The following is a 57,671-nucleotide window of genomic DNA, read 5'->3' on the forward strand; positions in this document are numbered from 1 at the left end:
CGACAGTCTGTCAGGAATCTCGACGAACGGTCGGAATCGTTATGCGAACGAACAGAACCACCCTGGCCAGGCCAGCAGCTCTACCAGGGCCAACGCACACAGCAGCAACTGGCGAGACTTCCCACACAGCCGTCCGCTGGAGGCGCGTGATGGACGTCCGCCGCGTCGCCTGGTGGCGAGCTGACGAAGGCCAGGTCTCGGCGTTCGTCGTCGTGTTGGTGCTCGGGCTCATGGCCTTGGCCGGCCTCGGACTCGACGGTGGCCTCGCGCTCGCGGCGAAGGTCCGAGCCACCGGCCAGGCCGAGTCCGCGGCACGCGCCGGCGCGCAAGCGATCGATCTCGCCGCCTACCGGGCCACCGGCACGTTGCGGCTGGTGCCCGCGCAAGCCGACGGTCTCGCGCGCCGGTACCTCGCCGGAATCGGCGCCACCGGCACGGTGACAGCCACAGCCGACACGGTGACCGTCACCGTCACGACCCACCAGCGCACCCAGCTGCTGTCGCTCATCGGCATCCCGTCGATCGGCGCCCACGGCAGCGGCGCAGCTCACCCTCAGCGCGGAGTCACCGAGCTGGAGCCCTGAACACCGGAGGTGAAGAACGATGATCATGATCGACGAGATCGAACGGCGCGTCGAGAAGGCCGACGCGGAGAAGAGCGCGAGGAGGACAGCGGCAGCCCGCGAGGTCGGTGAGCTCGCCCGTCGTCGAGCTGCGCTGGCCGAGGAGCTGGCGGAGGTCGAGCGCAAGCTCGGCACCGTGCTCGTCGCGGCGGCGGACGTCATCGGCATCGACGAGCTGACCGAGTTCACCGACGTCCCGGCCGCCGACCTCACGAGGTGGTTCACCGCCGGCAAACCCCGCGCCCGGCGAGGTCGACCGCCCGGCAGCCGCCGGCCGAAGCCGGAGACTCAGCCTGGGGCCGTGCCGGCACCTGCACCGCCGGAACCGCGACCGGGGCCGTCGACGGCCGGTATCCAGCCGTCGGTTGTTCACGGCCAGCGAAGCTGAGCCAGGGACGCTGTTGTGCCTGCAAAACGGCAAGCCGGAACCGGGTCGCGGCGAGTTCGTCGTGCGCTCGTGCGTGGCGCTCGGCGGGTGCTGCAGGCCGGCGTGGCGCTCGCGCTGCTGTCCGGGTTGTGTGCCGGGCTGCCGTGGGCGCTGGTGCGGTTCATCGGCTGGCCCCTCCCGGATCACCTGCCCACCATGGCCGAGCTCGGCGATGTGCTGACAGCTCGGCTGTCGGCAAGTCTGCTGCTGGACGTGCTCGCGTGCGGCGCGTGGCTGTTGTGGGGCGCGTTCGTCATCGAGCTGGCCAGGTGCGGATGCGACCTCGCCCGCACCGTCGGCCGGCCGGGTGCAGCCTGGCGCGGCGGCCCACTCCGCCGGGCCGCGGCGGTGCTCATCACCACCGTGGTCGTGTCGTTCGTCGGCCGCACTGCCCTCGCCGCCTCCGGTGGAGGCGGCGCGGTCCAGACCGGTGTGAGCTCGTCGGTGACCGCGCCATTGGCTGTTGACGGTCGATCGGAGGACGTCGAGCTGGTGCGTCCGCCCCGTGCCGGTGTCCACGATTCGCTGTACCGGATCGCGCAGCGCTGCCTCGGTGAGGGCAACCGGTGGCCGGAGCTTTGGCGCCTGAACGCCGGGAGCATCCAGCCCGGCGGTCGCACGCTGACCTCGCCCGGCCTGATCCATCCGGGCGATCGGATCCGCCTTCCGCCGACGCCCACGCCTGCCGCCTCCACACCACCGCAGCGGCAGCCGCCACCAGCGAAGCCCACGGCTACCGCTCCGCCGAGCCCGTCGCCACCTCCCACCGTTGCTCCGAACCCCGGCTCGTCGTGGGAGCCCGGCGTGTACGTCGGCCTCGGGCTGGCGGGGGCGATCAGCGCAATGCTGCTGGTCGCCCGACGACGTCACCGCACCACCTACCGGCCCGGCAGCGGCCGGCGCGACGACAACCTGCCCGTCGCCCCGGTCGTCTACCAGCTGCACCTGGCACACCAGCACGCCCAGACCGGACCCGGCGAGGCCGATGCCGCCGAGCCCGAGACGATGCTCGAACTGGGCAAGGCCGCCGATGAAGCCGCCGCCGACCTGGCGCTGGACCTCGCGGGGACGCACGGCCTCGGGCTCATCGGCCCCGGCAGCCACGCCGCCGCCCGCGCGCTGCTGCTCACGGCCATGACCGCCACCGGCCACCCGCAGATCGTCGCGCCGGCCGCGGATCTGCGTGGCTTGCTCGGCGTCCCGAACCGCGGCGCCGACCTGCCCGAGTGTGTCCACCTCGTCGACGACCTCCCCGCCGCACTCGCACACCTCGACAGCCAGACGCCGCGGATCTTGCTGGCGACTGCGCCGGCAAGCGAACACGATCGCACCCGACTGCAACACACCCTCGCCGGAGGCGGCGCGAGCACAACCGTGCTACTGCTCGGCCAATGGCATTCCGGCGTCACGGCCTACGTGGACACCACTGGCACCATCACCGCGACTTCACCCGGTCCGGGTGATGCGCTGCGTGGCCGGCGAGTCTTCTCCCTTCCCGAATCCGCGACCCGCGAGCTGTTCGCCCTCTTCGACGCCGCACACGGCGCCCGGGACGACCACCCCGAGCCTGCTGCCGAGTCCAGCCACGGGTTGGAGATCGCAGGTCCACCGGACCAAGCCGAAGCAGTACCGGAGCCGGTCTCGACGAATACCACCGAAGCTCCGCATGACGTCGCCGCGCCGCTGGTGCTGGCGGTGTTCGGTCAGCCGAGGTTGTCGTGGCGACCTGACCTCACGCGCCCGGATCAGGCGGTCGAAGTCACCGGCAGCCTGTCGCGACGGCTGTGGGAGCTGCTGATCTACCTTGCCCTGCATCCGGAGGGAGTTCCGCGGGCCGCGATCATCGACAGCCTGTGGGCCAACCGCCCTGCGCAGGACCCGGCCGCCGTGCTGCGCACCGTCCTGTCCCGCCTCCGCAGCACCGTCCACAAAGCCACCTCGCCCGACGTCGGCGACCTCGTGGTCGTGCAGCACGGCCGGTATTGCCTCGAGCCCGCGGTCGTCGAGGTCGACTACTGGACGTTCGCCGGCGCGCTCGCCCGACGCCGCAGCACGACCGACGACCAGCACCGCGCCGCGGCCAATGCCGCGATCGTCGCGAGCTACGGCGGCGAGCTGGCCGCCGGCATCGAAGCCGACTGGCTCGCCGCGCTGCGGGAAGGCGTCCGCCGCGACGCTCTCGACGCCGTCGCCGCTCTGGCCCGCGCACGAGTCCGGAGCGATCCCGAGTCCACGCTGGAGCTGCTGGAATCGGCGCGCGACTTCGACCCGCACAACGAGTTGCTCTACCGCGACATCATGCGACTCGAACACAACCTCGGTCGGCACGACGCGATAGTCCGGACGCTACGGCTGCTGGAAGCACGTCTCGCCGAGATCGACGAAACACCGACGGCTGCGACAATCGAGCTCGCCGAACGACTACGGGAACCGCAATCCCCAAGGCTCGAACCGGCCTGGGTGCGCCATAAAGTACCTCTACGATGAAATAGCTGGTCAGTGGCGACGGATGTTAGTGTCGACGCACTGATAGTCGTCGCGCAGAAAAGCATCCCGTGTTCCCGTTCAGAGTCGCCATTCGCTGTGGCATCGTCAAGATTCAGCAACGTGTCGCATGGACGGACGCCGCACCCCTGCGATTGTCCGAGCGGCCCGCTCGTTGGAGCCGATCGTCCAGGAGTGCTGCTCCCGGGGTGCTCGCCGGCCATCGGGGGTGCCACTGCGCGCGCCGATCGCCCCGGCGTTCCGTAGACCGTCTAAGGCGGATCCTCCGTCTACGCGCATACATGCAGGTCATGGCCTGCGTGCGGGGATCCACTGGTATCCCAGACTCGCTTGGCGGCAAGCAGGTAAGCACATCAGGCCTGCCCCGTCGGTCCCGCAGCTGTGAACATGTTCCCGTCGCCCGGCTCTCATGGTCATCTCACCTCGTGCCGGCAGTCATCCGCCCATTTCTATTTGGTTCAAATAAGTGCCTGTCGATTTACGTTGTTGGACTGTTGTCGGCAGCTCGGCGTTCGCGACCTGCGCAAACGGTTTCGGCAAAATACTTCAAACGATTTTGGCTGGACGATGGAATTCGTCACCCGAATGGGGGTGTGGAAAGGTATTGTGCGGCTGATCTTGTCGAGTTACTTTTGTTGTGTCGCCCGGGAATCCGGAAATCACATTCAAGGGACCGCAGCGAATCGTTCTGATTCGCCGTACCGCCCGCGTCGCGCACTGGAAAGGAATACCTGCGATGACCACGCCCACCCCGCCCGTCACGGCAGCTGCCGCCGGGCCGACCACCCCGGCGGGTGGGACGGCGACCCGGCTCCGCAATGGCGAACTCCGCGCGATGGTCGCCAAAGTCCTCGCTGACGCCCCCGCAACCACTCACACCCCCGGCAGCATCGCGCTCACCCTGAACCGCTCATCCGGCGCGGTCGGCAACGCCTGCAAAGCGCTGGCCGACAGGGGAGAAGCCGAACTCGCCACCACCGCGCCACTGGGCTACCGGGCCACCGCGACGACAACGGCCGCCGCCGCGCCCGCCATCACCCCCGCCCCGCCATGCACACCCCGCCGCAAGCCACCCGCGACGGCACCCGCCGCAACGCCGCCCACGCCCGCCCCGTCCGGTACGGGCATCACCACCAGCCGACCGGTGCGCAAGGTCACCGGTCCGGTGAAACGTCCGAACGGGATGGACTACCACCCCAGGCTGCTGTCCGGCATGCCGGACGTGACCGCGCTGGCGCGGTTGCGCGACGCCGGGGTCGCCGCGCTCCTGTACGGTCCGCCCGGTACCGGGAAAACCTCGGTTGTGGAGGCGGCGTTCAACGACTGCCTCACCGTGCAGGGCGACGGCGACACCGTGGTCGCGGACCTCGTGGGCGACTACACCAAGACCCCTGACGGCGACTTCGTGTTCGTCCACGGCCCGCTGGTCCGCGCGATGCGCGAAGGCGTGCCGCTGTTCATCGACGACGCGACCCTGATCCCGCCGACCGTGCTCGCCGTGGTCTACCCCGCGATGGACGGACGCCGCGAAATCATCGTCAAGGCCAACGGCGGCGAAGTCGTCAAGGCCGAACCGGGGTTCTACGTCATCGCCGGGCACAACCCCGGCGTGCACGGGGCCATCCTCACCGACGCGCTGTCCTCCCGGTTCTCCGTGCACATCCAGGTCTCCAGCGACTACGCCCTCGCCGAACAGCTCGGGGTCGACAAGAAGGCCGTGCGGGTGGCACGCAACCTCGCGACCCGGCAGGAAAAAGGCGAGATCGGGTGGGCGCCCCAGTTGCGGGAGCTGCTGGCGTTCAAGAAGCTCGCCGACGCGTGGGACCTCGACGCCGCCGCCGGAAACCTGGTCGGGATCGCGCCGGAAGAGGACCGCGCCACCGTCGCCGCCGTGGTGCGCGACGTCTTCGGCAAGGCCGTCGCCCCGCTCGCCCTCGGTGCCCGCATCGCCACCAAGCCCTGAACCGCCTCCGTGAACCGTCGCGAAAGGACCCGTGTCATGAGTGCCCACTTCACCACCGACCCGGCCGCCACCGGCGCCGCCGTGTTCCCCGCCCGTCCGGAATGGCTGACCCTGTCCGCCGCGTTCGCCGACGAGGTACCTGTGATCGCCGACCGCGACGACCTCGTGGTCAGTGTCGCCCCCGGGGCAGGCGGCGGTGCCCCCGCTTGCTTTTACCCGCACCGCGCGCTGATCGAGGTCGACGGTGACCACCTCCGTGTAGACCCCGCCACTGTGGACCCGGCGAACCTGTCCGACCGGGCCCGCTACGCCCCGGCATGGGGCGCCCTCACCCACGAGTGCGGACACGCCAAACACACCGCGTGGGAGCCGCCGGACGGCGCCCCGCCCGCCGTGATCGCCGCCGCCATGCTGCTGGAAGAGCCACGGATGGAAGCGGCGCACATCCGCCGCCGCCCGGACGACCGGCACTGGCTCCGGGCGTGCGTACAGGGCATCGTCGCCACCGACCTGCACCTGTTCGCCGACCCCACGACCGCCCCGAAGATGACCCCCGCCGACGCCGCACACACCGCCGCGCTCCTGCTGGGCCGGGCCGACGGCGGAGTGCTCACCCACGCCGAGGTCTACCCAGTCGCCCGGGTCGTCGAAGGCGTGCTCGGTGCGGAGGTCCTCGGCAAGCTGCGGGCGGTGTGGCGGCAAGCGCTGCGGACCGCCGACGACGCGGGCGAGCAGATGCTCGACCTCGGGCGGCGGTGGTGCGAGATCCTCGGCACCGACCCTGACTCGACCTCGCCGGCCTCGGCCGGGACCTCGGATCCGTCGGCTGGCTCGCCCGGTCCCGGAGCACCCGCCACCCCGTCACCGCTGGCAGATGCGATCGCCGCCGTGCTGGGCAGCGTGGCGGCGAACGTCGCGAGTGAGAAGCCACCTCAGGACCCGGCCGCCGTCGCGGCCGCCGCGGAGGAACGCGAAGCTGCCGCCGAACGGGAAGCGGGGAAGATGGCGCGGCGCGTGTTCGGCACCGGCGGCCCCCGCAGCGGCGACACCCGAACGATGGCCACCCGGCCGCCCACGCCCGAGGAGTGCACAGCCGCGCGGGTGCTCGCGAGGGCGCTGGACACCGCCGGAATGCGGGAACGGGTGGCCGTCCGCGCCACCTCGGAGGTACCGCCGGGACGTCTGCGGATGCGCGGGGTGCGTGCCGCCGAGGCTCAACTCGCTGCCGGTGCCGTGGTGACCGCCGAGCCGTTCACCCGCACCCTCCGCAAACCGGTCACCGTGCCGCCGCTGCGCGTCGGGATCGCGTGCGACGTGTCCGGCTCGATGGGGTGGGCGCGCGCTCACGTGGCCTCGGCGGCCTGGATCCTGGCCAACGCCGCCCGCCACACCCGGGTGCCCGCCGACACGGCGAGTGTCATCTTCGGCCGCAACGTGCGCCCGCTGACCCACCCGGGCAAGCCGCCCACCGAGGTCACCGAGTTCCGCGCCAACGACAACTACGAGGACATTCCCCGCGCGCTCGACGCCCTCGACGGCGCGCTCGGCCTGTCCCGTCCCGGCGCGGCCCGGCTGGTGGTCATCGTGTCCGACGGCAAATACCGCTCGGACCCCCGCCGCGACGGGCAGAAGAAGCTCGACCGCCTCCGCGCGTCCGGGTGCGCAGTCCTGTGGCTGACCACCAGCGCCAACGACACCCCACTCGACGGGGCGACCGTCCACGTGCTGACCGACCCCACCACAGCCGCCCGCGCCATCGGGCATGCCGCGACCGCCGCGCTTCGCGCCGCCGCCCGCCGCCGGTGACCCGAGACGTTCCCAGCACGTGCGGAACCCGACTACCACCAGAAACAGCAACGGAAAGGCGAACCGCCATGACTACCCGCGACGAACGAATCATGAGGGCAGCACTCGACCTGACATCCGAACTGGACGGATCGTGGGGCCTGGTGACCTACCTGCGCAACTCCGGCTACATGACGAGTCTCTACGGCTGCACGATGCTTCTGGGCCCAGCAGGCGAAGCCCTTCGCATCGATCCGGTCAAGCACCTCCGGCCGTGGGCTTACACCATCCACCCCGTCCTGCCATATGACGAAGACGAACTCGCAACCGGCTGGTCCGAGCCCGGCTCGAACGTCCACCGTCGTCTGGTCTACCCGCCGGGCTGGTTCTTCCCGAAGGAACATCTACCGCGGCCCGTGCTCGTGGAGACTCGCACGCCGATCAAGGAGGTCGCCGACCGCCTCAAGGAGGAAGTGCTGCCATCATATCAATACTGGGCGGGGCGTATCCGAGAGCGCAACGCTCGACGCCACGAACGACTCGCGCAAGAACGCGCAGCAGCGCTCGACCTGGCACAGGTTTTCGGCGGCCCTGTGCGCCTCGAACCCGGACCGCCGAGCGTCACCTCGTGCCAACTCGACGACGGGCAATCGCGCATCCAGCTGAACACTCGTTCGCCGTACGTGCAGATGTCGTTCTTCGTCCCTCGTGATCACGCTGCCGTGATCACGACAGAGTTGGCCCGCCTGTTGGGTTTCGTCTTGACGTGACGACCTGAATGACAGCTACCACCCCACCCGGGTAGTCGAGTTCGCCGGACGCACGCTCCGAGCACGCGTCGAGCGCGACTACTACATCAACCAGAGCTTCGCGGTTGCCGAGCTACTCAGCGACCAGATGAACGTGGACGAGCTTCGCCGCTGACGCTCTCAGCAACTGGTGGCACGGCATTCCGCGACCGAGTGCTGACGTCCGCGCTGCCACCGCTCTTCGGCGCAATGACCGAGCATCTCCTCGGCAGGGCCGCCGAAATCCTCGCCGCCCCGCCGACCACGCACACCATTTCACCTCATGTCGACGGTGCGATCAGTTGCGTTGCTGGTCATGACTACGGTTTCGACGGCGAAAGCGCATCGACCCCGACGCCATCGCTTGGGCGTACCGCCATGGCGGCGCGCTGCACATACTCGAACACCCTGACGGCAGCGTGACCTTCAGCAAGGCACACCGAGGTGACTGCCCGTTCGTTGCCACCGTTGGCGCGCAGGTCTGCGACGACGGCTGCCTCTTTCCTCATCCGGTCGATGCGAACCAGCAGGCGGTCCAATGTCAACGGGGCCGGATCACCATGATGGTGATCCGGCCCCGTCTGGTTGGCGCTGGACGGTCAGCTGGACGTGAAGCGCTTCGGTGCCTCGCACGTTTTCGTTGCCAGCCCGTTTTGGGCAAGCTTCTCCAGGGCGTTGTTCACCGCGCCGCTGGATCGGACCAACTCGGTGCCGATCTTGGCGGGGCCGAACTCTTCGCCGGGATGCGCCTGCAGGAATTCCCTCACCAGCTCGTAAAGCGCGCCCTTCGGCAGCCGTTCCTTCTTCGGCGCGTCGGCCGCGGCATCTTCGGCAGGGGTGTCCTTGCCCTGCTCTGCTGCGGTGGGCACGTCTTCGCCGTCGGCAATGGCGTCGTTCTGTTCGCCGCACATCGTCCACGTGACGGGGACCGACTGGTCTTTCCCGTCCGTCCGGATCACGAGCCCTTCGGCGGCCCAGCGGGAGAGGATCTTCGTAGCTGTGGAGCGCCCGACTCCGGCCGCGCTGGCCAGTTTCGCGGCGGTCGTGCCGGGATGTTCTTTTAGGGCGCGGCGAACCTTCGTTTCTGCGGTTTCGGGTTTGGTGTCGGTCGGCTGGGTGTTCTGGGTTTCGGGCATGACGTGCTCCATTTCGGCAGAAGCGGTGGGAGGTCATGCCCCGGCCGGGGCGTTCGCCCGCCGGTGCGCATCCGGTGGTTCGGGCTACACGTCTATGGACGCTCCGTGCGCCGCTCCATGTCAAGCGTTCGTCCAAACAAGACACATGTATCGCCCAGAAGTGCCTGTGCTGAAGGCTCAACGAAGCCCGGTAGGTCGGGTCGCGCCGATGTAGTCGTCGCCGGGATACCGGTAGGCCTCGACCTGTACAGGCTTCCCGAAGTCGGGTGCGTCGATCATGTTGCCGCCGCCGATGTACAGGCCGACGTGGTGGACGCGCCCGGCGGTCGCGTAGAAGACGAGGTCCCCAGGTAGCAGCGGGGTCCCGGCGGGGACACGCGGACCGGCGGCGTACTGCTCGCGTGAAGTACGCGGGAGCGCAACGCCGGCGGCGTTGTAGGCGGCCCGGGTCAACCCGCTGCAGTCGAATCCCGCGTCGCCGCTTTCGGGGCCGTTGCCGCCCCAGACGTAGGGCAGGCCGCGTTGCCCGCACGCGTAGTTGATGGCGGTGAGCGCGGCTGGCGTCGGCGCGGTGATGTCCGAGCAGCCACCGCCGGAGCTCTCGCAACTCACGCCGGCAACCGCGGCGACGATCGCCTCCGCAGTCTGCTCGTGACGGCCGTAGGCATCGGGCGTGCCGGAGCGCTGGACGGCTTGGGCGGCGTCGTTGAGGCTCATCTGCTGCCAGCCGGGCACCGCTTGGAGGTGCCGGTAGAACTGCGTCGCGGCGTAGGTCGGGTTCATGATCTGCTCAGGCGTGCCCCAGCCTTGGGAGGGGCGCTGCTGGAAGAGGCCGAGGCTGTCGCGGTCGCCGTGGTCGAGGTTGCGGAGCGTCGACTCCTGGATGGCGACCGCGATCGCGATGACCCACCCGGGCGCGGGCACCTGCAACTGCTCGCCGACCGCGGTGATGATCCTCGCGTTCGCGAGCTGGTCCGGCTCGTAGCCGGGAACCTCGGCGACTTCGGTCTCGCCGGTTGTGCAGCTCATACCGCCGACGCCGGCGAGCGATGTGACGACGGCTTGTGGCACGGCGCCGAGCAAGAACGGAACCATCGCGAGAACCGCAGCGACGCCGATGGCGATCTTCGATCCCATAGGGCGTGAACACCTCCCTCGGGTGGTCAGAGGCGGGTACTGGCCTTGGGCGGTGTGGGCGGAGGCGGCGGCGGCCGGTACGCCGTGGCCTGGCCGGCCGCACCGTCCGCGGCTTCGTCGAGGTCGGAGGCGGCGGGCGGCGGTATGTGCGGCCAGGCGTTGGTCAGCTCGCCGAGTTCGTACCGCGGTGACCTCGGCTTCGCCTGGCTCGTCCCAAGCGGGAGCCAGACCTCGTCGGCGGGGCTCGGGCACGCGGCAGCCGGGTTGAGGAAGTCGGCGGCCGCGGTGGCGACGGGCACGTCCGCGGGCCGTTCGAGGTCGGCTTGCAGGCGGGTGAGCGCGGCGCGGGCGCCGGCTTCACGGCGGCTGGTGGGCAGCCAGAAGAGCACCGGAGTGGCGATGCCGGTGGAGTCGGCGAGCCGGGCGTAGGCGAGCAGCTTCCGAGCGACCTTGGGCAGCGACTCGCCGCCGGTGTCGTACTCGAGGAAGAACTCCAGCTCGCCGGCGGCGCCGCGCCAGCGACCGTAGGCGTCCGGGATGACGAGGTCGCCGAAGTGGCGGGCGCAGCGGCTTTCCGACCACCAGGCCGTGACCGCGCGACCACCTCGGATGCGGCTGCTGGCGATGAGGGAGGTGAAGAAGCCGCCGACGCCGACGGTGTGGGCGAGGCGCTGATTGTGGGCGATGGCCATGGCACGGTCGTGGCGGTAGCCGAGGTCTTTGACGTCGAGGCCGTGTTCGGCGGCCAGCACGGCGGCGCCGGCAGGGCCGAGCACGTAATGCATGGGCGCCGAGCCGAGCTGGCGGAAAGGCTGGAAGCGGCTGACCGCGCGCCACAGGTACAGCTCGCGCAGCCGTTGGCGGGTGGACCGGCCGGAGGGAAACGCGGCGTCCTGGATCTGAGCGGAGGTGAGGACGCGGTGCTCGTAGAGCAGGGCCAGCAGCCACTTGTCCCGCGGGGTGAGCCGCGCGGCGAGCGCGGCTTGGTGTTCCACCGACCTCGCGGCGGACCGGCCGGGAAGGTGCTGGCGGAGCTGGTGCTGCCGGGTAGTCGTGGTGATCAACGTGAACCTCCGAGCTGGGCCCGACGGGGATCGGTCTTGCGGCCGTGTGGCGCTGGGCCCGTGCTGTCGGACTTCGAACGGTTCGAGGGAGCTGTGCCGCCAGTGGGAGGAGTTGACTGCTTGCGGGTGACTGCGCGGATTTCCTTGGCGCGTCCGGGGACAGCGGGGCGCATCGGGGTGGTGGTCATGGTGAACGGCTCGGCTTCGGCGCCGTGGGCGACGAGCCGGGCGGCGACGTGGTAGGCGCCGAGGTGGGCGAGGTCGTGTTCGGACAGCCGCGGTGCGGTGGCGGGCGAGTTCGCGGGCGTCCTCGGGGGAGGCGTTGAAGAAGATCTTCGAGCGGGCGTTGGTCGAGATGCCTTCCTTGAGCTCGCGTGGCAGCTGACCGAGGTGCTGATGCGCGAGCGTCATGGCCAGCCGGAAGCCGCGGGCTTCGGCGAGCATGTCCTCGATCGGGTAGGGCAGGTTGAGGAAGTTGTGGCACTCGTCGATGACCAGGGAGGCGTCGGGGCGTTCGCGTTGTGGGACGCGAGCGCGGCCGGTGGTGGCCTGCCAGGTGCGGGCGACGACCAGCGAGCCGACGAGCCGCGTCGTCTCGTCCCCGAGCGAGCCCTTGGGGATCCGGACCAGGCAGACGCCGCCCTGGTCGAGGACCTGGTTCATGTCGACCGTGGACCGGCCGCCGGCGATGGCGTCTTTGACGAACGGGCGCAGCAGGAAGGCGCGGAGCTTGTTCATCAGCGGCGAGATGACTTGGCTGCGGCTGGATTCGGTGAGGTCGTCGTACCACTCCCAGAACCCGGCCAGGACCGGGTCGGTCAGCCCGGCGGTGATCCGGGTCCGGAAGGCTTCGCTGGTCAGGAGCTTGGGGAGGTCGGCGAGGGTGGGCACGCCGTCTTGGGCGCGGAGGGTGAGGCAGGCGGCGCGCATGAGGTCGTCGGTGCGCGGTCCCCAGAACGCGGAGTAGACGCGGCGGAAGACGGAGACGAGGTTGTCGACCTCGCGGTCGGTCTCGCCACCTTCGAGCGGGTTGAGGCAGGGCGGGCGTTGCCGGGAGTCGGCGTCGAAGAGCACGACCCGGTCCGCGGCGTCCTGGGGGAGTCGGGAGAGGACGTCGGTGACGAGGTCGCCCTTGGGGTCGATGAGCACGACGCCGCGGCCGGCGTCGGCGTCGGCGAGGATCAGGTTGCCGAGCAGCGTCGACTTCCCGGACCCGGTGGCGCCGAGCACGTGCAGGTGGTGGCGGGCGTCCGGGACGCGCAGCCCGATGGGGCGGGCGTGGCCGGTGTCGGCGACGCCGAGCGGTTTGACCTCGGGGCCGGGGACAGCGATGCCCGGTGGTGGGGCGACGGCTTTCGCGCCGGCGCGCTCGATGCCGGGGATCTCGGCGTCGACGGGCAGGTGCGCGATCGCGGCGAGCTCGGGGACGGAGAGCAGGTCGCCGCGGTTGAGGCGCCGAGACGTGAGAGCCCGGGTGGGGTGGTGGAGGCGGGTGCGGGTGTAGTGGTTGTGCTCGGTGTAGGCGGCGAAGCTGGCGGCCAGGGCGTGGGCGCGGCCGCGCGCGGTGTCCCGAGCCTGCCGGACTTGAGTTTCGGTGGCGTCGGCTGGGAGATGGGTGGTGACGGCGTAGCGGACGAGGGTCTCGTACTGGGAGCCGCGCTGCTTGCCGACGATGGCCCGGTTCTGCGCGGAGTACTCCAGCGACAACTGCGGGTCCTGGCTGATCCGGCGGGCATCGCGCGTCCGTCCGGGACGACTCGCCGACGCGCCTGGCGTGACGAGGTCGAGCAGTCGACCGCCGAGCCGCCCGGAAGCGCCGGCGTGCACCCGCCGGGCAGCACGCCGAGCCCGGCTCACCCGGCGGCCGGTCACCGGCCGGGCAAGGACCTGCACGGTGGCGTACTCGCCGCGGCCGAGACCGACCGGCGCGCCCAGCAGTCCACGGATCGGGTCGGCGTCGAACCCGGTCCGGATCGGCAGCGCCTCGGACCGAGCGAGCTGCAGCTGCCCGCCCACCGTGACGACCCGCCGGTCCTTTGGTTCGGGCAGCGGCGGGTCGGCGGGGACCGCGCGGGTGTGGGTGCCCGGCCACGCGGCTTCGATCGCACGCTCGACCAGGCCGGGCGGGATGACGCCGGGGACCCATAGCCGCAGGGTGACGCCGTGTTCGGAGAACCGGTACTCCCAGGCGAGGTGTGGCTGGCCGGTGAGCCATCGCCGCCAGCTCGGCCGCAACAGGCCGACGAGGTTGGACCACAGCAGGACCCCGCCGGCGGGATCGACGGTGGGCGGCGCGAGCACGGAGACGCACCGCGCGTCGGCGAGCAGCGCGGCGTGGCACCTGCCTCGCCACCAACGCCGGCCGACGGCCTGGCCCACCGTGACGACGGCCAACGCCGGGAGGACGATCGGGCTCCAGCGCACCGCCACGTCGAGGACTTCGGCGATCAGCTGGTGCACCGCGCTCCACGGATCGGTCAGGTAGCCGCCGACCCATCCCTCGCGCCAGCTCATGATTCGACCTCCGCGTCGGCCGGGCCGAGGTCGACGACGTCGTCCGGGGCGCTGTCGCCGAAGTCTTGAGCGATCGCGGCGAGCTCGGCCGGGTCGGTGGTGACGAGGACGTTTTCCGTCGGTGAGGCGAGGGCTTGGAAGGCGACCCATTCGGTGCCGGAGCCGAGCAGGCCTTGGCCGCGGCCGGCGGTGAGCAGGAACTGGCGCTGGCCTTCGGACAGGTTGAAGGTGGCCGCGATCCGGTCGATCGCCTGCGGGGACTGGCGCAGCAGCACGCTGGTGGCTGCGTTGGCGACGATCGCCCGGCCGAGCTCGCTGCTCAGAACGTCGTCGATGTCCTGGGTGGCGACCGTGAGTCCGGCCCAGTGTTTCCGGAAGGTTTTGGACATTCGGTAGAGGAACTTCGCGCCGTCGGGGGACTGCATGAGCAGCCACGCCTCGTCGACGACCACCAGCCGCCGGCGCCGATCGGCCGGGTTGGACACCCTTCGCCAGATCGCGTCGAGGGTCAGCAGCGTGCCGATCGCCTTGAGCTCATCGGGAAGGTCTCGCAGGGAGAACACAACCAGGTGGCCGTCCGGCGCGGTGGTTGTCGGGCCGGAGAAGAGGTCGGCGAAGGCGCCGTCGACGAACGGGTGCAGCCGGGCGGCCAGGTCCCCGGCGACCTCGTCGCCAGCCGCGAGGACATCGCGCAGGTCCCGCACCAAGGGCGCTGGCCGGGTCCAGGTGCGCGGGTCGGTGGTGATGCCGGCGTTGGTGTAGGTCGTGGTGAGTGCAGTGTCGAGGGCGGCGCGTTCGCCGGCGGTCAGCTCGGTGCCGAGGCATACCGCGAGCACGGTGTGCAGGAACAGCGCACGGCGGGTCAGCGCGTCGTGCGGCGCGGTCCGGCGTCCGGTCGCAGTGGTGTGGATGGGTAGGTCGAAGGGGTTGAGCCGGACGCCGCCGGCGCCGAGGTGGACGTAGGCGCCGCCGACCTGGGCGGCGAGGCGGGCGTATTCGTCTTCGGGATCGATGATGAACGCCTGGATGTCCCGATACAGGCTGCGCAGCGTCTCGAGCTTGACCAGATAGGACTTGCCCGAGCCGGACCGGCCGAGGACGACGGCGTTGTGATTGTCGCAGGCGAACCGGTCCCAATGCACCAGCCCTTGGGAGCCGACGTTGTAGCCGTAAAGCACACCACTCGGCGAGGTCGACGTCGGATCCACGGCGGGCAAGTCGGGAGATGTGAAAGGAAACGCGGCGGACGCGGCGGCAGTGTCGAACGTCCTTTTCAGACCCAACGAGTCCAGCCCCAGCGGCAATGTGGTGACCCAGCCCTGCAGCGACCGGCACGTCGCCGGTTTGGCGTCCAGCAACAGCGACGCGCACAACGACCGCAGCGCCGACACCTCCTCGGCCAGCGTCTCCTCGTCCGGTGCGTGGATGGTGAGATAGAGGCCGAACTTGAACAGCCGACCTTCACCACGGGCGATCCGCCGGGACAGATCGGCCGCGTCCTCGGCGGCCGCGTCGAGATCGGGGTCGGCGAGCTGGTCGTGCCGGGCGTGGTGGCGCCGCGAGGACTCCAGCCGGGCCCGCTGCTTCTTCAGCCCGCTGGCCGCGGTGACCGGGTCGACCGGCTGGACGTGCACAGAGACGTCGAGCCTCGCGGGGTAGGTCAGCAGCGGCGCGAGCCAGCCCGGGTAGACCTCCTGGGGGTAGCCGGTGACGCCGAAGGAGGCGACCCATTCGTTGCCGACTTCGAGGTGGCGGCTCCCGATCGACAGCGCGTCAGGGGTGAACGCCTCGGCCGTCGAGCTGCGGTGCTGAGTCCTGGCCATCGCGGTCACCGGCCTTCGAGCTCGTCGTCGTAAAGGTCGGTGCCCGGGACGGCGGTGACGATGTCGCCGGCGCCCGCGAGCGTCGCGGAGGGTGGGAGGAAGGTGTCGGGGTTGCAGGCGGCGGCCAGCACGCCGGTCGCCGTCGCGGCGTCCAGCGCGGTGACAGCGATCCCGGCCGCGGTGAGCAACTCGACTGCCTCGGTGAGACGCCGGACGAGCCTCTGCTCAGCGGCCTGACGCGCCGCGGTGTCGATCACGTTGGCTGCCGAGCTGCGCCGGAAGCGCCCCAGCGCCGAGGTCACGGCCGGGTGGGTGGGTTCGCGCAGTACGAGCAGGACCTGGCGGCGCAGCAGATCGGCGTGCTCGGAGAGCTGGGCGAGGTAATCGGCGTGGTCGTGGGCCGCGGCTTCGAGTGCGGGGTGGGGGAGCCCGCCGGCGCGAGCGCGGAGCTCGGCGATCTGCGGGGCGAGGTCGAGCCGTTCGGCCCGGACCAGGAACTGCACGGGCGCGGTGAGCGAGTGCAGGTAGCGGGCGAACGAGCTGACGAGGGCTTCCTGTTCGGCGGGGGTGCGCAGGGAGAAGTTGACCGTGGAGCAGGCGGCGATCACTGCGAGCCCGTCCGGCCCCAGGTCCACGACGCCGGCGGCCGTCCCGCCGTCGACGCCGCGTGCGGGGAGCTCCAGCGGCGTTGGCGCCACGTCATCGCGCGAGCGGCCGTCGGCGAGCCATTCCGGAGCCGGCTGGATGCCCTCGGGAGCTGACACCTGGTGGCGCGGGGTGAACCGTTGCCGGATCGCGGCTACGAGAAGGCGGTCGAGGGAGATTCCGTCGCGGCGGCCGAGCGCGACCACCGTGACCGCAAGCGCGATCGGTGCCGCGAAGACCAGAAACAGCGGGAGCGGGATGAGGCTGTGGGTGGCGTTGTAGAAGGTGTAGAGCAGCAGGCCGGTGACGCCGAGGATTGCCAGCTGCCGGGCGGTCAGCGGACCGAGCACGCGGTCGGGCCGGTCGACGTCGGCGGGAATACGGACGGGATGGGACATGATCTCGGCGACCTCACTTCGACTTCGGGCGGCGGCGCCGCGGCGGCAGGCTCAGCGGCAACGGCAACTGGATGTCGGCGGGTTTTCGCGTGGTCGCTGGCGAGGGTGGCGGTGTGTATTTCGGCTGGCGGCGCAGTCCGAGCGGGAGCGGGTACTGCCCGGACGCGAGTGGTCGGTTGCCGCTGAAGGCGTCGGGCGCGGGGCGTCGTCGCGCGCGGGCCGCGCGGTTGATCTGCCCGGACGGGGTGATCAGGCCCGGTCGGGTCTGCGGCGTCCGGTTGGTCCGGCTCGGGTCGCCGAGGTCGTCGGCGAGGGTGCGCCGCGCTGGTCGCGCAGTTTGCGGCGGCAGGTGGATCGGCAGCATTCCCGCGCTCGGCGGGATCAGCGCGTTCGGCAGTTTCGCGGGTGGGCGGGCGTTGCGGTTGATCCGCCCGTCAGGCATGAGCAGACCCGGCTGCCGCGGCGGCCGAACAGCGGGTGCTCGGTTCGCGAGGTCGTCAGCGAGGGTGCGCCGCGGAACGCGGTCGGGATCGCGCCGCACGGTCATCGGCAAACCCAGCTGGTCGGCCGGCAGCGCGTTCGGTAGATCCTTCCGCGGTAGTGCGCGCGGATTGGCCCGCAGAGCCGGTTTGCCGTCGCGGGTGTGGGAGGTGAACAGGGACAGCTGGCCTGCGACCGGCGTCCCGTCGGGCGCACCGGTCCGTGGTGGTTCGTCCCAGCGGCGGCGCGAGTTCCGCAACGGGCTGGTGGTGCGTCGCAGCCGCATGGGCAGCATGAACTGGCCCGATCGCGTCGCCGGCGGATCAGGTGGTGCGGTGGGCCTGCTGTCGCGCGGGCGTCCGCCCGCGCGAGCGCCGGCGGCGCCGGCGAGCAAGCCCATGGTCTTGTAGGCGATCACGCCGCGCGCGATCCGCCCGAGCAGCGAAGGACGGCCAGAGCGCAGGGGAGCGAGGAACCAGAACGGGATCTTGATCAGCACGTACATCAGCGCGATGCACAGCAGGAGGTTCATCAGCGACGAGAGCGACGGCCCGAAGATGGTGAACCCGCCCGGTGCGAAGAACACCCGCACGGTGACCACGAGCGTCAACGACTGCCCGACCTGGATCGCCAGCACGCCGCCGGAGCCTTTCCACCAGAGGTAGGCGATGCCTTCGGTGTGGGGGAGGGCGTGGAACATCAACGCGATCGGCGCGGCGGCGACCAGCAGGATCGTCACCATCACCCGCACGACGAAGACCACCAGCAGGACCAGCAGCATCGCCACCAAGACGAGCCCGAGGATCCCGAGGAAGATGCCGCCGCCGTGCAGGGAGCCCTGCACCATCGTGATCAAGCTGCGCGTCATCTGCGCCTGATCGACACCCTCGCCGAGCACCGCGGCCGACAACGCGTTGGCAACCTGGACGGCCTTGGTCATCAGGAACAGCGACAGCGTCCCGGCGAGAAACCCGATCACCAGCCGCGGGGCAAGTTCTTTGACGGTGTAGCGGGCCTGCAGCGTCTGGTAGCCCATGATGATCAGCCCGGCAAGGAGCACGAGGATCACGTAGGCGGTGAGCAGGATGTGCCACGAGCCGGTCCACACGGCGCCGAGGCCGGGCAGCTGATCCGGTTCGGGCGTGGTGAGCAGCGTCTTGCCGAGCAGGTCCAGCAGTGGGTTCATCCCGGCGGCGACGATCGCGGCGAGTAGCGCGCTCGCGGCGACGACCATGCAGCCGGTGAGGTCGGTCAGTCCGCATTCCGCGGCGTCGGTGGCACCGTCCGGCCCCTGAGCCATAGGAGGTGTGCTCGGCGCGAGCGTGGACGGTTGCGGGATGCAGTTCGGACCCTGGCATGGCGAGCTGGTGGCCGGCGCGCAGCCGGGATCCAACGAGCCGGGGAAGCACGACGGCGGAGTAGGCAGCGCGGTGATCGGCGGCAGGGGAGTCGCCGGAATCGACGGGACCGAACTCGCGCTCGGAAGGTGGCAGGCTGGTTCCGCGGAACCCGGCTCGCACCCGGGGTTGGGTGGCAAGGGCAGCGGTGGTTGTGCCGGAGCGAGCTGATCTGCGCCGATGTGGCGTGGGCCGGCGTCGGCGCCGGCGCCGGACGCGATGCCGCCGAGCGCAACCATGAGCAACGCAGCCGAGGCGACGAGCCAGAACGAGCGGCGGCGACCTGACCGGACTCCGTTCCTCTGTGCGACCATGCGGCGTGAGGCGCGGGCGGGCATCGGCTACACCCCGCCGACGATCGTCTTGAGGATTTCGACGACCAGCGGCGCGAGGGCGGCGAGACCGAATCCGATGCCGGCGGCCTTGAACGCGCCTTTGGCCTTTTCGATCTCGCCGGGGTCGCCGGAGGCGAGGAGGTAGCGGAGCCCGCCGATGGTCAGGAAGACGAGCGCGACGCCGGCGAGGATGCCCATGATCCACGAGCGGATGTTCGACAGGACCTGATCGACGGACTGGGCGAGCGCGACATATTGCACGGTCTCCGCATGCGCGGCGGAACCGCCGAGCAGCAGCGCGGCGATGGCCAGCGTGCCGCCGAGCACGACGACCGGGTGACGACGCGATCGTGCTGGAGAGGTCGGAGGTTTCGGCACGGATCCGGGCTGGAGGCAGCTCGTCGTGCGGGCGGGAATTCGAGCCGTCGCGTGGTGGTCGCGGTGGTTCGGTGGCTGGCGGGTGGGTGTGCGGTGACCGGGGTGGTGGGTGATCAGTCGCATGAGGACGCCTCCTGAACGGCGCCCGGTTCCGACGTGGACCGGGATGGGCGAGGGCGGGCGGGCACTCGCGTCCCGCGGTCACCAACTCCGGATTTCGGCGGCCGGGGAGACACCGGTCGCCGCGTCTTCTCGGGCTTGCCGGCGACGTTGCGGCGCGTCGTCCGGCGCGTTGCCAGGTCGCTCTCGCTCAGGGCGTGCAGGTATTCGGCGAGCTTGCGTTCGGCGCGGTGGCGGGCTTGCTGCGTCGCCTTGTATGTCTGGCCGCGGGCCTGTGCCGCCTCGGCGAGTGACAGCTCGCCGAACCTGGTGTCGCCGATCAGCGCGGCTTCGGCGGTGGTCAGGACACCGGCGTCGACGGCGGCGAGCAGAACGAAATCAGGGTGTCCACCGGTGCGCTCCGGCCCGGGCGCGCGAGCGCCGAGGTCGGCGACCGGGGCCGCGGCGTCGAGCGCCTCGCGCAGGGCGCGGTGGCCGGCGCGGTAGGCGGCCCAGCGCAGCCGGACGAGGATGGCGGGCCGGGTGAGGTCGACGTCGAGGAGTGCTTCGAGGAAGCCGGTCAGCACGGCGGCGTGGATGTCGTGGACCTCGCCGCGGAACCGGTTGGTCAGCTTGGCCGCGACCGGCAGCAGCACCGGTAGCGCGAGCCCGACGCAGGCGACCGTCCACGTGCCGCCCTCGGCACGTGATCGCGTCACGAGTGCCGTCCACACTGCGTCCCGGGTCTGCTGTGGACATCCTTTCGTGACGGTCAGCCGGCCGACTTCGTCCAGCGGCACCAGCCGCGGCGGTAGCCCGGAGATTCGGCGGCCGTCGAGGGCGACAGGGTGCGGTCCGGTGACCAGCCAGGCGAGGGCGGTGCGGGCGGTATCGAACACGCCGGGCTCGCCGCGTGGACGCGTCGTCGGACAGGTTGCGGGGTGTTTCGGTGACGAGGGCTGATCCATGGCGGCACTCCTGAGCAAGCGGAAAGTGACGTCGCCAGGAAGCCCGCCAGGGCGCCTCAAAACCGCTTCAAGCCCAGGTCAGAGGCGTGACGAAGCCGCCTCAAAACCGTTTCACACCTGCACCCCGACCCCGAAATCACAGGGGTGTTCCGACCGTGGACCTGCGCGAATCCGCCACCGAGGTTTCGCCGCCGCACGGAAAACGCGGACCCGGCGTGATGGTGTCTCTTGCGGACCTCGTTGCCGGAGTTAGCCGGCGACCGCCCAGAAGCCACCTGACTAGATCGGTCGGTGGCCCGCCTCCGGAGGTTTCGCTCGTGACTCGACGCCCGACGTCTTCATCCAACCGGCCGTCCAATCGAGACGACTCGACCCGCCCGCAACGCCCTCGGCCCGTCAACGGCATCCCGTACCCGGGCGCTCCGGATACCGTCGGCTCGAGCGCTCGCACTCGCCGTTCCCCGAAGCGAGCGGCCGCCAGCCGCGAACTGGCGCCGATTCCGCCGACGGTGTGGACGGCCGGGCCCGACCCGATCGACCCGGCAGCCGCCTGGCCGGTGCCAATCATCGAAACCATCACGACCAGCTTCTCGGCACCCGGCGCCACGGTCCTGCTCGCACCATGGCCGACCGCTGAGGAGGCCGCCAGCCGCGCCACCGGCGCCGGTGAACTGGACGCGGCGCTCGACGCCGTGCACGCGCTCGGTCGCCACCCCGTAATCACGAAGCTCGAACTGCTGACCGCGAACGAGATGTCCGTTAAAGGCGAGGCGGCGTCGGCTTGGGTGTCGGCCGACGAGCGAGTCGACTTGGTCATCACGTCGCTGTCGCCAGAACGCGGAGCCGACGGCTCGACGGAGGCGGTGGCGATCGCAGCAGCTCGAGCGCTCGCGTTCGGCGGAATTCTCGCCGTCTACACCCACAGCGACTGGTCGAGCGGCCGCCTCACCGACCCGTCAGGCCCGATGATCGCCGCCGCGCAAAACGCCGACCTGATCTACCTCCAGCACATCGTCACCCTCCACACCCCCATCCGGAACGGCCGCCTACAGCCACCCGCCGCGACGGACTCCACCGACCTCGCACCGAGCGGCCGAAAACTCGGTGCGCCGATGGCGCACGTGCGGGCGCACGGCGACGTCCTCGTCTTCGCCCAAGCACACGCCGACGCCGCGCAGCCAGAAGACCTCCGATGATCAGCCGACCGAAAGGCACGGGCACCGCCATGACCACCACGCAGCCGAACACCCCGCCGTCAACGGCCGACGAGCCGACCATGCCGCTGTCCCGCGCGTTCATCGACGCCCTCGACACCACCCCGCCCGCCGACGACCCGACCGATTTCGGCGAGCTGCCGGTGTCGGTGTGGGCGACCGCGCAGACCTCGCCGGCCGCGCAACGCAAGGACCGGTACGTGCCGGAATCGACCGCACACCCGGCCAAGATGCTGCCCGCCGTCGCCGCGCACGCCATCGAGCACTACACCAAACCGGGCGATCTCGTACTCGACCCGATGTGCGGGATCGGCACCACACTGGTCGAGGCGATCGACCTCGGCCGCCGAGCGGTCGGCATCGAGTACGAGCCACACTGGGCCGACATCGCCCGCGCGAACCTCCGCCTCGCCCGCAAGCGCGGCCACGACCACGACGGCCAAGTCGTCCGCGGCGACGCTCGCCAGCTCGAGACGCTGCTGCCGGTCGAGTGCGCCGGCCAGGTCGCGCTGGTCGTCACCTCGCCGCCCTACGGGCCATCCGTGCACGGCCTGGTCAAGACCGACCGGGAGCCCGGTGTCGACAAGGTCAGCAAACGCCACTACCGCTACGGCAGCGCCCTCGACCGCGGCAACCTCGCCAACATCGGCCACCACCGACTGCTGGCCGGCTTCACCCGCATCCTCACCGCCTGCGCCCGCGTCCTGCGTCCGGGCGGTCACGTCGTGATCACGGTCCGGCCGTGGCGTGAGCACGCCGAGCTGATCGACCTACCTTCTCAGGTCATCGCCTGCGGAGTAGCGGCTGGGCTGGTCCCGGTTGAGCGGTGCGTTGCCCTGCTCGCCCGCGTCGCGGAGACTGATCTGGTCGCGCGCGGCAGCTTCTTCCAGCGCGATTTCATCCGCAAGCAGCGCGACGTCGGCCTGCCGCTGCACTTGATTGCCCATGAGGACATCATCGTCTTACAGGCTCGTGATAGCCGAGAACGTGCCGGCGGCGCCACTGGTGAGAAGCTGGTGCATGACGAGTACGGGGCAATCGGGCCGGGGCATTGGGCCGCATGATCTGTCTATTCTGAGCCTTCGCGGCCCTCCTGGTGTGCGGCCTGTACGTCTCAGCCGAGCGGTGTCTCCAGCGACATGCCGTCCTCACGCGACATGCCGTCCTCACGCGGGGAAATTCCGTTGTCAGCGGTGATTCGGCCATTGGAGTGTCGGTCCACGGTGGATCGCCGAGTGCAGCGACGGTGTGGGACGGCCGAGTTTTTCCGGCGAGCCAGACGCTGGTGTCGACCAACCTTCGCGGGCGAGTCCGAAGAAGTTTGTCGCGGTCGCGTGGTGGTCGTGCAGGTGCGGTAGGTGCAGCTCCTACGGCCCGGGCGGCAGGTCGGTGACACCGGCCGCAACCGCGAGGACAGCCATGGCGGGCGCAGACCCAGAATCCGGTGGTGAACGCTTCGTTCGTGGGCAGGCCTTGCGGGGTGGTGTTGTAGGAGATGACGGCGGCGATGACGGGCGTGCCGATGCTGCTGCCGATCGTGCGGGCGATGGCGTTGACGCTGGTCGCCCCGCCGGTGATCTTGGTCGCCAGGGTCGGCCAGCAGCGCGACGACAAACCGTAGGCAATCGACAGCAGGCCGGACAGTACGTACACCGCGATGCAGCACGCGGTTGCGCCTTTGCGGAAAGTCGTGGCGATTTCGGCGCAACCGGCGCTCAGGCACTCCGGCCGGTGAACGACGTCAAGACGTGCCTGTCGTCTGACCGGATCATGGCTGATATCCGGCGCGATTCCGTGCCACGCAAGACATTTGTCAGTTGCTCGGCGGTCAGCGTGGCTGCTTCCCCAAGCTGCGCCGCTTGCATGTAGAGGCTCGACAGCCATTCGAGGAACTCGGCATTGCGGACCGCCTCGGTCAGATCGGTTCCGGTGGTGACGGCACCGTGGTTGCGGCACATCGTCACGCTGACCGAGTGCAGATCGTCGGGGCCGTCGCGTGGCCGCTGACGATCCTCGGGCTGATCTTCGGCATCGTCGGGACGCTGCGCGCCAACCGGGGCCTCAAGCCGCAGAGAGCTCCTGTCGCGCGTGGGCGAGCCTGCAGAGAACGATCGATGTGGCCGTGGTCAGCGCCGCTGCCAGCATCGCCACGCTCAAGAAAGCTGTTACGTGGCGTCGTTGTTCTCTGATATGACCTATCGTGATACTCCTGATGAATAGGTTGCTGTAACTGCTGTGTGCGGCCGCGATGGTTGCCGCTTCTTGCGTTCTACGCTTCGGTGAGCGGGCGTCGCCGCCACCACGGCGCGATCTCCTCGAAGGCGGCGGCCACCGCGATGACGGCGGCGTCGGCGTGGGCGCGGCCGATGATCTGCAGCCCGACCGGCAGCCCGTCGCCGGTGAATCCGCAGGGGACGGAGATCGAGGGGAGGCCCGCGTGGGTCGGCGGTTCGGTCAGACTGTGGAAGAAGAGTCCGGGATGGCGTACGCGTTCGCCGTCGACGATGTCGACTCCGCCCTTGCCGTTGCTGTGCGGGAAGGGCGGAGTCGGCGTGGTGGCGCACAGGAGGAAGTCCGCGTCCTGGAGGACACGGCCGAAGGCGTTGTAGATTTCGGTTCTGGTCGCCCGGAACATCCGGCTCACCTCCGCGGCCGTGGTCTTCCGGCCCAGTTCCGCGATCTCGGTGATCACCGGCCAGGCTTCGGCCCCCGCGGGGAACAGGTCGGCTGCTTCGGCGGCCCAGTACCGGATGAAGTAGTCGATCGTGTCGGGCAGTTTCATGGTGACGGTCTCGACCTGTGCGCCGTGGGTGGCCAGTTCCCCGACTCCGGCGTCCACGACCCGACGGGTTTCCGGGTCGATCGGTCCTTGGCCGAGGTTGATGCAGTACGCGAACTTCAGTCCGGTGAGGCCGGTGCCGCGGGTGGCGGCGTCCACGTAGTTCTCGCCGGTGGCCGGCAGGGAGAACCGGTCCTGGTGGTGGGGGCCGACGAGGACGTCGAGCATGAGCGCGGTGTCGACCACTCGGCGGGTGAGTGGGCCGTCGGTGTTGTCGCCGTCGGTGCTGCCGCGGGTCGGGATGCGGCCCAGTGACGGTTTGAAGCCGACCACTCCGCAGCATGATGCGGGCACGCGGATGGAGCCGCCGCCGTCGGACCCGAGGGCGAGCGGCGCGATGCCGGCGGCGACCGCGGTCGCGGCGCCACCACTCGAGCCGCCCGCGACGCGGGCGGGATCCCACGGGGTCCCGGTGGCGCCGGTCAGGTGGCTGTCGGTGACGCCGAGCATGCCGAACTCGGGGGTCGTGGTCTTCCCGATGAGGATCGCCCCGGCGGCTTTCAGGCGTTCCCAGGAGATCGAGTCCGTATCGGGTACGTGATCGGCGTGGGTGAGGCTGCCGTAGGTTGTGCGGACGCCGGCGGTGTCGACGAGGTCCTTGACCGTGACCGGCACGCCGTGCAGCGGCGGTAGGTCGTCGCCGCGCAGGATGGCGGCCTCGGCCTCCTTGGCCTGGGTCCGCGCGGACTCCGCGGTCACCGTGACGAACGCGTTGATCTGCGGGTTTACCTCTTCGAGTCGGTTCAGCACCGCCTCGACGGCCTCTGCGGGGGAGACCTCTTTGCGGCTGATCATCCCACGCAGCTCGTATGCGCTCATCCAGATCAGATCGTCGGACATCAGGCCTCCTCCACGAGATGAAACATGCTTTATAAAACGGTAACGAGGTGGTGCCGTCAAGCCCTTGCGGTTATGGAACAACTTTTATATGTTCTCCGCTGCATCACATCGGTGCTGGCCAGGGGGCTGACCAGAAGGAGCGACCCATGATGACGTCGCCGCGACAAGTCCATGCCGTCCGACTGCTGTGGGCGAGCGCCGTCGCGGTGGTGGCCGCTGCGGCGGTCACCGGATGCTCGGCTTCCTCGCAGCCGGCCGCCGGGAGCGGACCTCTTCAGCTCGTCTCCAGCCTGCCGGCGGCCAAGGGTGACGTGGACCTGATCACCTGGAACCTGACCGCCGGCGAGCCCGACACCTTGTTCCCGCCCAACGCCGCGACCTACGGCGGTGGTCAGGTGGTGGCGAACCTGTGCGATGCCCTGGTCACCATCGACGCGGACTACCACCTCAAACCGAACTTGGCCACGCCCAAGCAGGTCGATCCGTCGACGCTCGTCTACACGATCCGCGACGGGGCGAAGTTCTGGGACGGCAAGCCGGTGACGGCCGAGGACGTGGCCTACAGCATGGAGCGGGCCAAGGATCCGTCCTCCATCGTCAGCTTGATCTACCAGAACGTGCAGAGCGTCTCGGTGACCGGACCGCACGAAGTCACGGTGAAGTTCTCGAAGCCCGACGAGATGTTCAACGCCGAGATGGCGACCATTGCCGGCATGGTCATGGAGAAGGCCTTCACCGAGCAGGCGGGCAAAAACGCCGGCGCGCCGGGCGGTGGCCTCATGTGCAGCGGGCCGTTCAAACTGGACACCTGGACCAGCGGCGACAGCATCACGATCTCCCGCAACGACGGTTACTGGAACGCCGATCGGCGGCCCTTTGCCAAGCGGGTGAAGTTCACCTTCGTCACGGACACGACGGCGCTCGTGCAGGCCCTCAACGCCGGTGAGATCGACGGTGCCTACGAGCTTTCGCCGTCGGCTATCCCGGCGCTGCGTACCTCCCAGGCCGGCCGCCTGGCGTTCGGCAGGTCGATGCAGTCGGTCGCGCTCAACGTCGTGAACCCTGCCGGTCCACTGGGCGACCTCAAGCTGCGTCAGGCACTGCAGAAGATCGTGGACCGTAAGGCGCTGGCCACGGCCGTCTACCAAGGTGCGGCGACGGCCGACTACACGGTCCTGTCGCCGGCGACCTGGCCGAACGACCAAACCCAGGCCTACCAGTCCGCCTACGACACCATCGCCGGCGACCGTGCCTACGACATCGCGAAGGCCAAGGAGCTGGTCGGTGCGTCGGGCTACCGTGGACAGCCGCTCGTGCTGGCCGTCAAGGGCGGTGACGAGAGCAGTTCACGCACCGCGCAGCTGATCCAGCAGCAGGCCGCGCAGGCCGGGGTGAAGATCGACATCACCTCGCTGACCCCGCTGGTGTTCGACCAGGCCGGCTACGACGCCGGAAAGCGCCAGGGGATCGACCTGATGCTCCAGTCGAGTTTCAACGGTGCGCAGGACCCGTTGGAGCCGCTCGGGTTCGTGTACCTGCCCGGCGCGACGTACAACTACCTGAACTACAACGATCCTCAGGTCACGACCCTGCTCGACGAAGCACGGCAGACTTTCGACGGCGCCGAGCGCGCGAAGAAGGTCATTGCGGCGCAGGCGATCTACGAGCCGTTCTCTGCGGCCATCCCGCTCGTGGGCACGAACACGGTGACGTTCCTGAATAACCGGCTCACCGGTGCCGTGACCACCTTCGCCTACTTCTCCATGCCGCAGATGGCCTACGTCGGTGCGGCTGGTTAGGAGGGAAAGTGTCCACAGTAGACGAGGCGCGGCCGAGGCCGGTGAGCCTGCTGCCCAGGATCGCCACGTCGATCGCCGGCGCGGTCGCGACGGTGCTGGTCGCCTCGTTCGCGGTTTTTGTCGCGCTGGGTTTCGCTCCGGGTGACCCGGTGGCGCAGATCCTCGGCCAGAAGGCCACCGAAGCCCAGCGCTCCGCGATCCGCGCGCAGCTGGGGCTCGACCGGCCGCTGCTGGTGCGGTACTGGGACTGGCTGACGGGCGTGCTGCACGGCGACTTCGGCATCTCGCTGACCTACCGGCAGGAGGTCTCGACACTGCTGGGACCACGGCTGGGCACCAGCCTGATGCTCGTCGCGCTGTCGCTGGTGCTCACGGTGGTGGCCGGGGTCGCGGCCGGCACCCTCGGCGGTGTCCGGCGCCGGTGGCGCCCGGTCGTGACCGCCCTCTCGGGTGTCGGGGTCGCGATCCCGGGGTTCGTCGCCGCCGCGCTGCTGATCAGCGTGTTCGCCGTCGGCCTCGGCTGGTTCCCGACCTACGGCGCCGGCAGCGGCTTCGCCGATCAGCTGTGGCACCTGCTGCTGCCGTCGGTGGCCCTGTCGCTGGCCTGGTTCGCCTACATCGCACAGATCACCACGGCGGCGGTCAAGGAAGAGGCGGATTCCGACCACGTGCGGACCGCGATCGGCCGGGGCCTGCCGCGGCTCCTGGTCATCCGGCGGCACGTGCTGCGCAACGCCCTCATCCCGGTGCTGACCGTCTCGGGGGTGATGGTCGGCGGCCTGGTCGCCGGCTCGGTCGTCGTCGAGTCGTCGTTCGCGATCGACGGCATCGGCTCGCTGCTGGTGAAGAGCGTGCTGAACAAGGACTACGCCGTGGTGAACGCGGTGTCGCTGATCATCGTGGTGGTGTTCGTCGTGGTGACGACCGTGGTCGACCTGGTGCACGTGGCGATCGACCCGCGGCTGCGGGAAAGGAGGTAGGGCCATGGCGGTGATGGACGCAGGACGGCTGTCGTCCGTAGCGCGCGCGGGCCGGGCCGACCCGGTCCTGACGGTCTTCGCCGTGTTGTGCGGGTTGCTCGTCCTGCTGGCGATCTTCGGCGAGGCGCTCGCGCCGTTCGCCCCGGACCAGACGGACATCCTCGCGGCCGGGCAGGGACCGTCCGCGGCGCATCTGCTCGGGACGGACTCGCTGGGGCGGGACATCCTCTCGCGCCTGATGGCCGGTGCCCGGCTGAGTTTCGCCGGCCCGGCGATCATCGTGCTCGTCAGCTCGGTCGCCGGGACCGCGATCGCGATCTTCGCCGCCTGGCACGGCGGCTGGCTCGACCAGCTCGTCTCCCGCAGTCTCAACGTCGCCTTCGCGATCCCCGGCATCCTGGTCGCGGTGCTCGCCGCGGCGATCTTCGGGGTGGGTTTCGCGGCTCCGGTGATCGCACTGTCGCTGGTTTACATCCCCTACATCGCCCGGGTGATCCGGAGTGCCGCGCTGCGGCAGCGGCACCTGCCCTACGTCGAAGCGTGCCGGCTGGCCGGTCTTTCCGGCTGGCACATCGGCACCCGGCACGTCCTGCGCAACGTGGCTCCGCTCGCGGTGGCCCAGGCGAGCATGGCGTTCGGCTGGGCGCTGGCCGACTTCGGCGCGACCTCGTTCCTGGGGCTCGGCGTGCAGCCGCCGCGGGCGGAGTGGGGGGTCCTGGTCAGCGACGGCCGGTCGGACCTGCTCAACGGCGCCGGCCAGCAAAGCGTGGGTGCGGGTCTGCTGATCGTGCTCACCGTCGTGTCGTTCAACATCGTCGGGGAGCGCCTCGCGGCGCGGATCGGAGCGCACGAGTGACCGGCCACGGCCTGCTCGACATCGAGCACCTCCACGTCGAGCTTCCGGCGAAGGTCCGGGGAGACGCCCCGCGCACCGTGATCCACGACGTCACACTTTCGATCGCACCCGGCGAGTCGCTGGGTGTCGTCGGCGAGTCCGGTTCGGGCAAGTCGATGACCACGCGGGCCGTGATGCGGTTGCTGCCGCGTGGCGCGGTCACGACCGGCGACATCCGGTTCCAGGGCCACTCGGTGCCCGGCTTCACCGGTCGCGAGTTGGCCGATTTCCGGGCTCGCCGGGTTTCGATGATCTACCAGGACCCGCGCGCGCACATCAACCCGCTGCGGACCGTCGGCGATTTCCTCGTCGAGGGCGTCACCGCGACCGGGGTGATGACGCGGCCGGACGCGGTGGAGGCGGCGTGCGCGCTGCTGCGGGACGTCGGCGTGCCCGACCCGGCACGGCGGATGGCCCAGTACCCGCACCAGCTCTCCGGTGGTCTGCTGCAGCGGATGATGATCGTGATGGCGCTCCTGCCGTCGCCGGAGCTCGTGCTGGCCGACGAGCCGACCACGGCGCTCGACGTCACGGTCCAGTCCGAGGTGATGGCGGTGCTCGCCGAGCAGATCCGGGACCGGTCGGTCGGGCTGATGTTCATCACCCACGACCTGGATCTCGCGGCCGCGGTGACGGATTCCCTCGCGGTCATGTATGCCGGGGTGATCGTGGAAAGCGGTCCGTCGCACGAGGTGACGGAGACCCCGCGCCACCCGTACACCGCCGCGTTGCTGGCGTCCCGGCCGAGCCTGTCCAGCGTGCGGAAGCTCAGCGCGATTCCGGGCCGCCCGATCTCCGCGTTCGAAGCGGGTGACGGGTGTGTCTTCGCGTCCCGGTGCGCCCATGCCACGGACATCTGCCGGACGCAGCGGCCGGAACCTCGGACCGTCGGTGGCCGCTCCGTGGCTTGCCACCACGCGGACCAGCTGAAGTCCGTTCTGGGGGAAGTGGCGGCGGTATGACCGAGCCGATGCTGAGCGTGCGGAACCTGCGCAAGACCTACGGTGGGACCGGGCGTGGGGAAGGGCTGGTCGCCGTGGACGACGTCAGCTTCGACCTGGCACCAGGGGAGTCGCTGGCGATCGTCGGCGAGTCGGGATCGGGCAAGACCACCACGGCCCGGATGGTCGCCGGCCTGGAGGTCGCGACCGGCGGCGCGGTCCTCCTCGACGGCAGGCCCGTCGCGGGACCGGGAAAGCGCCGGAGCCGCGACATCCAGATGGTGTTCCAGGATCCGCTCGGGTCGCTGGACCCCCGTCAGCGAGTCGGGGCCGCGATCGCCGAGGTGCTCGCCGTGGGCGGGCGCCGGTCCCGGGCCGAACGCCGTGTGCGGGTGGCGGAGCTGCTGGACGAGGTCGGTCTCGACCAGCGGCATGCCATGGAGTACCCGCGGAACCTCTCGGGTGGCCAGCGGCAGCGGGTGGCGATCGCGCGGGCGCTGGCGCTCGAACCCCGGATCCTGATCCTCGACGAGGCGGTGTCGGCGCTCGACGTGAGCGTGCAGGCGCAGGTGATCAACCTGCTGGTCGAGCTCCGCCGGCGGCTGGGCGTCTCGTACTTGTTCGTCTCGCACGACCTCGCCGTCGTCCGGCAGGTCAGTGACCGCTGCCTGGTGATGCACCGCGGTGCGGTGGTCGAGGAGGGCGGCACCGGCGAGGTGCTGGACCGTCCCCGGGAGCGCTACACGCAGCAGCTGCTGGACGCCGTGCCCCGCCCGGGCTGGACGCCCCGCAAACGGTCCGCCGCGCTGACCTGAGGCAGGCGCGGAGCGATCCGGGGGACGACTGTGCCCTCGTTATGAAACGAGCTTTACATGAAAGGGGTTGACATGGGTGCGGACCACGACGACACCGCCGAGGTCGTGACGCTCAGCGTCCGGCATCCCGCCGAGGCGCCGCTGCTGCGCGGGAAGAAGTTCGTCTCGCCGTGGTTTCGCATGGCCCCGGATCGGACGGCCTTGTTCGACACGGCCACCTACACCGATGCCTCGCCGCACCCCATCGGTGGCGAGGCCGGTTACGGCGACGACCTCGTCGAGGGCTTTCACCTGCTGGCGATGCTCGACCACCTCGTCAACCACGTGCTCTGGTCCGAAGGCCCGTGGCTCGCCTGGAACTACGGGCTGGACCACGTCCGCTTCGTCTCGGTGGTCCGGTGCTCCGACCGGTTCCGCATCACGGGGACGGTCGCCGAGGTCCTCAGCCGCGGGGAGCAGGGCCATCTGCTGGTCCTCGAGTGCGCCGGCGAGGTCGATGGCCGCGAACGACCGGGTTTCGTCGCGACCCAGCGCGTGCTCTGGACCACCCATGACGCCGGCTGAACCGGCTCGTCCGATGAATCCGACGAAGGAGAACACACCGTGACGACGCAGCTGTCCGTCGATCTCACGCCGTACCAGCGCGCAATGCTGGAACTGACGATCCCCGAAGCACTCGACCGGGCCGCGCGGACGTGGCCCGACCGGCCGGCACTGCACTTCCTCGAATCGGGGGAGCGGCTGACCTGGTCGCAGCTGCGTGGCGCGGTGGCGCGGGTGCGCTCGGCGCTGGAGGCGCTGGGATTGCGAGCCGGGGACAAAGTCGGCATCCTGCTGCGCAACCAGCTCGAGTTCCCGCTCGCGTGGCTGGCGGTCATCGAAGCGGGCGCGGTGGCGGTGCCCGTCAACCCGCGCTACACGCGCAGGGAAGTGGAGTTCGTTCTCGGTGACGCCGAAGCCACGTGGATCGTCGTTGCCGAGGATCTCGTCGAACTCGCCGCCGGGGTGGTCCCGGCAGGCAATGTCGTCGTGGCGGGGCCGCGGTTTTCGGAGTTGCTCGACCACGCCGAAACGCCGAGGAGGCACCGGGCGCAGCGGCGGGACGTCGTCAACATCCAGTTCACGTCGGGTACGACGGGCCTGCCGAAAGGCTGCCTGCTCACCCACGAGTACTGGGTGGAGATCGGGGTGTATGCCGCGGCGCTGTTCGACGACCCGCAGCACGTGCTCGCCGACCACCCCTTCTACTACATGCAGAACCAGTCGTACTTCGCGAAGGTTCTCGCCGGCGGAGGACAGCTGCACGTCACGCCGGGGCTGAGCCGCCGCCGGTTCCTCGGCTGGCTCGTCGAGCACGACATCGACTACGCCTGGATCGACGAGGGCATGCTCGACCTCGAGCCGTCCGAGCTCGATGGGCGGCTGGCGCTGAAGAAGGCCCCCATCGCGGCGATCCCGCCGGAGCTGCACCGGCCGCTGGAAGAGCGGTTCGGCCTGATGGCGCGGGATCTCTACGGGAGTACCGAGGTCGGGATGGGCACGTTCGTGCCGTGGGAGCGGGCGGATCTCGTGGGCTCGGGCTCGATGGGGTGGTGCGTGCCCAACCGGGAATCGAAGGTGATCGACGAAGCTGGTGCCGAGGTGTCGCCGGGGGCGGTGGGGGAACTGTGCTTCCGGGGCAGCGGGATGATGCTGGGCTACCACAACCGCCCGGAGGTCAACGCGGAGCTGTTCGGCCCGGGTGGCTGGTTCCGGACCGGTGACCTGGTGCGCAAGACCGCCGACGGGGAGCACTTCTTCGTCGGCCGGACGAGGGACATGGTGCGCCGCAGCGGGGAGAACATCTCGGCGGCGGAGGTGGAACTGCACATCCAGGCAATGCCCGACGTCCTCGAGGTCGCTGTCATCGGGGTGCCCGACCCGGATCGCGAGGAGGAGGTCAAGGCCCTCGTCGTCCGCAAGCCGGGCAGCGGCCTCACCGTGGAGACGATCATCGAGTGGTGCCACGAAGGGCTGGCCCGGTTCAAGGTGCCGCGGTACCTGGAGTTCCGTGACGAGCTTCCGCACACCGACAGCGGCAAGATCGCCAAGTCCGTGCTGAAGGCCGAGGACCCGTTCACCGGAAGCGTCGTCGATGTCCGCGCACTCGCCGTCGATCCCGCGTGAGGCGGTGCCCCGGGCCGGTGCTTCAGCCGGCCCGGGGGACCAGAGGCACGGGCTCACGCAGCGGGAGCATCGCGATGAACCGGTCCACCGCGCGCAGCTGGCGCTCCCGGTCCCAGATCTCGGGGTGTTCGATGGCGGAGAGCGTGATGCCGCTGATCGACGCGCGCATCAGGTCGACCGCCAGCTCGAGGTCTTCGTCCGCGACGAGCGGGGCCACGTGCTCCCGGTACAGCGTTCGCATGATGGGCTCGAGGCGGGCGAAGAAGGCGTCTATCGCCGGTTCTGCGTCGCGGTGGGCGAGGAGTGCGATCCGGGCCCGTTCCGTGACCAGCCCTTCCTCGGTGAGGGGCAGGGCCCATTCGACGACCTGGTGCAGTCTCGCCACCGGGTCCTCGACCGAGTGCAGCTCGTCGTTGAACTGTGCGATGTCGTACTCGACGCTGGTCAGCAGGCCGGCGATCAGCGCCTCGCGGTTCGGGAAGTAGTGGGTGATCAGCGACATCGATCCACCCATGCGCTCGGCGAGGTTCCGCAGCGTGAACTTGGCGAACCCGCCTTCGCTCAAGGCGGTCAGTGCCGCGTTGACGATCTCGCGAGACCGCTGCTCCGGATCGACGTACTTGGGCATCCGATGTCCTTCCGCTCGCGTCCGGCGCCGGTCGTCACGGAGATGTTACATCCCTTACACAACGAAGGACTCGACCATGGGAATCTCGAATGTCATCGACGGCAAGATCGTGCCTGCCGACAGCGGTCGCGGCTACGACGTCATCGATCCGGCATCCGGTGAGGTTTACACGACAGCGCCCGCGTCCGGGGCGGAGGACGTCAATCTCGCGGTGCGCTCGGCCGAACGTGCCTTCGAGTCGTGGCGGGACACCACGCCCTACGAGCGGAGCCGGGCGTTGCTCAAGCTCGCCGGTGCGGTGGAGGCACGCGCCGAGGAGATCGCTGCCGTGGAGAGCCGCGACACCGGGAAACCGCGTGCGCTGATGAGCGGGGAGATCGACCAAGCCGTCGAGGTGCTGACGTTCTTCGCCGGCGCGGGCCGCCTGCTGGAAGGCAAGGCGGCCGGCGAGTACCTGCGAGGACACACCTCGGTGGTCCGTCGCGAACCGATCGGGGTCTGCGCGCAGATCACGCCGTGGAACTACCCGCTGCTGATGGCCATCTGGAAGCTCGGGCCCGCGCTCGCCGCGGGCAACACCGTCGTGCTCAAACCCAGCGATACGACACCGGCGTCGACGGCGTTGCTGGCCGAGATCGCCCAGGAGTTCTTCCCGCCGGGGGTGGTCAACGTGGTCTGCGGCGACCGCGACACCGGCCGGGCCCTCGTGGCCCACCCCGTGCCGCAGATGGTGTCGGTGACCGGGTCGGTCCGCGCCGGGATGGAGGTCGCGGAGGCTGCCGCGGCGGGGGTGAAGAAACCGCACCTCGAACTCGGCGGCAAGGCACCGGTGATCGTGTTCGGCGACGCGGACATCGCGGGCGCCGCCGAAGGCATCGCCGCCGCCGGATACTTCAACGCCGGACAGGACTGCACGGCGGCGACCCGCGTGCTGGCGCACCGGTCGGTGGCCGCCGAGCTGACCGCCGCGCTCACCGCCCGCGCCCGGACAACGGTGATGGGCCGGCCGGAGAAGGAGAACGCCTACCTCGGCCCGCTCAACAACGCGAACCAGCTCGCCCGCGTCCGGCATTTCCTCGAGGACCTCCCGCTCCACGCGACGGTCGAAACCGGCGGGCGGACCCGGCCGGATCTGGGCGGCGGTTATTTCTTCGAACCGACCGTCCTTTCCGGACTGTGCCAGGACGACCGGGTCAGCCAGGAGGAGATCTTCGGGCCGGTGATCACGGTCCAGGAGTTCACCGACGAGGCAGAGGCGTTGCGCCTCGCCAACGGCGTCCAGTACGGGCTGGCGTCGTCGGTGTGGACGAAGGACCACGGGCGGGCGATGCGGCTGGCCCGGCGGCTGGACTTCGGCTGCGTGTGGATCAACACGCACATCCCGATCGTGGCCGAGATGCCGCACGGCGGGTTCAAGCACTCCGGATACGGCAAGGACCTGTCGGCCTACAGCCTCGAGGACTACACCCGGATCAAGCACGTGATGAGCAATATCGATGAGTAAGCGGCGCATCGACTTCCCGCACGTACCCGGCGGTGACCCCGTCCGCGCGCTCGCCGACGCCGAGCCGACGCCCTTCTGGCTCGACGACCCGGACCGCCCCACGCCGTTCCCCGCGCTGGCGGCCGAGGAACGCTGCGACCTGGTGGTGGTGGGCGGCGGATATTGCGGCTTGTGGACCGCGCTGCTGGCCAAGGAGCGCAATCCGGGCCGGGACGTGGTTCTCGTCGAGGCACGTGAGATCGGCTGGGCCGCCTCGGGCCGCAACGGCGGATTCTGCGAGGCCAGCCTCACCCACGGCTTGGCCAACGGGCTGGCGCGATGGCCGGACGAGTTCGCCGACCTTCACCGGCTCGGCATCGAGAACCTCGACGACATCGAAGACGCCGTGCGGCGCTACGACATCGACTGCTCGTGGGAGCGCACCGGATCGATCACCGTCGCGACCCGTCCGCACGAGGCCGAGGAACTGCGCGAGCACGCCCGCCTTGCCCGAAGCCTCGGCGCCGCCACCGAATTCCTCGGGACCGATGCGGTGCGGGCCGAGGTCGCGTCCCCTACCTACCTCGCAGGCTTGGCCGATCGCCGAGGTGTCGCCCTGGTCAACCCAGCCCGGTTGGCCTGGGGGCTGCGGGCGGCGTGCGTCCGATCGGGTGTGCGGATCTACGAGCGCACCACCGCCACCGGTCTGGGCCGCCGTGGCGCCGGCATGGTCGTCACCACCGGCTACGGGCGGGTCGTGGCCCGGCACGTCGCGCTGGCCACGAACGCGTTCCCGTCGCTGGTCCGGCGGGTGCGGCCGTTCGTGATCCCGGTGTACGACTACGTCTTGGCGACCGAGCCGCTCACCGCGTCGCAGCGGGACGCGATCGGCTGGCGGAACCGCCAGGGCTTGTCGGACACGGCCAACCAGTTCCACTACTACCGGCTCACGGCCGACAACCGGATCCTGTGGGGTGGCTACGACGCCGTCTACCACTACGGCGCCAGGCTTTCCGCCGAACTGGACCAGCGGCCGGCGACGTTCAAGGTGCTGGCGGAGAACTTCTTCCGCACGTTCCCGCAACTGGACGGCATCCGGTTCACCCACAGCTGGGGCGGCGTCATCGACGCCTGCAGCCGGTTCTCGGCGTTCTTCGGCACCGCCGCCCGCGGCCAGGTCGCCTACGCCCTCGGCTTCACCGGGCTCGGCGTGGGAGCGACCAGGTTCGCTGCACAGGTCATGCTCGACCGGCTGGACGGGCTGCCCACGCCACGCACCGAGTTGTCCATGGTGCGGACGAAGCCGCTGCCGTTCCCGCCGGAGCCGATCCGCTGGCTCGGCGTCGAGCTCACCCGCCGGTCCATGATCCGGGCGGACCGCAGCGGCAAGCGCAATCTCTGGCTGCACGCGATGGACGCGCTGGGTCTCGGCTTCGACAGTTAAGACCGCATCTCGTTTGGGGTGGTTGTCGGGTGGGCGATAGTGTTGGTCGGCGATGACGGATGTGGAGAAGTGGTGTCCGGAGCCGTTGTGGCTGCTGGCGTCTGCGTTGTTGCCCGATGCGCCGCAACGCCACCAGGGCGGTGGCCGGCGCCGGTTGGATGACCGTGCGGTGCTGGCCGCGATCCTGTACGTGCTGCAAACCGGTTGCGCCTGGTCAGCGCTGCCGGCCTCGTTCGGGGTCAGTGCTGCGACGGCGCATCGCCGGTTTACCGAGTGGGTCGAGGCGGAGGTGTTCGCCCGGCTGCACCAGCAGGTGCTGGATCTGCTTGGTTCTGCCGGAGCGATCGACTGGTCCCGGGCGTCGGTGGACGCGATGCAGGTCAGGGCGGTAAAAGGGGGGATCTGACCGGCCCCAGCCCGGTCGACCGGGGCAAGCCGGGCTCGAAGATCCACGTGATGAGCGAGCGTGGTGGCCTCCCGGTGGCGGTGGTCGTCTCCGCGGCCAACCGCAACGACCACCTGATGTTCGAGGCGGTGGTCGATGCGGTCGCGCCGGTCGCCGGGCCGGTCGGACGGCCCCGGTGCCGGCCGCGCAAGGTGCACGCGGACAAGGGCTACGACTACCCCGGTCTGCCGAAAGGTGCTGCGTCGGCGGGGCATCATGGCCCGGATCGCCCGCCGGGGGATCGAGTCGGCCAAGCGGCTGGGACGTTACCGGTACGTCATCGAGCGGACCTTGGAGTGGGTTTCCCGGTTCCGGCGGCTGGCACGCCGCTACGAGCGCAAGGCCGCCCATTTCCTGGGTTTCGCCCAGTTGGCCTGCGCGGTGATCTGCTGCCGCAGGGCGGTCAAGCTGGACCTTCTCACTCACGACGACTCCAAATGAGATGTGGTCTAAGGGTGAGTAGTCCCTATGTCAGCATCACGTACACCTTGCGCAACGGCGTATCGACCTGCCACGTGGTGCGGTCACCCGACCTGAGCCGGACGCCGACGCCGGGACGCAGTTCGATGCGCTCGCCGTCGGCGAAAGTCACCGCGCCCGACCCCGAGATCACCAGGAACACCTCATCGCGTTCGACGTCCTCCGCGATGCCTTCGCGCATCTCCCACAGTCCGACGGCGGCTCCGCCGAACTCGGTCAGCAAGAGGTGAAGAGCATCAGGAGGTCCGGCCAAGATGCGTTGCCCGGCGGGGACTTTCTCCGGGAGCGGGGCGGTGTGGGCTGCTGTCGTGAGGATCCGCTCCGGTGTCATCGGTCTCTCCGCTTCCCGTCGAAATTTAATAGAACACATGTTACATTACGTCCCTTGCGGGCGAGGTGAAAGAGGTTCGCCATGGCCTTCACGGACGCAGCCGATGCCCGGCCCGAAACATCACCTTGGCTCGCCGGAATCGGGCGTTAGCAGACCGCGTCGAACGAACGGTCCGGTTGCTCCGCAGCTGCCATCAGCTGCGCCGCAGCCGCTCGTTCGCGCCACGGAAGCCGGCGCGAACATCCTTCGTCGAAGTACTCCGCCACGATCACACCGTGCCCGCGGACCGTCTCCTCAGCGACCTCCCCGACGACGTCTCCCGATCTTGGAACTCGACTGTGGACATCCGCCCGTAAAATGCGAACCTCAGCCCATGACCGCCGGCGGTCTGCCGGCGACGCCGGGCACCGGCGCGGCTCGACTGCGCGTGGCATCGTGGCTCTGCGGGCGGTAATGATCATCGTGCACCTCGACGCTTGAGGCGGGTTCGGGGTCGAGGGCGGAACGCAGTTGCCTGCCGCCGGTGACGAGCTTGGCGCCGATGTGCACTCGAATAGCCGCATTGCAGCTCGTATCACCCGCGTTGCACCGTAGGTGGGTGGTGCCAGTTGGTTGGCGGCATGAGACCGACGGTTACGGATGTGCGCGAGCGACGGCGGGCGGTTCTCCGAGACCGGTGGCGACAGCGAATGCTTCAAGCTTCGCCACGATGTCAGGCGTCGGCGAATGCTGGGATGCCGTCGAGCAGCGCCGGGTGTTCGGCGAACGCACGGTGGATGGGCACGGGGCCGTTTCAGCGTTGAGCCGGAGGCGTGGCGTCGCCGAGGGTGCCGGGCGTGTCCGGGTGGGTGAATCGATGGCGACCGGCACCGACCACGACGGGCGTCCACTCCGGCACGGGGAGGCGGATCGTCGCTTCGCTCCCGAACGGCACGGTCACGTCGACCTCCCACCTGCCGTCTGCATGGCGCCAGGACACCTCGGCCAGCCCGTAGGGGGTCTCGTGGGCGGTGCGCGCCCAGTTCAGGCCGCCGCCCGGTTGCGGGGTGACGTCGAAGGTGCGGAAGCCGGGCGCTGTCGATCGAAGCCCACCGACGACGCGGTGCAGCCAATCGGCCACCGCCCCCAGTGCGTAGTGGTTGAAGGACGTCATCTCGCCCGGATTGATGCGGCCGTCGGGCACCATGCTGTCCCAGCGTTCCCAGATCGTGGTCGCCCCCATCGAGACGGGGTAGAGCCACGACGGGCACTCGGTTTGCAGCAGCATGCGGTAGGCGTCCTCCAGTGCGCCGGCCTGGGTCAACGCGTCACAGATCAGCGGCGTCCCGAGGAAACCGGTACTGATGCGGTGACCCTTTGCGCGGACAAGCTCGACCAATCGCTCGGCGGCGTGCGGCGTGCGGTCGGCGGAGAGCAGGCCGAAGCTCAGCGCGAGGGCGTAGGCGGTTTGGGAGTCGCTCACGAGACGGCCGTTCGGCGTGACGTACTCGTCGTTGAACCGCGCGCAAAGGCAGTCGGCCAGGTCGTCGTACTTGCCGGAGTCGGCCTCCTGGTCGAGGAGCCCGGCGATGCGGGCGAGCAGACGGGCGACGTGTACTCGGTAAGCCGTGGCGACCAGGATGGGGTCGGTCTCGGCGTGTGCCGGATCATCCGGTGGCGCGTTCGGGTCGAGCCAGTCCCCCAGCTGGAATTGGTTGTCGCCGCCGTGCCCGGACGGATCGTCGGTGTGAAAGCGATCGACCCAGGCACACATGCTGCCGTAGTGCGTGCGCAGCACTTCCAGGTCGCCGAACCGCTGGTAGAGCACCCACGGGACGATGACCGCGGCATCACCCCAACCCGCTTGGCCGGCCAACGCGCCGGCGGTCTGTCCGGGGATGGGCACGAAGGGGATGAACACCGGCACGTCGCCGTCGGCTCGCTGGTCGGCCGCCAGGTCCTTGAGCCACGAGATGAGGAAGCCCGCGCAGTCGTAGAGGTAGCTCGCCGTGGGCGCGAACACCTGGATGTCGCCCGTCCAGCCGAGTCTCTCGTCACGCTGTGGGCAGTCGGTCGGCAGGTCGACGAAGTTGCCTCGCATGCTCCAGACGACGTTGTCGTGCAACTGGTTGACCCGCTCATCGGAGCATTCGAACCATCCGGTGCGTCGCAGGTCGGTGTGCAGCACGACGGCGACGACGTCCGCGGGGTTCAATGCGGTCGGCCAACCGGTGACCTCGGCGTAGCGAAACCCGTGGTAGGTGAACTCCGGCTCCCACACCTCACCCTCGACGTCGCCGCGCAGGACGTAGGTGTCGGTGGCCTTGGCGCTGCGCAGTGGGCGAACGCCGAGTTCTCCGTTCTCCAGGACCTCGGCGTGCCGCAGCGTGATCTCGGTCCCCGCAGGCCCCGTTACCCGGATGCGGAGGCGACCGACGAGGTTCTGACCGAAGTCGAGGACGGTCGCGCCCGACGGTGTCGTGATCACCTGCCTGGCCGGGATCTCTTCGGTCCGGCGTACGGGGGGCCCATCCGGCGCGCAGAGCAGCTCGGTCGGCGCGGCTGTCGCTTCAACCGGTTTCCAGCCGGTTTCGTCGTAGCCCGGCTCGGCCCATCCGGGCCGCGCCAGACGGGCGTCGTGGGTTTCCCCGTCGTACAGGTCAGCGGTCTGCACGGGCCCGGTCGACCAGTGCCAGGCGCTGTCGCTGACGAGCGTCGTCTTCGATCCGTCGTCGTGGGTGATGACGAGCTGCGCCAGCAGCCCGAGGCGGTCGCCGAAGACGTTGCGCAGGCCGGTCCAGCCGAGGCGCCCGCGCCACCAACCATCGGCCACGGTGACCCCGATGGCGTTGTCGCCGGTGCGCAGCGCATCGGTGACGTCATAGGTCTGGTAGCGCAAGCGGCTGCCGTAGCTCGTCCAGCCGGGCGCCAGCGTATCTTCGCCGACTCGGGTGCCGTTGAGCCTCACCGAGTACACGCCCTGGGCCGTGATGTAGAGGCGAGCAGCGACGATCGGGTGCCGGGCGGTGAACTCGCGCCGGAACAAGACGGGGGATGGGTGGACGCCCCCGGGCCGGATGAGGTCGGCCGACCAGTCGCCCGGTTCGAGCAAGCCGGCCTCGACGGAACTGGGGCGGCTCCAGCGTGAACACTCACCGCTCGTTCCCCGTACGCGCACCCGGACGGTCAGACGTTGACCGGAAAGGAGGTCCGGACCGGGCCACGGCACCAGCACGCTGGCTTCGGAATCCCGTACGTGCCTGGAGACCGTCGCCGTGTCCGGGTCGCTGATCTCGATCTCGTAGCCCGCTTGCCGCCACGCGATGCCCGCCGGCGGTACCTGCCACGACAGGCGCGGCCGGACGTCGCCGATCCCGAACGCGTCCCGGTGATGCTCGAACGTCGGGGGGCTGGGTGCGACGTCGACGTCGCTGACGGTGTGGGTCACGGTGCGCCTTTCGCAGGACGAACCGCCGCCGTGCTGCGGCGTTCGACGAGCCGGGTCGAGACGGAGAAGGTGACCGGTTTGTCACGGCCGTCCAGGCGTTCGCGCAGCAACCGGGCACTCATCGATCCGGTGAGCTCTCCCGACTGGTCGACGGTGGTCAGCGAGATCTGCGGCAAGCCCGAGATGGCAACGTTGTCGTAGCCCACCACACTCACGTCCCCCGGTACGTCCAACCCCAGCTCCGCGGCTGCGCGCAGCACGCCGAAGGCGGCGACGTCGGCTCCGGCGAAGATGGCGGTCGGCGGACGCTCGGAACGGAGGGCCGCCATCGCGCCGGTGTAGCCACCTTCCTCGGTGTAGGACGTCGTGACGACGTGCGGGACCAGCCCGCGGTCGGTCATGGCCCGGCAGTAACCGTCCTCACGCGCCGTGTGCGATAACACCGAAGGTCGCCGCAGCTTGCCGATCGGATGCGCGATGTGGGTGATGTGCTCGTGGCCGAGTTCGCTCAAGTGCTCGACGACCAGCTCGGCGCCCGCGACGTCGTCGTCCACCACGCTGTCGTAGTTGCGCCCCGTGCCGTGCCGTGCGATGACGACGACCGGGATCTCCTCGGCCAGCGTTTCCAGCCAGGTGGTGGGCACGTTCGGGGCGATGAGGATCAGCCCGTCCATCTGGCGGTCGACCATCGCTTCGATGCTTCGCTGCTGCCGCTCGGGCGACGCACCGCCCGGGCCGAGGAGGACCTGCAGGCCGGTGTCGTCGATCTCGCGTTGAATCCCGTCGACGATCATCGGCGCGAACGGCGAAGCCACGTCGGCCAGCAGTACGCCGATCGTGTAGGAACGGCCTCGCATCGCCCGCGCGGCGGGCTTGGGGCGATATCCCAGCTTCCGGGTCGCTGCGGTGACCCGCTCACGCATGGCGTCGCTGACCCCGTAGGCGTTGTTGAGCACCTTGGAGACCGCTGCCGGCGACACGCCGGCCTCGCGCGCGACATCGCGAATGGTGATACTGCGCGGATCGGTGGCCCTCATGGTCTCCTCGTCGAGGTCGCGACAAACGATTGTGTACCGTTTTACAGGATCGCAGGCACCTCCACAACCGCCAACCGTCTGCCGCTGCTCCAGGGTTGGTGATTCGCATTCGCAGGTCACCGCGCCGTCGCCGGAAGGCACCGGGTCAGTTGGCGCTCGACCATGACCGGGTTTCCGACGCTTGACGACCGCGCGGGGGCGGACCTAGCATCTGCCGATGTAAACCGGTCCACAACTTTTCACGGTACGCCGGTTGCGCCCGGACGACGAAGGAGTCGAACCAGCCATGAAACTGTTGCTTTGTGCCGTGAGCGTGCTCGCCGCATTCGGGCTCGCGCTGTCGGCCTGCTCGGCCCACAACGGCAGTTCGGGGGGCTCGACGCCGGGCGTCGCCGCCGACGGCTCGGCCACTGTCAAGGCCAAGAGCCTCACGGTGTGGACGAACGCGGCCGACCCGGCCTACGTGACCGACGCATACACCGACTTCGGGAAGAAGTTCGGTGTCACGATGAACATCGTCAAGATCCCGGCTGACTCGTTCGAGAGCCAGGTTCAGACCAAGTGGGCCAGCGGCGACCGCCCCGACCTCCTCGAGTACCACGCCACGTCGCTCTTCTGGGCGTTGAACCCGGCCTCGAACATGATCGACATGTCCAAGATGCCGTACGTGGCCAAGTCGGGCGACGTGTACCAGAGCGGCGGCTCGTACCAGGGGAAGGTCTACGCCGCGATCACCTCGGCTCCAGTGCTTTTCGGTCTCTACTACAACAAGAAGACACTGGCCGACGCCGGCCTGTCGGCGCCCAAGACCTTCGCGGACATCGAGAACATCTGCACCACGTTGAAGCAGAAGAACCCGACGGTCACGCCGCTCTGGGAGAGCGGCGGCTCGGGCTGGCCGACACAGATCCTGAGTCTGCTGTACGTCGCCGACGCGGAGAAGGCGAAGGGCTACTCGACCGAACTGCTGAACAAGAAGACCACGATGGACGACCCGTCCGGCCCGTTCACCGCCGCGATGGCCGAGTACAAGAAGCTGCATTCCATGGGGTGCTACAACAAGGACGCCACCACCGCCAAGTTCGAGGACTCGATCAAGGCCGTCGCCAGCGGGACCACGGCGATGACCGCGCTGCACAGCGATTTGGTGTCGATGTTCGCCGCCCAGTTCGGCGATGACCTCGCCAAGGCCAGTGACGCCATCGGCTGGGCGTCACCCTCCGCTTCCGACGCCACCGCGGCGTGGGCACCGTCGGTCAGCGGCACCTGGTACATCCCCCGGACCGGCGACACCGACAAGGAGAGCTCGGCGTTGGCCTTCGTGCAGTGGATCACCGGCGCCGGCTACCAGGACTACGTCAACGCGCAGCAGTCGTTCCCGATCCTCACCGGGGCGAAGGGGCCCGACAACACGCCGGCAATCCAGCAGGAGATCCATGCGGCCTATGAGGCGAACCGGTCCCTCGCGTTCAACACGAACCTGGTCGGCTTCAACTCGCAGTCCGTCGCCTGGATGACCGGGCTGCTCAGCGGTCAGTATTCGCCGGAGCAGGTCGGTGCGCTCGCGCAGAAAGCACTGGCCCAGGGCGCCAAGACGGCCAAGCTTCCCGGCTGGTAGGCGACCGTGCGTGGAGATGCTGCGATGACCCGATTCGACGACGACTCGACGGCCGGCCGCACGGACGTCACGGCCATCGACCCCGGCACCGGACCCGGGGCCGGTGGGCGCACGGTCCGCCCGCCGCGGCGCCGGGGATCACCCAGGCCAGGTCCGGCTCGGCGGTGGTGGCCCTTCGCGCTGCCGGCCTTCGTCCTGGTCGCCGGGTTCTTCGTCGTGCCGTTCGTGCTGAACATCCGCTTCGCCTTCACCGACTGGAGCGGCTACTCGGATGCCATCACCGCGAACGGACTCGACAACTTCCGGACGCTGGCGGACCAGGACCTGCTCTGGAACGCCATTCGCGCAACCTTGATCTACGCCGTGATCGCGATGCTGGTGCAGAACGTCTTCAGCCTGTCGGCGGCCCTGCTCCTCCAGCGCCGCACACGGGTCAACGGGTTCTTCCGTTCCCTGTTCTTCATCCCGGTCCTGATCGCACCGGTCGCGGCCGGCTACATCTGGAGCGCGATCCTGGCGCCGTCCGGCCCGCTCAACAAGGCGATCGGGATCGTCAAGCCGGGCTTCGAATACGCCTGGCTGGGCCACTCCGGCAGCGCATTGGCGTCCGTCGCCTTCATCGACGCCTGGAAGTGGAGCGGGCTGATCACGCTGGTCTACATCGCGGGCCTGAACGCCATTCCCGCGTCGCTGATCGAGGCGGCCACCCTCGACGGCGCCAACGGCTGGAAACGCTTCTGGAAGATCCGGTTCCCGCTCCTCGCCCCGGCGTTCACCTTCACCGTCGTGGTGACGCTGCTCGGTGCCCTGAACGCCTTCGACATCGCCATGGCGACGACGCACGGCGGCCCCGGCACCGCGACGACCGTCCTCAACGTCGCCATGTTCAACCAGTACGCCAGCGGTTTCTTCGGCACGTCCAGCGCCCTGAGCCTCATCGTCACGATCCTGGTGCTGGTGATCGGCGTGCCCCTCATCTTCTTCCTGCGCCGACGGGAGATCGAAGGATGACCAGCATCAGCAAGACGTCCCGCCGCCTGATCCGTCCCCTCGTCCTGCTGCTGGTCGCGTTGCCCTGGGTGGTGCTGCCGCTGTGGCTCCTGCTCGTCAACTCGGCCAAGCCACTGAGTGAAGCGAGTTCGCTCTCGCTGTCACTGCCCGCCAAGTGGGCGTTGGGGGACAACTACTCCACCGTGCTCGGCGAGGGCCACTACGGCCGGGCCTTGACGAACAGCCTCCTGGTCATCGTCCCCACCCTGGTCGTCGTGGTCGTGCTCGGCTCCATGGCCGCATGGGCCTACGCGCGCTCGTCCTCGCTGCCGATGAAGATCGCGTACAGCCTGACCGTGCTCTCCATCCTCTTGCCGCCGGCGATCCTGCCCACGGTCTACGAGCTGCAGACCCTGCACATCGACGGCACCCGGCTGGGCTACTTCCTCGTCATGACCGGCACCCGGATAGGCACGGTCGTCTTCCTGGCCACCGGCTTCATCAAGGCCCTGCCACGGGACCTCGAGGAAGCAGCGTTGACCGACGGCGCGAACCGCCTGCAGGTCTACCGGATCATCATCCTGCCGCTGCTGGTTCCCGTGCTGCTGGTCGGCTGCGTCATCCTGATCATCTCCACCTGGAACGATTTCTTCTTCGCGTCCTTCTTGCTCCAAGGTTCCGAGCGGGCCACCCTGCCTCTCGCGCTGTACCAGTTCGCCTCGGCATCGACAGACGTCTCCGCGATGCGCTGGAACCTGATCTTCGCCCACATCGTCCTCACCAGCTTGCCGTTGATCCTCCTCTACCTGCTGGTCCAGCGGCGGGTGGTCGGTGGTTTGGCCGAAGGCGGCATAAAGGGCTGAGCACCATCCCTGTCCCACCCGCGCGATCCCGGAGTCGCGAACTCGCGAGATCCACTCAAGGAGGTAGGGCCGCATGAGCGGTGTGAAGGGCGTGACGGTTGCCGGGTTCGAGTCCATCGCGGACGCCCTCGAGGCACTCGGCGATGCCGACCCCACGTACAGCGCTCACGTCTGCGCCGTCCACGAGGGCGAAACGGTCGTCGACCTCGTCGTCGGCGACGACTTGGCCGCGGACAGCCTCATCAGCGTGTTCTCCTGCAGCAAGGGCATCGCCGCGTTGAGCCTGTCGTTGCTCCTCGGCTCCGGAGACCTCGACCCGGACGCCCCGGTCGCGCGCTACTGGCCCGAGTTCGCCGCCGCCGGCAAGGAAGCGGTCACCGTCCGCACGGCGTTGTCGCACCAAGCCGGGCTCATCGGAGTCGCCGGCGGGTTCACCATCGAGGACGTCGTCGAACACCACGACCTCGCCGCTCGGCTCGCCGCAGCCTCACCGCTGTGGGTGCCCGGGGCAGCGCACGGCTACCACGGCGTCACCATCGGCACCATCATGGCCGAGCTCGTCGCCCGCATCACCGGCACGTCGTTGCAGACGTTCTTCCGCACCAACGTGATCGACGCCATCGGAGCCGACTTCCACTTCGGCGTCCCCGAAGCCGACCGGGCACGCATCGTGGAGGCGCTGCCCCCGAAGGCGGACGAGGAGCAACCGGAAGAGCCGGAGCCGATGAGCCTGGTCGAATTGGCCTTCGGAGGTGGCCTCATGCCGCCGATGCGCGAGCTCGTCCGCCACCCGCTCGTGGTCGCGAACGGACCGGTCGGGTTCGGAGGGTTCGGGAACGCACGAAGCATGGCTCACCTGTACGCCCAGGGCCTCGGTGACGGTCTCTTCCCGGTCGGCGCGCTCCGGAGGATGAGCCAGATCCAAGCCAACGGCACTGACCTCGTCCTCGGTATCGAGACCCGGTTCGGACTCGTGTTCCAGGTCCCCGACGCCCGCCTCGACTACGGAAGCCCGTGGGCGTTCGGCCACGACGGCGCCGGCGGCGCCATCGGCTTCGCCGACCCCGCCCGCGACCTCGCGTTCGGCTACACCACCAGCCGCGTCCCCACCCCCGCCGGTGCCCACCAGCCCGGACTCGAGCTCGCCCGGAAAGTCCGGGCCTGCCTCAGGAGCGCGCTGTCCCCCATGGAGAACCGATGACGATCAAGATGCCGCTGCGTGTGCCCATCGACGGCGTGCCTCCCGCGTTCGTCGACCCCGCGGTCCTCACGCCCGTCGAGGCCGACGGTGTCCGGTGGTGGCGGGACGTCGAATACGCCCTCGTCGCCGGCTACCGGCCGCTGCTTCTCGACCTCAGCGTCCCGAACGCGCACGGACCGGTTCCCCTGGTCGTGCTCATCCACGGTGGCGCCTGGCTGGGCGGAACCAAGAACATCCAGCTCGGCGGCCTCGACGACTTCGGCGCTGTGCGGGTGCGACTGCACGAGGAGGGGTTCGCGGTCGCCGCCGTCCAGTACCGGCTCTCGGGGGAGGCGGCCTTCCCCGCCCAGCTGCACGACATCAAGGCCGCGATCCGGTGGTTGCGCACCGCGGCGCCCGCCGTCGGCATCGACCCCGGCCGGATCGCGAGCCTCGGCGCCTCCGCCGGCGGCCACCTCGCCGTCTTCCTCGGCACCAACACGACCGTGCCGGAGCTCGAGGGCACCGTCGGCCTGACCGGCACCTCCTCGGCGGTAACGGCAAGCGTCGGCTGGTACCCGCCCACCCGGCTGGACACGATGGAGGCCGAAAGCATCCCCGGGACGCCCTTCACCGCGCACAGCGCTGCGGGCTCGCCGGAATCGCGCCTGATCGGTCACACCGTCGGCGAGCGCCCCGAACTCGCCCGGCACGCCAGCCCGATCGCGCACATCAACGACGCGACCGCCCCGACCCTGCTCGTCCACGGCACCCTCGACCAGGTGGTCCCGCACCAGCAGAGCATTGCGTACCACGGTGCGCTCGACGAGGCCGGCGTGCCCAACATGCTCGAGCTCGTCGAGGGAGCCGACCACGGCTTCTTCGGCGGCGACATCGACGCCGTCATCGATACCACCGTTGCGTTCCTGCTCGACCAGCTCGCCACCGTCCAGGCAGCTTCGCAGGCCCTGAAGTCGGCAACCGACAAGGCTTAGGAGTGTCGTGTCCGAAGGGCCTCGTGTGTCTCCCGTGCGGTTCGAAGCGCACCGATCGGCGCTGGGCGTCGCTGAAACGGCACCGCGGCTGTCGTGGCGTGTCACCGCGGGCCCGTCGTGGCGCCAGGCTGGTTATGAGCTGATGATCGACGCAGATGTGCGTCGGGTGGACTCGGCTGAGTCGGTGCTGGTGCCTTGGCCGGCTCCACCGTTGACATCGCGAGAGCGGAAAACCGTTCGGGTGCGCGTCCGGGGCGTCGATGGCACGAAGTCGTCCTGGAGCGAGCCGTCGGTCGTCGAGGCGGGCTTGGTGCGTCCTGCCGACTGGCAGGCGTGGATGATCACGCCGCACGGGGACCCGGCGCCCTTGGTGCGGCGTGCGTTCCGGCTGCCGAGTGGGGCCGTGTCGGCACGGCTCTACGTCACGGCGCACGGGCTGTACCGGGCCGAGATCAACGGCCGCCCGGTCGGCGACGAGGCGTTCACGCCCGGCTGGACCACTTACCGCCGCCGCCTTCGTTACCGGACTTATGACGTGACCGATCTGCTTCGCGACGGTGACAACGTCCTTGGCGCGAGGATGGCCGACGGATGGTTCCGCGGCCGGCTGACCTTCCTTGAAGGCAAGCGAAACGTCTACGGCAACCGGCTTGGTCTGCTCGCGCAGCTCGAGGTGGTGCTCGAGGATGGAGAGCGAGTCGTCGTGGCCACCGACGGGTCGTGGCGCTCCGCTACGGGCCCGATCCTGAAGGCGGACTTGTACGAGGGCGAGCACCACGACGCGAGGCTCGAGCCACCCGGGTGGTCGCTTCCCGGATTCGACGACACCGACTGGCTTCCTTGTTCCCCGAACGAGTTCGACGCCGGCATCCTGGTGGCACCCGACGGTCCGCCCGTGCGTGCCGTCGAGGAAGTGGCGGTGCGAGAGGTGATCACCTCGCCTTCCGGGCGGACGCTGCTCGATTTCGGACAGAACCTCGTCGGGAAGCTGCGCATCAAGGTACGTGGCCCCGCGGGCACGGTCGTTACTCTCCGGCACGCCGAAGTCCTTGAGGATGGAGAGCCGGCGGTGCGACCGCTGCGTACCGCTACCGCGACGGACAGCTACACGCTCCGAGGGGACGAGGCTCCGGAGTCGTGGGATCCCATGTTCACCTTCCACGGCTTCCGGTACGCCGAAGTGACCGGCTGGCCCGGAAAACTGGATCCGGACGCGGTCAAGGCGGTCGTCCACCACTCGGACATGGAGCGCACCGGCTGGTTCGAGTGCTCGGACCCGTTGCTCACGAGGTTGCACGAGAACGTGGTGTGGGGGATGCGGGGCAACTTCCTGGACGTCCCCACCGACTGTCCGCAGCGTGACGAGCGGCTCGGCTGGACCGGGGACATCCAGGTGTTCGCGCCGACCGCGGCCTACCTGTACGACTGTGCCGGATTCCTCTCGTCCTGGCTCAAGGACCTGGCTGCCGACCAGACTCCCGAAGGCATCGTGCCCATGTTCGTCCCATGGGTCGACATAAACCGGTCCCGGGGCGAGGTCACGCCCTACGCGGGCTGGGGCGACGCTGCGGTGATGGTGCCGTGGGTCATGTACCAGCGGTTCGGGGACCGGGAATTCCTGCGCCGGCAGTACTCGAGCATGCGCGGCTGGGTGGACGGGGTGACCAGCATCCTGGGAACCCGGGGGTTGTTCGACGAGCCGGCCGCGCAGCTGGGAGACTGGCTCGACCCGGCGGCGCCTCCCGAGGACCCCGCCGCCGGAGCGACCGATCCGATTCTCGTCGCCACGGCCTACCGCGCGCGCTCGGCCGATCTCCTCTCGCGAGTGGCAACCCTGCTCGGCGAGGAGGCCGATGCGGCCAAATACGCCGACCTGGCCGAAACGGTGCGACAGGCCTTTCGGGACAAGTACGTCAGGCAGGACGGCAGCCTCCTCGGTGACTCGCAAACCGGGTATGCCTTGGCCCTGGAGTTCGCACTGCTCGCCGACGACCGTGAGCGGCGCGTGGCTGCACAACGGCTCGTGGAAGCGGTCCGGAGCAAAGGGCACCGGATCGCCACCGGATTCCTGGGGACGCCACTGATCCTCGACGCGCTCACGAGAGTTGGCGCGGTTGACGACGCGTACGGCATGTTGACCCAGACGGAGCCTCCCTCGTGGCTCTATGCGGTCACCATGGGCGCCACCACCATCTGGGAGCGCTGGGACGCACTCTTGCCGAACGGACGTATCAACCCAGGCGAGATGACCTCGTTCAACCACTACGCGTTTGGAGCCGTGGCCGACTGGATGCACCGCGTGGTCGGCGGGCTCGCTCCCGGTGCCCCCGGCTATCGCGTGCTCGATGTCGCGCCACACCCCGGCGGCGGCCTCACGTCCGCAAGGACCGCCCACGTGACGCCGTATGGCCGCGCAGAGGTTTCGTGGCGTCGTGTCGACGAGGTGTTGTTCGTGGATGTCGTGGTCCCCACCGGCACACTCGCGCGGGTCCGGCTCCCCGGCCGCGCCGAAGTCGAGGTCGGTCCTGGCCGGCACTCTTTCGAGTGTCCCTTCCGTGCCCCAGCCGATGACCCGGGAGTTCTCGATGCCACTCGATGACACGACGATGCGCGAGCCTGTGGGAGGCGCGCTGAACGGCCGGACCGGAGCATGGTCGGACCGGAGCCTGTCTGCGGAGGACCGCGTGGCCGCGATCATGGAGGACTTGCATTACGACGAGCTGGTATCCATCGTCTGCAACGACTTCCGCCCGTTCGTGCAACGGGGAGTCCCGGCCCCGGCGTACACCGATGGCCCCTGCGGTCTGCGAGACGTGGAAGGCGCGACGGCATTGCCGGTCGCGGTTGCCCTTGCGGCCACGTTCGATCCGGCAGAGGCCTACGGCTACGGACAGGTCCTCGCCGCGGAGGCCAAGCACGCGCAGCACAACTGTCTCCTGGGACCGAGTCTGGACATCGCACGTGACCCGTCGGGCGGACGGCTTCCCGAAGGCTACGGCGAGGCCCCCGAGCTGGTCGCTGGTATCGGCGAGGCGTACGTGCGCGGAGTGCAGGACAATGGCGTCCTCGTCATGGTCAAGCACTTCGTGGCCAACAACTTCGAGTCCCGCCGCACCGGCTGGGGACCAGTCCTCGAGCGTGGCGACAGCGTCGACATCCGGCTCGGGAGGGCTGCCCTCTGGGAGACCTACCTCTGGCCGTTCCGCCGGGTCGCTCAGGCCGGCGCCTGGGCCTTCATGGGGTCCTACAACCGGTTGAACGGCCATTACACCTGCGAGTCGAGCGACCTCTTGGACATCCCGAGACGGCGCTGGGGCTGGCTGGGATTCTTCGCGCCCGACTACATCTTCGCGGTCCGCGACGTCGAGTCGGCCTGGCGCGCGGGGCTGGACCTGCCCGGGATCGAAGGAGACTCCGGCCGAACGGCCGAGATCGTCCGTCGAAGCGGCATCGATCCTGCTCCCTCGGTCCGTCGAGTCGCCCGAGCCATGATCGCGAGCGGGATGATGGACCGCGTGACGGCGAACGGCGATGGTTCCCCATCCACCGCGGCACATCGCGATCTCGCCCGTCGGGTGGCAACTCGTGGAGCCGTGCTGCTCAAGAACGTCGAAGGTTTGCTTCCGCTCGACGGAAACGTCGGCTCGATCGCCGTCGTCGGCCCATCCGGTCTCGACGCGATCTATGTCATGGGCGGCTCCGCCTCGGTCTCTCTCGAAGCGCAACGAGTCGTCACGCCTCTCGCCGGTCTTCAAGCGCGCGCCGGCGAACAGGTACGGCTGGCAGTCGCGCAGGGCAGCCTCGGAGACGCACCGCTGCCCGACGTCCCGGCGGAGCTCTTCACGACACCGGACGGTGCCGGTGCCGGCGTCGAGCTCGTGCTGTCGTACCGGGACGAGAGGGGAGTCGAGCAAGAGCGTCGAGACGTCCTCCCGATGATGTCGTTCATCGGTGCGCCCGAGGGAGTGGCGGGTGCCTGGAAGGCCACCCTGCGCACGTTCCTGACCGTCGAGCAGGGTGGTGACTATCGGCTCTCGCTGCTGGTGGGCGGCCACGCCGAACTGTCAGTGAACGGAACGAAAGTCATGGCCGGGGCGCGGGAAGCTTCCCGATTTCTCGGCGGTCCGGCTTACCCGTTGCAGGCTGTTGTCACCCTGCCCGCGCACCAAGGCGTGCTGCTCGAGTTGACCTACGAGCCCGGGCCCGCGATCGAGATGGCCGAGGTGGACCTCGTTCCCGGGGTCCGGCTCGGGTGGCAGCACCCGGCGGCCATGCACGAGGAGGCGGCCGCCGTGGCGGCCGGGTGCGACGCGGCGATCGTCCTCGTGAACGCGGCATCGGGCGAGGGGATGGATCGCGCGGGCCTGGGCCTGCCTGGTGATCAGGACGTCCTCGTCGAGCGGATCGCGGCGGTGAACGCCCGGACGATCGTGGTGCTCAACACGCCGGGGCCGGTCTTGATGCCCTGGATCGACGAAGTCGGGGCAGTGCTCGAGATGTGGTATCCGGGCGAGCAGTTCGGCAACGCGCTCGCGGACATCGTCTTCGGCGACGTCGCGCCCGGTGGGCGTCTTCCGGTGACCTTCCCGGTGGCGGCCTCTGATCTCCCGGGTCGCCCGGACACCGGTTCGTTCCCCGAAGTCGTCGCCTACGACGAGGGCACCCTGGTCGGGTACCGCCACCTCGCCGCCGCCGGCAAGCCGGCGCTCTTCCCCTTCGGTCATGGTCTTTCGTACGGCGTCCATGCGAACGAGCTGATCGGGACGGACGTCGAAGGAGCCTCGGTCCGGCTTCGCTTGCGGGTCAGCGAAACGTCGGGCCGGGCAACGGAAGCCGTGATCCAGGTCTACGTGCGGCCGGAGACGACCGCCACCGAGCCTCGGCGGCTCGTCGCGTTCCGGCGCGTGTCGCTGGCGCCGGGGGAGAGCGTGGAAGTTCCCGTGGTGGTCGAGCCGCAGGCTTGGCTGTCGTACGACGAAGGTGCCGACGATCTGGTCGAGAAGGACGGGGTCTACGAGCTGACGATCGCCGACGATGCCGAAGATCGCGGGATCGCGATCTCAGTACGGCTCGCCGACGGTGCACTGTCCGTCCTTCCCTAGTGATGAAAGTAGGTTGCTGTGCCGCTTGACTCCTTTCTCGCCGCGAAAGTCCATCTGCTCGAGGGCCTGAGCTGGGCCGATCGTGACGACCCGGCCGTGGCCCACCGCTTTGCCGAGTTCGAAGTCGACCCGGCCGCGTGGGTGACGCCACCAGGCGTCTCGATCGAGGACCGCACGATCGACGGTCCGCGCGGTCGCATTCCCATCCGCAGCTACCGATCGTCCGCAGGCCAGGAGGCCGTGCTGGTCTGGCTGCACGGAGGCGGGTTCTCCGGCGGGGACGTCGACATGCCCGAGTCGCACGTCGTCGCGGTCGAACTGGCGGCCCGAGCGGGCGTCACCGTGGTGACTGTCGGGTACCGGCTCGCGCGGGACGGCGTGCGATACCCGGTACCCGTCGACGACGCGGAAGCAGCGTGGTGCTGGGTGGTCGACCAGGGCTGTCCGGATGCCGGCTCCTACGCACTCGGTGGTGCGAGCGCCGGCGCCACGCTCGCGCTCTCGACGGCTCTTCGCCACCGCGCCTCGCCTCGCCGGCCGGACCGGTTGCTGCTGGCGTACCCCTTCGCGCACTTCCCGGTCCCTGCGCTCGACAGCAGCACCGCGGCCGACATGCAGCTGCTGCCGCTGGCGATGCGTTTCGAGCCGGCAACGATCGCGGAGACGGTGCGCAACTACGTCGGGCGCATCTCCGACCTGCCTGCCGACGCGATACCTGGTGCAGGTGACCTCTCGGGCTTGCCGCCGACCAGCGTGGTGCTCAGTGAGCTGGACGACCTGCGAGGCTCCGGGGAGCTGCTCCTCGAGCAGCTGGCCGAGGTGGGGGTGGCGGCGGACGCGTACCTCGCCACCGGCATGCCCCACGGTCACCTCAACCGGACCCCGTCGCTGCGAGAGGTGGACCTGTCACTCGAGTACCTCGCCGGTGCTCTCAAGGACATGGCGCGCACCGGCCGAGATCGCACCGCGTGACCTCTCCGGCCCGGGGACGAAGACCGGGTGAAGCAGACGCAGCGTCACGGCTGGCGATCATGCCCTGCCTGGAGCCCGAAGATCGCGGCTGCGTTGGTGTCCAGGATGGTGGTCGCCTGCTCGGCGCTCAGGCCCGGCTGATGTAGTCGATCGCCGACTGGTACTCGGTTCTGGTCTGGAGGCTTCCGCGTTGGGCGGCTGTGGGGAAGAGGTCGAAGGCTCGGTGGCCGAGTTCCTCGACTTCTTGCGGTGCGAGGACGTGGGAGTTCCGGAGCGCGTCGATGTTGCGTTTCATGTTGTTCTCGTTCGAGCAGGGGACTCCGGCGTCGGCCCCGTAAACGATGTGGTCGCGGGGCACCATCGTGACTGCTGCGGCAAGATTGGCGTCGGTGCCGGACGCGGCGGTGTCGAGGTAGAGCTTCGCCAGGTCGGTGCGGATGTCATCGGCGGTCAGGCCCAGTGGGTTGAACACGTACTCCTCCGCCCCCAGCAGCCCGAGGCGGCCGGAGAGCGCGGGCAGGGCGCCGCCGCAGTGGGCGAGGACGACGGTGAGACGGGGGTACCGGCGGAAGAATCCTGCGTAGAGCAGGTCCACAACGGTCCGGGTGGTCTCGAACGGAAACTCGACCAGGACGGCGGTCTGCCGGAACACGGGCGCTACGGCGCTTGGATGGACGAACAGCACGGCCGAGCGCCGGTCGAGCTCCTCCCACATCGGCGCCAGACGTGGGTCCCCGAGCGGGACACCTGCCCAGCGGGTGAACAGGATGTAGCCGTCAGGGTGAGTTTCGGTGTCGCCACGCGCGATCTCGGCCAGAGCTGCGTCCGGGTCGTCGGTGGGCAAGGCGGCGAGCAGGCCGAAGCGGCCGGGGTGGTCGGCCACGAGCTGGGCGCCGTAGTCGTTCCAGGCGCGCAGTTGCGGAAGCGGGGCATCGAGTAGTGCCGGGCTGAGCATCTGCGTGGCGATGCCAAGGCGATCCATGGTGGCGAGCATCATCTCGGGTCGCCAGTGGTGGGGCTCGGGCGTCAGGAGGTGCGCGTCCCTCAGCTGGCGCCACTGGGTTTCCCGGGCCTCTGCCGTCGTCGGCGGGGTGAAATGTGCGTGGATGTCCACCCAGCCGTTGATCTTGTCCATGACGCGTTCTCCTCACATCAAATTGCACTCCAGTGCAACAAGTTCGATGTTTGCACTGGAGTGCAATAATGTCAACATGAGGCAGGCGGACAGTGAGAAGCAGGACGGCAGGACGCGCAACGCCCAGGTCAACCGGGAGCGCGTCTATGCGGCAGCGATCAAGGTGTTCGCATCGCGCGGCTACGACGCCGCCACGATGGACGAGATCGCGGCCGAGGCCGGCGTGGTCCGGCGGACCGCGTTCAATCACTTCCCCGCGAAGTCGGACATCGCCACCGAGTGGGCCGTACGAGTCGGGGAGTCGGTGTTCGCCCTGGTCCGCGACGTCGACCGCATCACCTCTGCCGCGGACCGGGTGCGGGCGTATTTCCACGAGCTGGCCCTGCGGGCGGAGCGGAACTGGGACGAGACCCGGCAGATGACAACCGGGCTGCTGCGCGGACACGGCGTACCGGCCCACCGCTCCCAGCTTTCCGCGGAACTGCGCGACTGGCTGCGTGCCTCTCAACGGGAGCGGCCGGACAGTGGACCGGCACCCTCTGCCGATCCTGCCCTGGCCGTGGACGTGCTCTACGACGTCTTCCAGGGCGCAGTCGTGCGACGGCTCTCCCAAGAGGCTCCGCCGCACGGGGCGCTCACGGCCGAGGTGGACGCCGCAATCGCGCTCGTGCTGGCCGGATTCGCGAGCGGTGCCGGACATCCATAGACCACGCAGGAAGGTGTGCCGCCAGGGACAAGGCTCATCCCGGCAACACCGGCCAGGCGGGTCGCCGGATGATCCGGGAGGAAAGTCCGGGTCGTCGCCTCGTTCTGCCGCAACCGCTGGAGCGCGAAGAGAACGTCTTCACCGGACTCTGAAGTGACCGAAGTCCCGCCTCGGCGGGATGATCCGGGCGCGGTTGGTGGTCAGCCTCACAATAATTTACTTGACTAGGCTGTAAATTAATTGCACGCTGGGGACATGAAGACGATCACCCTTGAAGAACACTTCGGAGTTCCGGCAGCCAGCAAGTGGGTCCCTGAGATGCAGGGGGACTGGCTGGTCGGCCAACTCGACGACCTCGGCGAAGGGCGGCTCCAGGAGATGGACGCCCACGGAATCGACATCCAGGTCCTTTCCCTCCTCTCGCCCGGCGTGCAACTGCTCACCGGTCAGGAGGCGGTGCAGACCGCCCGGAACTCCAACGACCTGCTGGCCAAGGCCGTGCGGGAACACCCGACGCGATTCATGGGATGGGCCGCGCTGCCCACGGACGACCCTCGAGCCGCCGCGGACGAACTGGACCGGGCCGTGAGCGAGCTCGGCCTCGCCGGGGCACTGGTGAACAGCACGTTCGGCACCAACGGCGCCTTCCTGGACGACCCCCGGTTCGAGCCGCTGCTCGCTCGGATCGAACAGCTCGGCGTGCCGCTCTACCTCCACCCTGCCGCACCGCCGCAGGCCCTGCGGAACCTGCTGTTCGACGGCTTCACGCCGGTCGTCGGCCACCTCCTCGAGACGGCCTCCTGGGGCTGGCACTCCGAACTCGGGCTCCACAGCCTGCGCATGGTCCTGGCCGGCGTCTTCGAGCGCCACCCGGATCTGCGCGTGGTCCTGGGGCACGGCGGGGAAATGCTGCCGTTCATGATGGCCCGCATCGACGAATTCCTGCTCCCGGAACGGACCGGGCTCGCGGAACTGCCGTCCGCCTACTTCCTGCGGAACTTCTGGGTGACCACCAGCGCCCTCACCGCGCTGCCGCCCGTCCTGTGCGCCCTGCAGGTCTTCGGCGTCGACCGCGTCCTGTTCAGCGTCGACTACCCGCTCACCCAGATGGGTCCGGTCCGCGCCGTGCTCGACGCGCTGCCGCTCGCCCCCGCCGACAAACAGAAGGTGGCCGGTGGCAACGCCGCCACACTGCTCGGTCTCGGGTCCTAGCCTGGGCAGCAGCGCGTCATCGCTGGGGAGGGTTTCAGCCGTCGGTGCTGATCAACGGCCACAGGGTGTCGATCACCCGGTCGGCCTCGGCGGGATCGAGCTCGCCGGTGCGCAGGAAGGTCGCGAGGTAGCTGCCCAGGCACAGGTCGGCCAGGACCTCGACGTCGACGTCCGCCTTGACCGAGCCGTGGTCCTGCAACTGCCGCATCGTGTCGATCAGGATGTTCAGCTGCGGAGCGATCGTCCGTTCCCGGAAGATCTCCAGCAGGTCCGGGTGGCGTCCGGCGTCGGCCAGGATGTGGCCCATCAGGCCCAGGCCCCGCTCCCGCACCTCTTCCGGCATCACCGCGCGCATGGCTGCCTTGAGGGCGTCCTGCGGGTCGAGTCCGTCCACCTCGGCACCGGCCGCGCCCGGTGCGATCAGACCGAGCGCATCGACCACGAGCTCGTGCAGGTTCGCCCAGCGCAGGTAGATCGTCGGACGCGTGACGCCGGCTGCCTTGGCGATGTCGCCGAGAGACGTGCGCGCGTATCCGTCCGCCGCCAGCCGCTCCAATGTCGCCCTGAGGATCGCGCTCTCCACCGCGGGGTCTCTCGGCCTGCCCCGGGACACCGCCCCGGACTGGGCGGTCTGCTCGCTGGTCATGGGCGCGAGGTTAGGTGCGCGTC

At 69.5% G+C, this 57,671-nt stretch carries 45 protein-coding genes and 2 pseudogenes; 30 read left to right on the forward strand and 17 right to left on the reverse strand.

What is annotated here, in order from left to right:
- Positions 1–149: 149 nt before the first annotated feature.
- From I4Q55_RS19765 to I4Q55_RS49240, 7 genes are all read left to right on the forward strand, one after another.
- Entirely contained in the window at positions 150–584 is a 435-nt protein-coding gene (locus tag I4Q55_RS19765; RefSeq protein ID WP_206789612.1) for a pilus assembly protein TadG-related protein, read from the forward strand.
- 19 nt (positions 585–603) lie between these two features.
- Positions 604–1,011 carry a hypothetical protein gene (locus I4Q55_RS19770; protein WP_206789613.1) on the forward strand — a complete coding sequence of 136 codons (408 nt, stop codon included), beginning with the start codon at positions 604–606 and terminating at the stop codon, positions 1,009–1,011.
- Between the two features lie 87 nt (positions 1,012–1,098).
- Entirely contained in the window at positions 1,099–3,537 is a 2,439-nt protein-coding gene (locus I4Q55_RS19775) for a BTAD domain-containing putative transcriptional regulator (RefSeq protein WP_307793256.1), read from the forward strand.
- A 754-nt stretch (positions 3,538–4,291) separates the two neighbouring features.
- Entirely contained in the window at positions 4,292–5,518 is a 1,227-nt protein-coding gene (locus tag I4Q55_RS19780) for an AAA family ATPase (RefSeq protein WP_206789615.1), read from the forward strand.
- A 36-nt stretch (positions 5,519–5,554) separates the two neighbouring features.
- The gene (locus I4Q55_RS19785; protein ID WP_206789616.1) at positions 5,555–7,324 is read left to right on the forward strand and encodes a vWA domain-containing protein; all 1,770 of its coding nucleotides are present in this window, start codon (positions 5,555–5,557) and stop codon (positions 7,322–7,324) included.
- Between the two features lie 68 nt (positions 7,325–7,392).
- Positions 7,393–8,073 (forward strand): hypothetical protein, encoded by a 681-nt coding sequence (locus I4Q55_RS19790; protein ID WP_206789617.1) that lies wholly within the window; start codon positions 7,393–7,395, stop codon positions 8,071–8,073.
- 228 nt (positions 8,074–8,301) lie between these two features.
- Positions 8,302–8,514, forward strand: coding sequence for a hypothetical protein (locus tag I4Q55_RS49240; RefSeq protein WP_242546355.1), 213 nt, complete (start codon positions 8,302–8,304; stop codon positions 8,512–8,514).
- A 176-nt stretch (positions 8,515–8,690) separates the two neighbouring features.
- Here the strand turns inward: I4Q55_RS49240 and I4Q55_RS19800 are convergent, their stop codons facing one another.
- The 9 genes and pseudogenes from I4Q55_RS19800 to I4Q55_RS19840 all read right to left on the reverse strand — a co-directional run bounded on the left by I4Q55_RS19800 (position 8,691) and on the right by I4Q55_RS19840 (position 20,396).
- Positions 8,691–9,227, reverse strand: coding sequence for a hypothetical protein (locus I4Q55_RS19800; RefSeq protein ID WP_206789618.1), 537 nt, complete (start codon positions 9,225–9,227; stop codon positions 8,691–8,693).
- Between the two features lie 177 nt (positions 9,228–9,404).
- Positions 9,405–10,364: a C40 family peptidase gene (locus I4Q55_RS19805; RefSeq protein ID WP_206789620.1), complete on the reverse strand. Its 960-nt coding sequence runs from the start codon at positions 10,362–10,364 to the stop codon at positions 9,405–9,407.
- Positions 10,365–10,390: 26 nt separating this feature from the next.
- Complete coding sequence (locus I4Q55_RS19810; RefSeq protein WP_206789621.1) at positions 10,391–11,428, reverse strand: replication-relaxation family protein; 1,038 nt, start codon at positions 11,426–11,428, stop codon at positions 10,391–10,393.
- Positions 11,425–13,942: pseudogene (locus I4Q55_RS19815) on the reverse strand (type IV secretory system conjugative DNA transfer family protein). The gene I4Q55_RS19810 and the pseudogene I4Q55_RS19815 overlap by 4 nt, the downstream one beginning before the upstream one ends.
- Complete coding sequence (locus tag I4Q55_RS19820; RefSeq protein ID WP_206789623.1) at positions 13,939–15,765, reverse strand: VirB4 family type IV secretion system protein; 1,827 nt, start codon at positions 15,763–15,765, stop codon at positions 13,939–13,941. Before I4Q55_RS19820 ends, I4Q55_RS19815 begins: the two are co-directional and overlap by 4 nt.
- Before the next feature lie 5 nt (positions 15,766–15,770).
- Positions 15,771–16,808 carry a PrgI family protein gene (locus I4Q55_RS19825; RefSeq protein ID WP_206789624.1) on the reverse strand — a complete coding sequence of 346 codons (1,038 nt, stop codon included), beginning with the start codon at positions 16,806–16,808 and terminating at the stop codon, positions 15,771–15,773.
- A 13-nt stretch (positions 16,809–16,821) separates the two neighbouring features.
- Positions 16,822–18,588 (reverse strand): hypothetical protein, encoded by a 1,767-nt coding sequence (locus tag I4Q55_RS19830; protein WP_206789626.1) that lies wholly within the window; start codon positions 18,586–18,588, stop codon positions 16,822–16,824.
- A gap of 438 nt (positions 18,589–19,026) precedes the next feature.
- The gene (locus I4Q55_RS19835) at positions 19,027–19,347 is read right to left on the reverse strand and encodes a pilin (RefSeq protein ID WP_206789628.1); all 321 of its coding nucleotides are present in this window, start codon (positions 19,345–19,347) and stop codon (positions 19,027–19,029) included.
- A gap of 164 nt (positions 19,348–19,511) precedes the next feature.
- Entirely contained in the window at positions 19,512–20,396 is an 885-nt protein-coding gene (locus tag I4Q55_RS19840) for a sigma-70 family RNA polymerase sigma factor (RefSeq protein WP_206789630.1), read from the reverse strand.
- 224 nt (positions 20,397–20,620) lie between these two features.
- Between I4Q55_RS19840 and I4Q55_RS19845 the strand changes: the two genes are divergently transcribed.
- The 3 genes from I4Q55_RS19845 (at position 20,621) to I4Q55_RS50190 (ending at position 23,300) form a co-directional block, all read left to right on the forward strand.
- Complete coding sequence (locus I4Q55_RS19845; RefSeq protein WP_206789632.1) at positions 20,621–21,661, forward strand: hypothetical protein; 1,041 nt, start codon at positions 20,621–20,623, stop codon at positions 21,659–21,661.
- Positions 21,658–22,743: a DNA methyltransferase gene (locus tag I4Q55_RS19850; RefSeq protein WP_206789634.1), complete on the forward strand. Its 1,086-nt coding sequence runs from the start codon at positions 21,658–21,660 to the stop codon at positions 22,741–22,743. Before I4Q55_RS19845 ends, I4Q55_RS19850 begins: the two co-directional genes overlap by 4 nt.
- 431 nt (positions 22,744–23,174) lie before the next feature.
- Positions 23,175–23,300: a hypothetical protein gene (locus I4Q55_RS50190; RefSeq protein ID WP_277991932.1), complete on the forward strand. Its 126-nt coding sequence runs from the start codon at positions 23,175–23,177 to the stop codon at positions 23,298–23,300.
- Between the two features lie 94 nt (positions 23,301–23,394).
- On the opposite strand, the gene I4Q55_RS19855 is transcribed toward I4Q55_RS50190, so the two are convergent.
- A complete protein-coding gene (locus I4Q55_RS19855; protein ID WP_374194479.1) occupies positions 23,395–23,751 on the reverse strand; it encodes a class II aldolase/adducin family protein in 357 nt (118 codons plus the stop codon).
- Positions 23,752–23,948: 197 nt separating this feature from the next.
- Positions 23,949–25,358, reverse strand: a complete 1,410-nt coding sequence (locus tag I4Q55_RS19860) for an amidase (RefSeq protein ID WP_206789635.1) — start codon at positions 25,356–25,358, stop codon at positions 23,949–23,951.
- Between the two features lie 146 nt (positions 25,359–25,504).
- On the opposite strand from I4Q55_RS19860, the gene I4Q55_RS19865 reads away from it, so the two are divergent.
- The 7 genes from I4Q55_RS19865 (at position 25,505) to I4Q55_RS19895 (ending at position 32,954) form a co-directional block, all read left to right on the forward strand.
- Positions 25,505–27,157, forward strand: a complete 1,653-nt coding sequence (locus I4Q55_RS19865) for an ABC transporter substrate-binding protein (protein WP_206789636.1) — start codon at positions 25,505–25,507, stop codon at positions 27,155–27,157.
- Between the two features lie 8 nt (positions 27,158–27,165).
- The gene (locus I4Q55_RS19870; protein ID WP_206789637.1) at positions 27,166–28,137 is read left to right on the forward strand and encodes an ABC transporter permease; all 972 of its coding nucleotides are present in this window, start codon (positions 27,166–27,168) and stop codon (positions 28,135–28,137) included.
- A 4-nt stretch (positions 28,138–28,141) separates the two neighbouring features.
- Positions 28,142–28,993, forward strand: coding sequence for an ABC transporter permease (locus I4Q55_RS19875; protein ID WP_206789638.1), 852 nt, complete (start codon positions 28,142–28,144; stop codon positions 28,991–28,993).
- Positions 28,990–29,994, forward strand: coding sequence for an ABC transporter ATP-binding protein (locus I4Q55_RS19880; protein ID WP_206789639.1), 1,005 nt, complete (start codon positions 28,990–28,992; stop codon positions 29,992–29,994). Before I4Q55_RS19875 ends, I4Q55_RS19880 begins: the two co-directional genes overlap by 4 nt.
- Positions 29,991–30,788: an ATP-binding cassette domain-containing protein gene (locus I4Q55_RS19885; RefSeq protein ID WP_206789640.1), complete on the forward strand. Its 798-nt coding sequence runs from the start codon at positions 29,991–29,993 to the stop codon at positions 30,786–30,788. Before I4Q55_RS19880 ends, I4Q55_RS19885 begins: the two co-directional genes overlap by 4 nt.
- A 72-nt stretch (positions 30,789–30,860) precedes the next feature.
- Positions 30,861–31,352 (forward strand): hypothetical protein, encoded by a 492-nt coding sequence (locus tag I4Q55_RS19890; RefSeq protein ID WP_206789641.1) that lies wholly within the window; start codon positions 30,861–30,863, stop codon positions 31,350–31,352.
- 39 nt (positions 31,353–31,391) lie between these two features.
- The gene (locus tag I4Q55_RS19895; RefSeq protein ID WP_206789643.1) at positions 31,392–32,954 is read left to right on the forward strand and encodes a class I adenylate-forming enzyme family protein; all 1,563 of its coding nucleotides are present in this window, start codon (positions 31,392–31,394) and stop codon (positions 32,952–32,954) included.
- A 22-nt stretch (positions 32,955–32,976) separates the two neighbouring features.
- Here I4Q55_RS19895 and I4Q55_RS19900 read toward each other — a convergent pair whose 3' ends face one another.
- Complete coding sequence (locus I4Q55_RS19900) at positions 32,977–33,582, reverse strand: TetR/AcrR family transcriptional regulator (protein WP_206789644.1); 606 nt, start codon at positions 33,580–33,582, stop codon at positions 32,977–32,979.
- A gap of 76 nt (positions 33,583–33,658) precedes the next feature.
- Here I4Q55_RS19900 and I4Q55_RS19905 point away from each other — a divergent pair, with 76 nt between their 5' ends.
- The 3 genes and pseudogenes from I4Q55_RS19905 to I4Q55_RS19915 all read left to right on the forward strand — a co-directional run bounded on the left by I4Q55_RS19905 (position 33,659) and on the right by I4Q55_RS19915 (position 37,395).
- A complete protein-coding gene (locus I4Q55_RS19905) occupies positions 33,659–35,086 on the forward strand; it encodes an aminobutyraldehyde dehydrogenase (protein WP_206789645.1) in 1,428 nt (475 codons plus the stop codon).
- The gene (locus I4Q55_RS19910; RefSeq protein WP_206789646.1) at positions 35,079–36,509 is read left to right on the forward strand and encodes an FAD-binding oxidoreductase; all 1,431 of its coding nucleotides are present in this window, start codon (positions 35,079–35,081) and stop codon (positions 36,507–36,509) included. Before I4Q55_RS19905 ends, I4Q55_RS19910 begins: the two co-directional genes overlap by 8 nt.
- A 52-nt stretch (positions 36,510–36,561) precedes the next feature.
- Positions 36,562–37,395, forward strand: a pseudogene (locus tag I4Q55_RS19915) (IS5 family transposase).
- 25 nt (positions 37,396–37,420) lie between these two features.
- Here I4Q55_RS19915 and I4Q55_RS19920 read toward each other — a convergent pair.
- The 3 genes from I4Q55_RS19920 to I4Q55_RS19930 form a co-directional block, all read right to left on the reverse strand.
- Positions 37,421–37,657, reverse strand: a complete 237-nt coding sequence (locus I4Q55_RS19920; RefSeq protein WP_206789647.1) for a cupin domain-containing protein — start codon at positions 37,655–37,657, stop codon at positions 37,421–37,423.
- Positions 37,658–38,558: 901 nt separating this feature from the next.
- Entirely contained in the window at positions 38,559–41,192 is a 2,634-nt protein-coding gene (locus tag I4Q55_RS19925) for an alpha-L-rhamnosidase (protein WP_206789648.1), read from the reverse strand.
- Positions 41,189–42,370, reverse strand: a complete 1,182-nt coding sequence (locus tag I4Q55_RS19930; protein ID WP_307793258.1) for a LacI family DNA-binding transcriptional regulator — start codon at positions 42,368–42,370, stop codon at positions 41,189–41,191. Before I4Q55_RS19930 ends, I4Q55_RS19925 begins: the two co-directional genes overlap by 4 nt.
- 145 nt (positions 42,371–42,515) lie before the next feature.
- Between I4Q55_RS19930 and I4Q55_RS19935 the strand changes: the two genes are divergently transcribed.
- From I4Q55_RS19935 to I4Q55_RS19970, 8 genes are all read left to right on the forward strand, one after another.
- Positions 42,516–43,847, forward strand: coding sequence for an ABC transporter substrate-binding protein (locus I4Q55_RS19935; protein WP_206789649.1), 1,332 nt, complete (start codon positions 42,516–42,518; stop codon positions 43,845–43,847).
- 24 nt (positions 43,848–43,871) lie between these two features.
- Positions 43,872–44,858: a carbohydrate ABC transporter permease gene (locus tag I4Q55_RS19940; RefSeq protein WP_206789650.1), complete on the forward strand. Its 987-nt coding sequence runs from the start codon at positions 43,872–43,874 to the stop codon at positions 44,856–44,858.
- Positions 44,855–45,700, forward strand: coding sequence for a carbohydrate ABC transporter permease (locus tag I4Q55_RS19945; RefSeq protein ID WP_206789651.1), 846 nt, complete (start codon positions 44,855–44,857; stop codon positions 45,698–45,700). Before I4Q55_RS19940 ends, I4Q55_RS19945 begins: the two co-directional genes overlap by 4 nt.
- Before the next feature lie 73 nt (positions 45,701–45,773).
- Positions 45,774–46,901, forward strand: a complete 1,128-nt coding sequence (locus I4Q55_RS19950) for a serine hydrolase domain-containing protein (RefSeq protein ID WP_206789653.1) — start codon at positions 45,774–45,776, stop codon at positions 46,899–46,901.
- Positions 46,898–47,875 carry an alpha/beta hydrolase gene (locus I4Q55_RS19955; protein WP_206789655.1) on the forward strand — a complete coding sequence of 326 codons (978 nt, stop codon included), beginning with the start codon at positions 46,898–46,900 and terminating at the stop codon, positions 47,873–47,875. The genes I4Q55_RS19950 and I4Q55_RS19955 overlap by 4 nt, the downstream gene beginning before the upstream one ends.
- 34 nt (positions 47,876–47,909) lie before the next feature.
- Positions 47,910–50,474, forward strand: a complete 2,565-nt coding sequence (locus tag I4Q55_RS19960; protein WP_307793259.1) for a family 78 glycoside hydrolase catalytic domain — start codon at positions 47,910–47,912, stop codon at positions 50,472–50,474.
- Positions 50,443–52,977, forward strand: coding sequence for a glycoside hydrolase family 3 protein (locus I4Q55_RS19965; RefSeq protein WP_206789659.1), 2,535 nt, complete (start codon positions 50,443–50,445; stop codon positions 52,975–52,977). The genes I4Q55_RS19960 and I4Q55_RS19965 overlap by 32 nt, the downstream gene beginning before the upstream one ends.
- An 18-nt stretch (positions 52,978–52,995) precedes the next feature.
- Entirely contained in the window at positions 52,996–53,949 is a 954-nt protein-coding gene (locus I4Q55_RS19970) for an alpha/beta hydrolase fold domain-containing protein (RefSeq protein WP_206789661.1), read from the forward strand.
- A gap of 127 nt (positions 53,950–54,076) precedes the next feature.
- Here the strand turns inward: I4Q55_RS19970 and I4Q55_RS19975 are convergent, their stop codons facing one another.
- A complete protein-coding gene (locus I4Q55_RS19975; RefSeq protein WP_206789663.1) occupies positions 54,077–55,084 on the reverse strand; it encodes an amidohydrolase family protein in 1,008 nt (335 codons plus the stop codon).
- Positions 55,085–55,160: 76 nt separating this feature from the next.
- Here I4Q55_RS19975 and I4Q55_RS19980 point away from each other — a divergent pair, with 76 nt between their 5' ends.
- Positions 55,161–55,790 carry a TetR/AcrR family transcriptional regulator gene (locus I4Q55_RS19980; RefSeq protein WP_206789665.1) on the forward strand — a complete coding sequence of 210 codons (630 nt, stop codon included), beginning with the start codon at positions 55,161–55,163 and terminating at the stop codon, positions 55,788–55,790.
- Between the two features lie 318 nt (positions 55,791–56,108).
- Entirely contained in the window at positions 56,109–57,002 is an 894-nt protein-coding gene (locus I4Q55_RS19985) for an amidohydrolase family protein (protein ID WP_206789667.1), read from the forward strand.
- A gap of 34 nt (positions 57,003–57,036) precedes the next feature.
- On the opposite strand, the gene I4Q55_RS19990 is transcribed toward I4Q55_RS19985, so the two are convergent.
- Positions 57,037–57,648 (reverse strand): TetR/AcrR family transcriptional regulator, encoded by a 612-nt coding sequence (locus I4Q55_RS19990; protein ID WP_206789668.1) that lies wholly within the window; start codon positions 57,646–57,648, stop codon positions 57,037–57,039.
- Positions 57,649–57,671: the final 23 nt, after the last annotated feature.

Source organism: Amycolatopsis sp. MtRt-6 (genome assembly GCF_017308975.1).
Lineage (GTDB): Bacteria > Actinomycetota > Actinomycetes > Mycobacteriales > Pseudonocardiaceae > Amycolatopsis.

Coding starts and splice junctions, on each gene's coding strand:
- I4Q55_RS19765 (WP_206789612.1), top strand. CDS start 150: ATGGACGTCCGCCGCGTCGCCTGGTGGCGAGCTGACGAAGGCCAGGTC.
- I4Q55_RS19770 (WP_206789613.1), top strand. CDS start 604: ATGATCATGATCGACGAGATCGAACGGCGCGTCGAGAAGGCCGACGCG.
- I4Q55_RS19780 (WP_206789615.1), top strand. CDS start 4,292: ATGACCACGCCCACCCCGCCCGTCACGGCAGCTGCCGCCGGGCCGACC.
- I4Q55_RS19785 (WP_206789616.1), top strand. CDS start 5,555: ATGAGTGCCCACTTCACCACCGACCCGGCCGCCACCGGCGCCGCCGTG.
- I4Q55_RS19790 (WP_206789617.1), top strand. CDS start 7,393: ATGACTACCCGCGACGAACGAATCATGAGGGCAGCACTCGACCTGACA.
- I4Q55_RS49240 (WP_242546355.1), top strand. CDS start 8,302: ATGACCGAGCATCTCCTCGGCAGGGCCGCCGAAATCCTCGCCGCCCCG.
- I4Q55_RS19800 (WP_206789618.1), bottom strand. CDS start 9,227: ATGCCCGAAACCCAGAACACCCAGCCGACCGACACCAAACCCGAAACC.
- I4Q55_RS19805 (WP_206789620.1), bottom strand. CDS start 10,364: ATGGGATCGAAGATCGCCATCGGCGTCGCTGCGGTTCTCGCGATGGTT.
- I4Q55_RS19820 (WP_206789623.1), bottom strand. CDS start 15,765: ATGGCCAGGACTCAGCACCGCAGCTCGACGGCCGAGGCGTTCACCCCT.
- I4Q55_RS19825 (WP_206789624.1), bottom strand. CDS start 16,808: ATGTCCCATCCCGTCCGTATTCCCGCCGACGTCGACCGGCCCGACCGC.
- I4Q55_RS19830 (WP_206789626.1), bottom strand. CDS start 18,588: ATGGCTCAGGGGCCGGACGGTGCCACCGACGCCGCGGAATGCGGACTG.
- I4Q55_RS19850 (WP_206789634.1), top strand. CDS start 21,658: ATGATCAGCCGACCGAAAGGCACGGGCACCGCCATGACCACCACGCAG.
- I4Q55_RS50190 (WP_277991932.1), top strand. CDS start 23,175: ATGACGGCGGCGATGACGGGCGTGCCGATGCTGCTGCCGATCGTGCGG.
- I4Q55_RS19860 (WP_206789635.1), bottom strand. CDS start 25,358: ATGTCCGACGATCTGATCTGGATGAGCGCATACGAGCTGCGTGGGATG.
- I4Q55_RS19865 (WP_206789636.1), top strand. CDS start 25,505: ATGATGACGTCGCCGCGACAAGTCCATGCCGTCCGACTGCTGTGGGCG.
- I4Q55_RS19875 (WP_206789638.1), top strand. CDS start 28,142: ATGGCGGTGATGGACGCAGGACGGCTGTCGTCCGTAGCGCGCGCGGGC.
- I4Q55_RS19885 (WP_206789640.1), top strand. CDS start 29,991: ATGACCGAGCCGATGCTGAGCGTGCGGAACCTGCGCAAGACCTACGGT.
- I4Q55_RS19890 (WP_206789641.1), top strand. CDS start 30,861: ATGGGTGCGGACCACGACGACACCGCCGAGGTCGTGACGCTCAGCGTC.
- I4Q55_RS19900 (WP_206789644.1), bottom strand. CDS start 33,582: ATGCCCAAGTACGTCGATCCGGAGCAGCGGTCTCGCGAGATCGTCAAC.
- I4Q55_RS19905 (WP_206789645.1), top strand. CDS start 33,659: ATGGGAATCTCGAATGTCATCGACGGCAAGATCGTGCCTGCCGACAGC.
- I4Q55_RS19910 (WP_206789646.1), top strand. CDS start 35,079: ATGAGTAAGCGGCGCATCGACTTCCCGCACGTACCCGGCGGTGACCCC.
- I4Q55_RS19935 (WP_206789649.1), top strand. CDS start 42,516: ATGAAACTGTTGCTTTGTGCCGTGAGCGTGCTCGCCGCATTCGGGCTC.
- I4Q55_RS19940 (WP_206789650.1), top strand. CDS start 43,872: ATGACCCGATTCGACGACGACTCGACGGCCGGCCGCACGGACGTCACG.
- I4Q55_RS19945 (WP_206789651.1), top strand. CDS start 44,855: ATGACCAGCATCAGCAAGACGTCCCGCCGCCTGATCCGTCCCCTCGTC.
- I4Q55_RS19950 (WP_206789653.1), top strand. CDS start 45,774: ATGAGCGGTGTGAAGGGCGTGACGGTTGCCGGGTTCGAGTCCATCGCG.
- I4Q55_RS19955 (WP_206789655.1), top strand. CDS start 46,898: ATGACGATCAAGATGCCGCTGCGTGTGCCCATCGACGGCGTGCCTCCC.
- I4Q55_RS19965 (WP_206789659.1), top strand. CDS start 50,443: ATGACCCGGGAGTTCTCGATGCCACTCGATGACACGACGATGCGCGAG.
- I4Q55_RS19975 (WP_206789663.1), bottom strand. CDS start 55,084: ATGGACAAGATCAACGGCTGGGTGGACATCCACGCACATTTCACCCCG.
- I4Q55_RS19980 (WP_206789665.1), top strand. CDS start 55,161: ATGAGGCAGGCGGACAGTGAGAAGCAGGACGGCAGGACGCGCAACGCC.
- I4Q55_RS19985 (WP_206789667.1), top strand. CDS start 56,109: ATGCAGGGGGACTGGCTGGTCGGCCAACTCGACGACCTCGGCGAAGGG.
- I4Q55_RS19990 (WP_206789668.1), bottom strand. CDS start 57,648: ATGACCAGCGAGCAGACCGCCCAGTCCGGGGCGGTGTCCCGGGGCAGG.